We start from the raw sequence: 56,947 nt of genomic DNA on the forward strand, positions 1-56,947 counted from the left end.
GCCCGAGGAGCTTCGACAACGCTTCGCCTATCCGCCGGCGGTGCTGGAGATCAAGGATCCGGCCAGCCGCGTCCAGGCCATGCTGCGTTTCGCCCTGGAGCGCGATCTGGCGCTGGCGATCGGCAACAATCCGCTCAATTTCACCCAACTCTTCGACGCCCTGCCGGCGCATGCGGAGTCGCTAATCGCCGACATCGAGGCCGGCACGCTCACCACGCCGACCCCGCTGCCGGAGGAGTTGCGCCAGCGTCTGGAAAGCGATCTATGGCCGAATCCGGAACGCGCGGAGGCGCTAAGGGCCTTGGATGTCCTGTCCGCCCGCGCGGCCTGGCCGAACTTGCGTCTGATCGTCTGCTGGAAGACGGGTCTCATGAGTCGCTTCCTGGACGAGCTGGCCGAACGCTGCCCGCCGGGCACCATCTTCCGCGAGTACGGCTACGGCGCCAGCGAGGGGCTCCTGACGATTCCCGCGAGCGACGAGACCTCCGCCGGCGTTTTGGCCATTCACGGCATCTTCTTCGAGTTCCTGCCCGAGGAGGCGACCGCGACCCCGGACGCCCCGACGCTCCTGGCCCATGAATTGGAGGTCGGCCAACGCTATCAACTGGTGCTGACCACCGCCGCCGGTCTCTATCGCTATGTCCTGGGCGATCTGGTGGAGGTTCAGGGCTTCCTCGGTCAGGCGCCGCTGATCACCTTCCAGCGCAAGGTGGGCGATGTACTGAATCTGCTGGGCGAGAAGATCGACGCCCGTCAGGTGGCCATGGCGATGGAATCCGCGCAAGGCGCCGGCGGTGTGGCGATCCGTCACTTTCAATGGCTGGCGGACGAGGCGACGCTGGGCTATGAGCTGTGCGTGGAACCCGCGACGGACGGCGAGGAGGCCCAGTGGAGAACGCTGATCCAAGCCTTCGACCAGGAACTGCGAACCCTGAGCTACGGCTATGATCTGCGCCGCGGCAACGGCACCTTCAAGCCACCCAGGCTGCGGCTGATGCGCTCGGGCTGGCTGACGGCACTCTCGCAACGCGGCGGCTATCAGGCCAAGCCGAAGATCGTCGCCACTCAACTGGCCGAGGCGGCGTTCACCGAGCGCTTCGTCACGCCGACCGATCCGGCCCCGGCCGTCTAGGCGACACCGACATGCTCACCCTGCTTAACACCTTCAAGGAACGCAACTACAGCCTCTTTTTCACCGGCCAGGGGCTATCCCTGATCGGTTACTGGATCCAGAGCACGACCTTCAACTGGCTGCTCTACCAACTGACCGATTCGGCCCTGATGCTGGGTTATCTGAGCGCCGCCATCAATCTGCCGGTGCTGCTGCTGTTACCGTTCGCCGGCTCGCTGGTCGACCGCTTCGACCGGCGACGCCTGCTGATCGTCCTGCAGGTGCTCTTCACCGTGCAGGCGCTGGCGCTAGCGGTGCTGACCCATTTCGATCTCCTGACCCTGCCGCTCATCGTCTTCATGGGCTGTCTGATGAGCCTGCTGACCGCCTTCGACGGCCCCAGCCGTCAGGCGATCATTCCGCAATTGGTGACGAACCGCGACAACCTGCCCGCGGCCATCTCGCTGAACTCCATTCTCTTCAACAGTTCGCGCGCCATCGGACCGCCCCTGGCGGGCTGGATCATGGCGCAGACCGGCCCGGCGCCCTGCTTCCTGCTCAACGCGGTGAGCTATCTGTTCATGATCAGCGCCCTGCTGCTCATGCACCTGGGCAAACCGAGCATCGGTGGCGGAAAGCCAGGTCGGCGGCAAGGCGCCATGGACAACCTGCGGCTCATTCTGAGCCTCCCGCCACTGCGCTATCTGATCTTCTCCTACATGCTGGTGGCGGTCGCGACCATGTCGGTCTATGTGATGCTGCCCGTCTGGGCCGGCGAGGTCATGGGCAGCGGCCCGCAGGGGCTGGGATGGATGATGGGCGGCATCGGCGCCGGGGCGCTGATCGGCGCGGCGCTGATCGGCACGCAACGAGAACCGGCTCGTCTCTGGCCGATGTTCCGGCTCGCGGCGGTGCTGCTCGGCCTGGCGCTGATTCTGCTGTCGGTCTCCCATGGACTCTGGCTGGCGATGCTGGTCACCCTGCTGCTCGGCCTGGCCTACATCGCCCAGGGAGTCGCCGCCAACACCCTGTTGCAGCTCAGTATCGACGACGAGCATCGCGCCGGCGTCATGGCCTTCTATCTGCTGGCCGTGTTCGGGTCCATTCCGGTGGGTAATCTGCTAGGCGGCTGGCTGAGCCAGGTGCTGGGACTGCACGGCGCGGCACTGACGGGGGGCCTCGCGGTCCTGGCCGTGACCGCCCTGTTCTGGCCGACGAGCACGCGGATCATCCGCGACCTGGCCGAGCCCGAGGTACCCCCGGCCCCCGCGCGCGATCTTGAACGAGTCGAGGTGACCGAATGACAAGCCTATCCACAACCGAGGAGCCGCTTGATGGCATCACGCCGCCGCGCCTAATCGGCCGTCCCGCTTGATTCTTGATTGATGACCCTGGAGCGGCCGAAGTGAATGACAGTGCCGTATTCGAATAGAGACCCTGAGTCGCCAATAGCCGAACACCTGATTCAGGCGGACTTCCGGCGGGGTCGTTTCAGCGGAAATCAACAGGCGGCGACCGCGTTTTCATCTTCTCCAAACACTCATTCAAGGCGATTTCCGGGAGCGTCCGTACCCGACCGAAAGTTCCGGAATTGGACAGGATTAAAAACAGCGCGTTAAAAATCCTGTCAATCCTGCGAAATCCTGTTAATCCTGTCTATGATGGGTCGGATCGCGGGCACAAGGTTTCCCGGAAATCACCTAGGAGCTGGCGCGAAGGCGCCGTTTTCCGTCTGGTTCGGCGCGGCCAGATAACGCGGGCTTGCTCCACGACTCGCGCCAAGCCCGCACGGCCCTGTTATTCGACCCTTGTCTCGCTGGCCCTGGGGGATGCCCCCATCATTGACGAGCACAATTGAAGCCATTGATTCTGCATGTGAAGCGCCTTCACGGTGTGCTCGCGCCAGGCGTCGATGGCGTTTGTCGAGGCGCTGGACCCAGACTCCTGATTCGATGGGATATTCCCGCCCACGGCATGGATCCAGGATTCGGTCAGCTGATGCTGGGCATCCGACCAGGACGCGAACATCGACTCCGATTGCTTCCACCAATCCATCCACAACCGCGACGGCAAGGCTTCATTCGCGGCCAGCTCCGAACGCAACGTCATGAGGTAATCCGTCATCTCCTGTGTCGCTTCGAGTGGCTTGACAAACATGTATCGGAAAAACAACTGCGGCGGATCACTCGCCTTCAAACACGGACAGGTCTCTTTTTTATCGTAGAAGGTTTCCGCCTGATTCACTCGATCGTCCATCGACATCCCCTTATCATCTCTGTGATTTGAATCACGAGTATGACCAGGGCTATAGCGACGAAACATCCGTGTGAATACGGACATGGATCCGACAATCCAGATGAGTCCCGCCATCCCGGCGGGCGGTCATCGCCCACTACGAGGGCACTTCCGAATGGCGTGGATCAACCTCCGCGACGCCAGGTCGTGCCTTGGGGGCCATCCTCCAGCAGGATGCCGGCCTCGGTCAGGACGCCCCGAACCCGATCCGCTTCCGCCCAATCCCGGCCCGCCCGCGCCGTCTGGCGCGCCTGGATCAGGGCGTCGATCTCCGCGTCCGACAGGCCATCGGCCGCGCCGTCCCCGCGCAGATAGACCTCGGGATCGTCTCGCAGGATGCCGAGCACGCCGCCCAGATCGCGCAAGACGCCGCCCAGCGCCGCCGCGCGGTCCGAACCCTCGGCCCGCAGCCGATTGATCTCGCGCACCAGATCGAAGAGGACGGCCAGCGCCTCGGGGGTATTGAAGTCGTCGTCCATCGCGGCGCCGAAGCGCTCGCGGAACGCCTCGCCGCCCGCGGGCGCGGTCTCCGGCAGGCCGCGCAGACCGGTATAGAGACGGGTCAAGGCCCCGCGCGCGCGCTGGAGATGCTCGTCGTCGTAGTTCAGCGGGCTGCGATAGTGACTGGTGAGGATGAAATAGCGCACCTCCTCGGCCCGGTAGGCTCGCAGGATCTCGCGCACGGTGAAGAAGTTGCCCAGCGACTTGGACATCTTCTCCTCGTTCACCCGCACGAAGCCGTTGTGCATCCAGACGTTCACGAAGGGCTCGCCGGTCGCGCCCTCGGATTGGGCGATTTCGTTTTCATGATGCGGAAACTGGAGATCGGCCCCGCCGCCGTGGATGTCAAAATGGTTACCCAGGGCGCAGGTACTCATGGCGGAGCACTCGATGTGCCAGCCGGGCCGCCCCTGGCCCCAGGGCGAGTCCCAGGACGGCTCGCCGGGCTTGGCGGACTTCCAGAGGGCGAAGTCGAGCGGATCGCGCTTGGATTCGTCGATCTCGACCCGCGCCCCGGCGCGCAGATCCGCCGGATCCTTTCCGGAGAGCTTGCCGTAACCTTCGAAACGGCCGACGGCGTAGTAGACGTCGCCATTGTCGGCGGCGTAGGCGAGTCCCTTGTCGATCAGGGTGCCCACCATGGCGAGAATCTCCGGCATGTGCGCGGTCGCGCGCGGCTCGTCGGTCGGCGGCAGCACCCCAAGCGCCTCGGCGTCCTCGCGCATCGCCTGGATGAAGCGCTCGGTCAGCGCCAGGAAGGGCTCGCCGTTCTCGTTGGCGCGACGGATGATCTTGTCGTCGATATCGGTGATGTTGCGGATGTAGGTCACGTCGTAACCCAAGGCGCGCAGGTAACGGTAGACCACGTCGAACACCACCATCACCCGCGCGTGTCCCAGGTGGCAGTAGTCGTAGACCGTCATGCCGCAGACGTACATGCGGACCTTGCCGGGCTCGATGGGTTGGAAGGGTTCTTTCTGGCGGGTGAGGCTGTTGTGGATCTGTAGCATCGGGATGGCTTGCGTGTGAAATGACCGACATCAAACACATATTAGCAAAGGCCCGGACGCGGAATGCGATCCATTGGGCAGCCGCCAACGATTGGACTAAGATACGGCGCTTGTCACACGATAGTCGCTTCCGATCATGCCACACCGCATCTTGAGTGATTCCGGCGTCAGTTCGCACCGCCGTCCCATCCTGGATTCGATCGATAGCCCGGTCGACCTGCGCGCCCTGCCCGAGAGTCAGCTTCCCGAGGTGGCGAGCGAGCTACGCGGCTTTCTGGTCGAATGCGTCTCCAAGACCGGCGGGCACCTGGCGGCCGGTCTCGGCGTCGTGGAGCTGACCATCGGTCTGCATTACGTCTTCGACACCCCGCGCGACCGTCTGGTCTGGGACGTCGGCCATCAGGCCTATCCGCACAAGATCCTCACCGGTCGGCGCGATCGCATGTGCACCCTGCGTCAGAAGGACGGCGTCTCCGGCTTTCCCAGACGCGCCGAGAGCGAGTACGACGCCTTCGGCGTCGGCCACTCCAGCACCTCCATCAGCGCCGCGCTCGGCATGGCGCTGGCCGCCAAGCAACGCGGCGAGCGGCGCACCGTCATCGCCATCATCGGCGACGGCGCGCTCGGCGCGGGCATGGCCTTCGAGGCGCTCAATCACGCCGGCTCCATGGACGTCGACCTGGTGGTCATCCTCAACGACAACGAGATGTCCATCTCCCCGCCGGTCGGGGCGATCAGCAATCACCTGGCGCGTCTGCTCTCCGGCAAGCTATACACCACGGTGCGCGAGGGCAGCAAGACCGCGCTGCGCGGCATGCCGCAGCTGCGTCACCTGGTCGGACGCTGGGAAGAGCACATGAAGGGCATGCTGATGCCGAGCACCCTGTTCGAGGAGCTTGGTTTCAATTACATCGGCCCGGTCGACGGTCACGATCTCGACGGACTGGTGCGGACCCTGCGCAACATCAAGGACATGCCGGGGCAACGACTGCTGCACATCGTGACCACCAAGGGACGCGGTTTCGAGCCCGCCGAGGGCCAGCCGGTGACCTATCACGGCGTGACGCCCTTCAATCGGCACACCGGGGAGTTGATCAAGGGCAAGAGCAAGGGGCCGAGCTATACCCAGATCTTCGGCGGCTGGCTGTCCGATACCGCCGCCCAGGACGAACGACTGGTCGGCATCACGCCCGCCATGTGCGAAGGCTCGGGACTCACCGCCTTCTCCAAGCGCTTCCCGGAACGTTTCTTCGACGTCGGCATCGCCGAGCAGCATGCCGTGACGCTCGCCGCCGGCATGGCCTGCGAAGGGCTCAAGCCGGTGGTGGCCATCTATTCCAGCTTCCTGCAACGCGCCTACGATCAGCTCGTCCATGACGTCGCCCTGCAGAACCTGGATGTCACCTTCGCGGTCGATCGCGGCGGTCTGGTCGGACCCGACGGCGCGACCCATGCCGGCGGCTTCGACCTCAGCTTCTGCCGTCCCATCCCCAACCTGATCATCCTGGCGCCCTCGAACGAGAACGACTGTCGCCGGATGCTCAGGACCGCCTTCGAGTACGAGGGTCCAGCCATGGTCCGCTACCCGCGCGGGACCGGGCCGGGCGTCGCCATCGACGCCAGCGCGCCCGCGCTGCCGATCGGCAGGGGCGAGGTGGTCCGCCAGGGCCGGCGCCTCGCCCTGCTGGCCTTCGGCAGCCTGGTTGCCCCCGCGCTCGAGGCCGCCGCCGTCTTCGACGCGACGGTCGCCGACATGCGTTTCGTGAAACCGCTCGACGCGGCGCTGATCCTAGAACTGGCCGAGAGTCACGAGATCCTGGTCACCCTGGAGGAGAACGCCATCGCCGGCGGCGCCGGGAGCGGCGTGGCCGAGTTGCTGTCCGCCCATGGCCGGGTCATCCGCTGCCTGCATCTGGGACTGCCCGACACCTACATCGAGCACGCCGAGCACGCCGAGCAGCTCGCCAGCATCGGGCTCGACACGGCCGGCGTCATCGCCAGCATCCGCGCCGAACTGGCCCGGTCCAACTGGACGGATAGCCCCGAGACTCCGGAGCCGAGCCGCCAGCAGGGCGTCGGCGTCTGACAGAAGCCGCCGCCAGCGGCGATCCCGACGGCTGGCCTTGAAGGAAGCAAGGCCAGCGATGGAGGAACCGACCCATGCTTGACGTCCAGCCAATCCAAGCCTTCTCCGACAACTACATCTGGCTCCTGACCGAGGGCCGCGGCACCGCCGCCGTGGTGGATCCGGGAGACGCGGATCCGGTGCTGGAGAGGCTCCGTGAGCACCAACTGACGCTCACCTCGGTGCTGATCACCCACCATCATTACGACCACGTCGGCGGTCTGGATGAGCTGATCGCCGCCTTCCCAGGGCTGCGGATCCACGGTCCCACCGACGATCGCATCCGCGCCCTGACCGATCGCCACCACGAGGGCGAGACCGTCCAGCCCGCCGGACTCGACAGCCGCTTCCAGGTGCTGGAAGTACCGGGCCACACCGCCGGCCATATCGCCTATCTCGGCGACGGCCGTCTCTTCTGCGGGGATACCCTGTTCGCCGCCGGCTGCGGGCGTGTCTTCGACGGCACCTTCGAACAACTCGCCCATTCACTTGAGCGGATCGCCGACTTGCCGGGCGACACACTCTGTTACTGTGCCCACGAATACACCCTCGCCAATCTCGGCTTCGCGCGCTGGGTCGAGCCGGACAGCCCGGCCCTGTCGGATCGCCTGGCCGAGGCCGAGCGGCGCCGCGCCGCGGGCCTGTCGACCGTCCCCTCGCGTCTCGACCTGGAACTGGCGACCAACCCCTTCCTGCGCACCCAGGAGCCGAACGTCATCGCCGCCGCCGAGCGCGCGGCCGGGCGGACGCTCGCGACCGCGACCGAGGTCTTCACCGCGCTGAGACGCTGGAAGGACGAGAAGTACGACTGATGGATTCCAGACGGCGACTCGCTGTCGTTGGGTAGGGAATTCCACGCAAAACGATTCCGGTTGCCCGGTCTCTCAGCCAAGCGGCTCGGCGATCAGGATCGCGTCGTCCTCGGCGACACCCAGGAGCCGGACCTCCAAGAGTCGGTTTTCCTGGAGCGGGGTTTCGGACAGGACATGGACTGGCAGGAAATTCGGGGTGTAGCCGCAGCGCGGGGTTCCCGCCGAATCGACGGGTAGCGACTCGTGCAGCAGGCTCGCGCGCTTGCCGATCTGCTCGCGCAGGACCGCCAGACGCATCCGGCTCGCCAGACGCTGCAATTCCTCGCAACGCGCCTTGCGGGTCCGGGCATCGACGCGCTCGGGCAGATCGGCCGCGAGCGTTCCGGCGCGCGGCGAGTAGCCGAAGACATGGATCTGCCCGAACCGCATCGTCGCGGCCAAATCCAGGGTCTGGCGCCAGTCCTCGTCGGTCTCTCCCGGAAAGCCGACAATGATATCGGTGGTGACGTTGAGATCCGGAACCACCGCGCGCCCGCGCTCGACGAGCCGGGCGAAGTCGTCGCGCTTGCAGCGACGCGCCATGCGCCGCAGCACCGCGTCCGAGCCGCTTTGCAGCGGCAGATGCAGATGCGGCATCAAGCGTCCATCCGCGAACAGCGACCAGAAACCGTCCGGCAGATCCCAGGGCTCCAGCGAGCCGAGCCGAATGCGGGGGATCTCGGTCTCGTTCAGGATGCGCGCGATCAATCCGCCGAGATCCGTCCCAGCCTCGCCGCCATAGCCGCCCAGATGAACCCCGGTCAGCACTACCTCATGGATCCCCGCGCGCTGGAAGCGGCGGACGGACTCCAGGATCTCTCCGGTCAGGCGGCTGCGTTCCTCGCCGCGCGCCTGGGTGGTGATGCAGAAGGTGCATCGATAGCGACAGCCGTCCTGGACCTTGATGAAGGCGCGTTGGCGGCCTCGGGCAAGGAGCGGGCTGGCGATGTCCGTGATCGCCAGTTCGGGCATGACCGGGAGATCCAGGGTGTCGAGCACCACCTCGACCAGGTAATCCTTGTCGCGATTGGCGACGATGAGATCGACCCCGGCCTCGCGCGCCACGGCCTCGCCTTCCAGCGACGCCAGACATCCACTGATGACCAGCCGCGCGCCCGGATTGGCGCGATGACAGCGACGCAGGATCTGGCGCGACTTGCGCACCGCCTCCTGGGTCACGGCGCAGGTGTTGATGACGACGAGGTCGGCCGGCTCCCCCTCCTCGACGACCTGGAGGCCCCGCTCCAGGAAGCCCTGCGCCCAGGACTCCAGCTCGGCCTCGTTGAGACGACAACCGAGGGTCTGGAGCTGGACGCGCCTGGGCTGGTTCACGGCGATCGGGTCGAACCCGCGCTAGGCGATGGCGGTGCGGCTGGCCGAGGGCACGGCGGGCGGCGGCGGCAGGGTCGGAGAGTTCTGATGCACCAGCAGCCTCCAGCCGTCCGGTCCGCGGCGGAAGATATTGGTGGCATAAATAGGTGGCGGCGTCGCTCCCGGCTGTCCCTGGGTCCGTTCCTCGATCAGATGAATCGCCAGGTCGCCATGCTCGATCCAGGACAGATGCCGAACCTGGAGATCGAACCGGCCGCCCTGCTCGAAGATGGCCCGCCAGAGCTGCTGGACCTGCCGGCCGATGGCGAGCGGGGCCATCGGCAGCAGACAGAAGATCTCCTCGGACGCCTCCCAGACCTGGGTCATGGCCTCGGCATCGCCGCTTTCGAGTGCGTCGTAATAGGCATCCTCGGCATCCTGGGGGGTTTCGTAGGGCATGGATTCACTTCGCTCAAAAACGTTGACCGGGGCTCGGACCGAGCCCCGGCATAAGAAGATTCCCGACGCTCATCGTGGCGGGAATGAGCCGATCACCAGCGACCGCCGCGCGCCTGGGCGTTTCTCGGCACGCGGATCAGGATATGCCCCTCCTTGACCTCGCGGCTCATCCCGGCGAGATCGGCGTCCGGCGGCAATCCCAGGCGGCGGCTGGCGGAACCTTGCGAGAAGCTGTAGTGACTCCGATAGCCTTCGCCGCCAGGCAGGGTGTCCTGCTGGCTGACGCGGGTCTCCGCGTTGTGACGGATTAGCAGACCACGCCCCATGGGCTGAATCTCGACTTGCTCGGGGTCGATATTCTGCAACTGGATGTCGATCAGATAGGCGTCCTCGCCGGCCTGACGGGACACGTTCAGTCGCGGCCAGGCGGGACGCGCGCGCGCCGGCATCCGCTCGGCGGCCGGGGGCGGCGGCGCGGCGGTCGCGGCCTCGGGCGTGGCCGGTATCGCCTCGGCGCCCCGTGGGGCATAAGGACTGGCAGCCCAGGCGCCTGGATACCCTGGGGCCATCGGATAGACCGGCGGCGGCCCATAAGGCGCGGCATATCCCGGATAGGGAAGCGGCGCGGCCGAGCCAGGGGCATAGGGCGTCCAGGCCAGCGCGAGGGCGGGCAGGACGGTGGACAGGGTCGCGGCGGCAAGGATGATCTTACGCATGGACGTCTCCCGAAGGCGTGGCGGCGTCGCCGTTGAAGGGATTCTCGTACGCTGGTGTCGCAAGTATAGGTCGCCCAGGCTCAGTGGCGCACCCGCCAGGTCGGGCGATTCGCCGGATCGATGAGTCCGTGCCGGAGCAGCCAGTCGCGCGCGTCGGCGGCATCTTGCTCGAACCAGGCTCGGGTGGAGCCGAGCCGGAAGCTGTAGCCCCATTCATCCATGTCCGCGAACAGCCGCGCGCGCCCGACCCCTGGGATCCCGTCGGCCAGCAGCACCTGGAGATAGCAGACCGCGTTCTCCTCGGCATCGTCGCCGCCTGCGTCGGTGTGCAGTGCGGCACGGCGCGTCTGATCCAGACAGATCCAGTGACAGGCTTCGTGCAGGATGGAATGCAGCGGGGTCTCGGGTTGCGCGTAAAGGGTGTCGCCGACCAGACCGGCCTCGGGATCGCCCCAATAAGAACCCGGAATGCTCGCGTGCGCCGCGACGCGGGCGAATTTCAGCCCGAAGCGTCCCAGCAGTTCCCCCATGACGGCGTCCTCGGCGAGAATGCTCACTGCCTATCTCCTATTTTACGACGATCCCACACCATGCCCACCGCCGCGCTCGCCTACCTGCTCGCCACGACCGATTTCGCCTGGCGACGCGCGCCGAGCGTCGCGCCGAGACTGACCAACATCCAGTGGCGCGCGGACGCCTGCGACGAGGGTTCGATCCTCTTCTTCCAGCGCTTCGACGAAGGCAAGTCCGACGCCGAGATCCACCAGCGCTATTTCGCCGGCCGCCCCTTCGCGGCGCTGGTCACCAACCGTCCGCTCGACTGCTTCGACCAGATGCCCGACACCGGCATTTACGTCACCCGTCCAGGCGATTGGGCCGAGGTCGTCCGCCGTTTCTGCGACATCCAGTATCCACTCGACCTGGAATCGCTGCGCTTCATCGGCGTCACCGGCACCAATGGTAAAACGACGACGGTGAAATACCTGGAATCCATCCTCGCCGCCCATGGCCGGCGGGTGCTCTCCATCGGCACTCTCGGCGTCTTTCTCGCTGGCGAGCGGCTGGTGGAGACCGGCTTCACCTCTCCACCCCTGATCGAGCTGCGCCGACTGCTGCACGCCAACCAGGCGCGTTGCGATGTCGTGGTCATGGAGGCCAGCAGCCACGCGCTGGATCAGGGCCGGGTCCAGGGCCTCCCCTTCCAGGACGCCGGCTGGACCAACTTCACCCAGGACCATCTGGATTATCACCACGACGAGGCGTCCTATTTTAGCGCCAAGGCGCGCATCCTCGACCTCATCCAGGACGGGGGGCGACTCTATTGCAGCAGCCCGGCGGTGGCCAGCCAACTGCGCGCGCAGGGACAGAACCGGGTTCCGATCGAGACCCTGGAGCCGACGCCATTGAGAGCGGAGGCGCTCGCGACCAAGCCCTTCCTCGCCCTGGAGCACAATCGCCAGAATTACGCCCTCGCCGTTGCCCTGGCGGATGGGGTGCTGGGTCAGGGCGAGCGCGAGGATTGGCGACACTTGAGCCCGGTGGATGGACGTTTCGACTGCCGGGTGATCGGCAACCGCACCATCGTCATCGACTTCGCCCACACCCCGGACGCACTGGAGACCATCCTCACCGCCATCCGCGCCGGCTTCCCCAGCGCGCGCGTGTTGACACTGTTCGGCTGCGGCGGCGACCGCGATCACGGCAAGCGTCCGCTGATGGGCGCCGCCGTCGCGCGTCACTCCGATCTGTCCATCGTCACCTCGGACAACCCGCGCACCGAGGAGCCGGCGCGGATCATCGCGGACATCCTGGAAGGCATGCCGCCAACAGGCCGAACCGTGATCGTCGATCGCGCCGAGGCCATCGGCCATCTGTTCGACCAGATCGCCGCCCGGCCAGCCGATGAGCGCTGGGTCGCCCTCATCGCCGGCAAGGGCCACGAACGCTACATCGACCGCAACGGCCAAAAGACCTACTACAGCGACCAGGACGAAGTGGAACGCAACCTGACGCGGCTCGGCTGGACCCCTGACAACTGACAACTGATCACTGACAACTTCGCCCCAAAGGCCCCAAGACCCGATGCGCCAACTCTATTCCATCCCCGCCGGCCTGGTGCTCGGCATCCTGCTGGCCCTGGTCGTTCCGCAAGGTGCGCCCTATATCGCCTGGCTCGGACAGATCTTCGTCTCGGTCCTCAAGCTGCTGATCCTGCCGCTCATCCTGGTCTCCATCTACGCCTCGCTGGCCGGCGGGACGGATCTCAGACAAATCGGTGGACGCGCCCTGCTCTACTACCTCATCACCAGCGCGCTGGCCGCGACTCTCGGCACCCTGATCGGCCTGACCTTCTCCCACGGCATCCCGCCCGGACTACTGGAGCTTCCACCCGCCGAGCCGACCGAGGCCGTCTTCAGCCTGAACGCCCTGGTCGTGAACCTGATTCCAAGCAACCTCTTCGCCTCGCTGGCGGCGGGCAACGTCCTGCACATCGTCTTCGCCGCCATCCTGGCCGCCATCGCCTCCCGCCGCCTCGCCACGGACCATCGCGCGACCCTCCTCGGCGGTGCGCGGGCGCTGGACGCGCTCCTGATGCAAACGCTGGCCGGCGTCCTCAAGCTCGCGCCCATCGGCGTCATGGCACTCGTCTACGCCGGACTGGCGGGGATGGACTGGGCCGGGGTCTTCCAACTGCGCGCCTTCGTCTGGGCGGTGGGCCTCGCCGCCGTCCTGCACGCGGTCATTCTCTTGCCCACGCTCTATCGCCTGCGCGCCGGACGCTCGCCCTGGCCCCTGGTCGTCGCCTGTCGCGAACCGCTGCTCACCGCGCTCTCCACCGCCTCCAGCAACGCCACCTACCCGGTCTCCAAGCGCGCGCTGGAGGCATTCGGCGTCAGCGAGCGCGTCACCAGCCTCACCCTGCCGCTCGGCGCGACCCTCAACATGCACGGCTCCGCGATCTACCAGTCGATCCTGCTGATCTTCATGTCCCAACTGGCGGGCGTCGACCTGAGCCCATTGCAGACGCTCTTCATCGTCCTGCTCACCATGGCCTCCTCCGCCGGCACCGCCGGCATCCCCGGCGGCGGCATCGCCATGATGGCCTTCATGCTGGAGCTGCTCGGGCTGCCCCAGACCTATCTGGCGCTCTATCTGGTCGTCGACCGCTTCTTCGACTATCCCATCACCATGATCAACGTCTGGGGCGATCTGGTGGTCGCGGCGATCGTGGATCGGGAGTTAGGCGATCCGACCATCTAAAGGCAAATGCCGACCCGTTGCCAAGCATCCGCATCACGCCTAGACTCAACCATTAGACTTAGTCCGTATCATCGAGCGAGCGTACCATGCCGCAAATCGTGAATGTTCATGAGGCCAAGACCCATTTTTCCCGCCTGCTGGACCAGGCGCATGCCGGCCAGGAGATCATTCTGGCCAAGAATGGTCAGCCTTACGCCCGGCTCGTGCCACTGGCCGCCGAACCGGCGCGCCGGCAACCGGGACGGTTACGCGGCCAGGTGGACGAGGCGTTTTTCGAGCCCTTGCCCGAGGCTGAACTGGCGGCCTGGGAAGGACGCTGAAACGGTGAACCTGCTCTTGGATACGCACACCTTGCTCTGGTGGTTCACCGACGATCCGCGCCTCTCCACGGTCGTGCGCGAGCGGCTGCTCGATGCGACCAACAGCGTTTTCGTCAGCGCCGCCAGCGCCTGGGAAATCGCGACCAAACAGCGGATCGGTAAACTCAACGACCTGCCGCAAGCCAGCGAACGCTTTGCCGAGCTGGTCGCCGCCGATGGTTTTACCCATCTTCCTGTCACCTATCTGCATGCGCTGTTGGCGGGCCGTTATGCTCACGCGCATCGCGATCCGTTTGACCGCCTGCTGGCCGCGCAAAGTCAGCTTGAAGGGTTGGTACTCGCGACCCGCGATCCGGCCTTCGCGGCGTTCGACTGTCGCACGCTTTGGTGATCGGCCTGTGCTCCGCCGCCAAAGTACGCGAGCGGCCCTTTCCCACAAGCGCCCGCCGTCGTTTCCGAGTCTGGCTGGCCCATCCGTTCACCGTTACGGATTCGATATAGAGGTCCATGGCGGGACTCCCGAGGATCAGGTGCCCGTTAATCCTGTCCATGACCAGGCGGATCAAGTGGCTCCAGTGTCTCAACCTCGAACCCCACGAGGCCCCGACGCTCGCGGCTGAATTCCACCCCGATCAGGTGGATCGGCTGGCCCTCGGCACGGTATTTGTCCGCGTAGCCGCGATCCTTGATCTGGCGCAGGGCGCGTCCCTCGGGCTCCAACTCCACGACCTTGAATTCGAACAGATAGATCCGGCCCTCGAAACGCAGAGCCAGATCGAGACGTCCGGCGCTACAACTGTCCTCCACTCGCAGATCCAGCCCGAGCGCGGCCAGATGGCTGTAGAAGACACTGGCGTAATAGCCCTCGTAGCGGGCGATGGGGTTGGTGTCGTGCCATTGATGGGGGATGCTGGCGAAAAGGCTCTCGAAATGGCGATGCAGCCCGGCCAGATCGTTGGCGAAGAGCAGATCGTAGAGCCGGCTGGCCAGTTCGCTCGCGCGTGCCGGGTGGCCGATCAGGGCCTTGGCGAGGACGTCGTTCAGCGCGCTCTCGACCTCCAGATTCGGATAGCCCAGGGTGTATTCGATGCGCGCGCCGATCTGACGGGTGGCGGTGAAGGTGAGATAACCGGTCTGCCAGAGCAGCGCCTCGGGGACCATATGGTCGACGTCGAAGGCCGAAAGCAGGGCCTCATCGGCGCGCAGTCGGGCGAGGTTGGGGGTGAAGAACCCCTGCTTGGTGAGCAGATCGATCAGGAAGGTCGGGGTGCCGGTCTCGAACCACCAGGCGCGGAACTCGCGCTCCTGAAGCAGGAGCAGGAGATCGAAGGGGTTATACACCGACTCGCCGGTCCAGTTGTAACCGTTGTACCAGCGGCGGATCAGCGCGCGGTCCAGCCCCTCCAGCTCAGGCGCGAAGACCTGATCGAGATCGGCCTCGGTATAGCCGCAGATCGCCGAATAATCCCGCGAGACGGTGATGTCGCGCAGGTTGTTCAGCCCCGAGAAGATACTCACCTTGCTGAACTTGCTCACCCCGGTGAGAAAGGCGAAGCGGATGTGGGCGTCCGAGTCCTTGATGACAGAATAGAGGTTCCGGAGTCCATCGCGGATGGCCCGCGCCTCTTGCGGACGGGTCAGGTTGTCCAGGAGCGGTTTGTCGTACTCGTCGACCAGCACCACGACCCGTTGACCGCTCGCCTCACGCGCCCGACGGATCAGCTCCGCCAAGCCGCCATCCAAGCCCGGCTCCGTGCGACTCAGGTCCAGGGCGCTCTGGTTGAGATGGAGTTGCTCCCGGATCTTGCGCTCCAGGTCTTGCGGGCCTTGCACCAGACCGCCGCCGAAGCTCAGACGGATGACCGGGTAGCGGACACTCCAGTCCCAGCGATCCTGCACGGCCAGCCCCCGAAACAGCGGCTCGTTGCCGGCGAACAGTTCCGCCAGGGTGTCGATGAACAGGGATTTTCCGAAACGACGGGGGCGCGACAGGAAGTAATACTTCCCGGCCTCGATCAGGCTGAAGGCGAAATCCGTCTTATCGACGTAGTAGTAACCGTCCTCGCGGATTTCGCGGAAGGTCTGGATGCCGATGGGCAGTTTCTTGCGGATCATGGGCGCGGCCTTGAGTCGAGGATTCCCAAATTGATTCTATACCTGGGTGTTCCCGGCGTCGGGACCGCGTGCCTCGATCGTCCGGGGCGGCTAATCCATGACCCTTTGCGATGATGATTCAGGCGCACCCATGCATCACGATGCCCTTTTGCTGGATACGGATCGGATCGAGACCCTGGCCGAGCCGGCCATCGTCCGAGAGGCGCTCCGCCATTGTCACGACCGCTGCGTGACCACCCTGGATCGCAACGAGCAGGGACTCCTGGCCGAGGTCGAGGACGCGGAAACCGGCGACAAGCTCAATGTCGAGATCGCCCTGGACGCGGAGGGCCGCCTCCTCGCCGGCTGCGACTGCGGCGCCAACGCCGCCGGGGTCGGACTCTGCGTCCACGCCATGGCCGCGCTTTTCGCACACGCGCAAGGCCAGGGCGAGGACAAACAGCTCGCCGACGCGGCCGAGGCGGCGATCAAGGAGCGTCTGGCCAAGGCGCGTGCCGAGGTGCGGGTTCAGCCGCTCTTCGAATCCGCCGAACAGAACGGCTTCGGTCTCTGGAGCGCGCGCTCGCTGCAATCGGCGACCCATTTTCCGGCGGAGTATCGAGTCCATATCCGGGCGCTCGACCGCCGCGCGAATCACTGCACCTGTCCGGACTTCGCGACCAACGAGCTGGGCACCTGCAAGCACATCGAGGCGGTGCTGCATCGGCTGCGCAAGCGTCCGGACTACAGGCAAATCAAGGATCTGCCTCCGCCGCGCGCCTATGTCTTCCTGGATTGGGAGGGCGACGACGCGCCGGTCATCCGGCTGCGGCGCGGCGCGGAGACCGCCGTCGACCTGCAACGCGGCCGGGCTGGTGGACAGGGAGACCGAGGGCGCGCCCAAGCTCGATGAGCTGGAGACCATCCTGGACGAGCTGTGCAAACTGGCCGGGCTCAAGGCCGTGGTCTTCTCGCAATGGGAGCGCATGACCGAGCTGGCCGAGCGACGCATCCGGACCATGGGGCTCGGCAGCGTGCGCCTGCATGGCGGCGTGCCCTCGGCCCAGCGCGGCGACCTCATGGACCGCTTTCGCGAGGACGACGCCATCCAGGTCTTCATCTCCACCGATGCCGGCGGCACCGGTTTGAACCTGCAAAACGCGGCGGTCCTGATCAACCTGGACATCCCCTGGAACCCGGCCGTGCTCGAACAGCGCATCGCCCGCATCCACCGGCTAGGCCAGCGTCAGAAGGTGCAGGCGATCCTGCTGGTGGCCTCGGACTCCTACGAGAAGCGGGTGCTGCAACTGGTCCAGGGCAAACGCCATCTGTTCGATAACGTGGTCGCCCCGGATGCGAGCGAGATGGGTCCGCGCGGGGTGGCGCTGCTGTGGTGCTTGATCGGGTCGAGGAGGCGGACGACGCGCCGCCCGAACCGCCGAGGACGCCGGCACGTTCGTGATGGCGGTGGCCGGCGAGCCGGTCGCGGTCTAGGTCCACGACGCGCCACCCGCCTCGACGAGGCCGGCCGCCGGTTCCTCGCCCGGTGCCTTCAGCGCGAGCCTGGAAGCCGGCAAGGGTTTCGCGAAGAGAAACCCCTGGGCGACCTGGCAGCCTTCCTGCGCCAGGAACGCCAACTGCTCCTCTGTCTCCACGCCCTCGGCGACCACATGCAATCCCAGGCCGTGCCCCATGGCGATGATGGTGCGTATCAGCAGCTCCGTGGTGGTCTCGCGACCGATCTCGCGGACGAAGGTCCGGTCGATCTTCAGGGTATCGATGGGCAGATGCTTCAGCAGGGCCAGGGAGGAATAACCCGTGCCGAAGTTGTCGATGGCGACCCGCAACCCACGATCGCGCAGTCGGGTCAGGGTATCCATGAGGCGCGCGTCGCGCGCGAGCAGCAGGCTTTCGGTCACCTCCAGCTTGATCGACCCCGGCGGACGACCGCGCGCGAGTCGAAACAGACGATCGATCAGGCCGCGGTCGCTGAACTGACCGTCGGAGAGATTGACCGCGACGGGTAGAACGATCCCCTGACCCGCCCAGTCGGCCAGTTGACGCCCCAGTTCCTCGATGACCCAGTGGCCGATGGGCAGGATGAGCCCCGATTCCTCGGCGATCGGCAGGAAGGACTCCGGCTCCAGCAGACCCTGCTCCGGATCCTCCCAGCGCAGCAGCGCCTCCAGAGCCCGCGGCTCGCGCGAGTGGCTGTCGACCATGGGTTGATAGTGGAGCCGGAATTCGTCGCGCTCGAGCGCCTGGCGCAGCCGCGCCTCGGTCTCCAGGCGCCGCGAGGCCCGCTCGCCCATCGCGACCGTGAAGAAGCGGTAGGTGTCCCGACCCTTGAGCTTGGCCGCGTAGAGCGCCGTGTCGGCGTGCTTGAGCAGGATCTCGGGGCTCTCGCCGTCCTCGGGGCTGAGCGCGATGCCGATGGACACCGTGCAGACGATGGCGTGACCCGAGACATGCAGCGGCTCGCGGAACCTGGCGAGGATGCGCTCGGAGACCTGCATGGCGATCCGCTCGGGACCGTTGCCCTTGAGGATCACGGTCAATTCGTCGCCACCGAGCCGGGCCAGGGTGCTCGCGACCGCGATCCCGCGCGTCCTGAGGTTCGAGACGGCTTCATCCACGGCGTCCTGCAGGCGTTGCGCCGCCGCTCGCAGCAGTTCGTCGCCGACACCATGCCCCAACGAATCGTTGATGCGTTTGAACTGATCCAGATCCAGATAGAGCAGCGCGAGACGATCCTCGCGGCGCCGTGCGTGCCCGAGCGCGCCCGCGAGATCCAGATTGAAGCGTTGGCGGTTGGCCAGCCCGGTGAGGCCGTCCTGATAGGCCAACTGCTGAATCACCCGCTGGCGGCGCTGGCGCTCGCTCATGTCGCGCAGCAGCAGGATGACCTGATCGGCGTCGACCGAGATCAGACGCGCGTCGAACGCCAGGGCCTCGCCCTGTTCGTCGGCCAGCGCGATCTCCAGTTCGCGCACGCCATGCTCGGCGAGCGTGGCCTGGAGTTCGCGTCGAATGACCCCGCACATCGTCTCGGGCAGCAGGTCGGAGAGATCCGACACCGCCGTCTCGGCGGGGTCGCCCCCCACCTTGCGCAGGATCGCGCCCGACTTGAATTGCAGCACCCGACCCTGGCCGTCGAGGCGTATCAGGGCATCGGGAATCGCCGCGACCAGGGCGCTGTTGCTCGCCTCGCTGCGATGCAGGGAGGCCAGGGTGACATGGCCGCGCAGCAGATAGCGGATCCGATACGCCAGCAGGTGCCAGTTGACCGGCTTGGCCTGAAAATCCGTGGCACCGGACTCATAGGCGCGTTCGATGGACGTCAGATCCTCCAGTCCGGTCACCACCAGGATCGGGATCAACTCGAAACCCGGCAACTGGCGCAGCCGTCCACAGGTCTCGTAACCGTCCATCCCCGGCATCATGAGATCGAGCACGACCAGATCCGGACGCTGGAACCGGACCGCCTGCAGGGCGCCCCGACCATCGCGCGCGCCCACGAAGCGGAAACCGTATTTGTCGAAGGTCGAGCGCGCCATGGCGTGGATGGCGGGGTTGTCATCGACCACCAGGATCAAGGGACGCGCATCCCGCCCCGGCTCGCGCTCGGCCACCAGAACCCCGTCGCGCTCGTGCTGGAGCGAATCCCAGGGCCATGGAGCCTCGCTCGGCGCCGCGTCGAAGCGCATCTCCAACAGTGGGACGGTCTCTTCGTCGGAGCGCGAGGAAGCGCCCGCCGATTCACCGAGACGGTCCTCGATGGCCCGCCGGGTCTCGGCCGCGATCCTGACCAGGACCGCCGTGGCCCTGGTGGCGGCCTCCAGCGTCAGCGCCGAGTTGGGAACGCGCTCCAAACGTCCGCACAGGGTCGCGAGTCGCGCGGCGCCGAGCGTCGTGGCCGCCGCGTGCAAGGCGCGCGACGCCTCGACCAGCGTCCGCGCCTGTCCCGTCGCCAGTCCTTCCCGGATATTGGCGACCAGACCAGGCTCGGAGTCGAGGAAACCCCGAATCAGCCGGGCCACCAGGGCGAGTCCGGATTCGGGGCTGAGCGCCCGAATCTCCTCAAGCGGGGCCGGATCCAGGATCGGCCACCTCGCCAGCGCGTCCAGCCCCAGGGGATCGCCGGCGTCCCCCATCGACGACCAGGAGACGGAGGCGGCGACAGGGTCGTTCCAGGACGTCGGCGGCTCCTCCCGCGCCCGGCGCCGCGACCAGCGTAGGAGCGTGGCGCGCAGCGCCTGGAGTGAAACCGGCTTGGCCAGATAATCATCCATGCCCGCGACCCGGCAGCGCTCCTGATCGCCGTCCATGGCGTGGGCCGTCAGGGCGATGATCGGCGTGTGCCGGCCCGGCTCGCTCGATTCCTGGAGACGGATACGCCGGGTGGCTTCGTAGCCATCCATGAGCGGCATCTTGCAGTCCATCAGAATCAGATCGAAGGAGTCGAACGCGCAGGCTTCGACGGCGGCCTGACCATCGAAGAGTACGCGCGCCTCGCAGCCGAGCACGCGCAGCATGGCGACGGCCGTCTCCTGGTTGATGGCGTTGTCGTCGACGACCAGCACCTTGAGCCCCAGGGGCGTTGGCATGGTCTCGACGTCCTCCGGCTCGTGCTCGTCGGACTCGCGAGCCGTCATCCCACCCCGGCCTGGGGCGCCAGCCAGGCAGGCGATCAGTTCGGCGCGGCGCGCCGGCTTGAGCAGACAGGCCGTGACATCGAGCAGGGCTGCACGCTCATCCCGCCATTGGGGCCGTGCGGGAACCAGCAGGATACGAGGGATCCGCGCGAGCCAGGGTTCCTCGCCCAGGGCGACCTTGGAGAGCAGGGACTCCAGCCCCTTTACCCGGCCGTCGGCCACCAGCGCCGCGAACGGCTCGCCCGCCGCGAGGGCCTCGCGCGCCGCGGCCACGTCGGGACGGACAACCAGCTCGAAACCCACCTCGCGCAGATAGGAGGCGATCACTTCGCCCGCGTGGCCACCGGGCGCGACCAGCAACAGCCGTTGCCCGAGGAGCCGCTCCGGGAGTGCCGGCCTGGGGGCTTCCCGGCGAGTGACCGAAAAGGGCAACGAGATCCAGAACCGCGCGCCACCCGGCGGCTCGCTCCGATAGCCGACCTCGCCCCCCATCAAGCCGACCAGCGCCCGGACGAGGGCCAGACTCAGACCGGGGCCGCTGTACTCCGTGACGGGCGCATCCTCGACACGCCTGAAGGCATCGATGTCCGCGTCCTGGGTCATGGCCAGGGGATCGAGCCAGGGCACGATGACCTCGATCCGCGCCTCCACCCGGTCGGCCTCGCCAGCCAGGGCAGAGGCCCGGACCACCACCTCGCCCTCCTGGGCCAAGGCGAGCAGATGCCCGAGCAGATAGCTCAACGCCTGCTCGAAGCGGCCGCGATCGCCGAGAACCCGCCAGGGCAGATCACTCGGGAGATCGCCGACCAGTTCCAGGCCCCTGGCCTCGGCACGCTCGGCCATGGACACCAAGACCTCCTCAATGCCGCGCGCGAGCTCGAACTCGGTGCGTTCCAGACGAATCTGACCGGACTCGATCCGGGAGATATCCAGAATGTCACGGATGACCGTGCGCAACTGCCGACCCGCGCGGGTGAGCGCCCCGACATAACGTCGCTGCTCGGGCGAGAGATAGGTCGCCAGCAGCCGTTCGCTCATGCCGACCACGCCGTTCAACTGGGTGTGGAGTTCGTGACTCAGATCCGTCAGCAAGCTCGACTTGTCGGGAGGCGCGGACCAGGTGGTCAACTGGCCGTGGATGGCGTTCGACGCCTGGCGGGCGGGCTCGATGGGCTCGTCGCGCGCGCGGCTCCTCGTGGCCAGGCCCTGTTCGCGCCCGGTCTCCTCCAGATCGGAGGACGGGCGCGAAATCGGCGCCGTGAGACCTCGCAGCAAGGAGCCCGCGACCAGCCAGGCAAGCACGGTCGACACGCACAGCAGCATCACCAGCCAGGCGCCGATCATGACAGGTGAGTCGACCCATGACCGGATGGCAATCGCGACGGGCATGGCGAAGAGCAGCGCGAACAGGGCGGAGAGGGCAGCGGCGCGACGCAACCGAGCGCTGATCGACAGGCGTGACAGGAATTTCATGTTGGCGAGTCCCACATCCAGTCCCCGTATCCAACAAGGACGACGACATTCCCACGGCCACGGATCGACCCGCGCCCGGTCCCTAAGACGATTGACGAGCAATCCCGTCCCGGCGGATCAAGATCCTTGATGGACGGGATGTACGAGGTATTCTGGATCGGAGCGATCCGCGCGCCGGTTCGGGTCGCGCACTCGGCCGATGATAGCCCAGGGCCGGCCGCGGATCACGACAGGGGGCAAACCAGGGAAAACCTCCATCATGGCGTCGGAGCGTCCTGGGTCGATTGGACCAGGGTCGCCAGGCGCAGCAGTTTGGAGCTGATCTGGATGCCGGCACGCTCGGCGGCCTCCCGATTGATGATGGTGCGCAAACGACCCGCCTTGCGCGTCAGGCCCAGGATACCGCCCGCGAGCGCGAACCCTTCCGATTCACCGACGGTCAGGACCGGCGCCCCGGCGACCGCCGCCAGCACCTCCCGTTCGCGCGAGCGCGCGGCATGACCCAGATAGAGCACATGACAGCGGCGCCAGTCCTCGGGGTTCTCCGCCTCGACCAGGATCAGCGCGCGCGCACCCACACGCTCATTGGCCAGCACCTCGGCCAGACTGGCGCGCACCGCCTGGCTCCCGAGCGCGCAATAGCGGAAGGGGCTGGACGGGGACTCGAAGGCCTCCGCCGGCCACTCGGCGAACACCGCGAAATTGAAGAGATAGACGGCGCGCACCTCCTCCTCGGAAAAGCCGGCGGCGCCCGCGCCGGCGGTCGAGAGGAGGACGAGAATCAGCCACGGGAGCCTTGCGAGGGTAGACGCCAGGCCCCAAGCCCGGCCTGGGCGAGATCCCTTGCGGACAAACCGCCAACCGACATCCAGTGCCTGGCGCCTCATCGATCCCTCGTTATCCTTGCGACCACCGAGCGGGCGGTTCCGAATCTACCGGAACCCAATCCGGACTCGCCCCTCTAGCGAGACGGAGCGGGAAGTCAGAACTCCCACTTGGCCTGAAGCATCAGACTCCGCTCCACCTGAGTGTAGACCAGCCCCTCCGGCTCCGAGTTACCGGAGAACTTGGAGAACTCGGGATGGCTCTCGTCGAGCAGGTTCTTGCCGACCAGGCTCAGCTCCAGATCCGCGCTGAGTCTCCAGCCCAGCCGCAGATCCAGGCGCAGGTAGGCCCCCGTGTCGTAGTACTCCAGCGCGTCCACGTAGTAGATATTGGCATCCAGCTCCAGATCGGGGCGCGGATTGAACCAGGAACGCAGGCTGACCTGATGACGCGGCGCCGAGTCGCCGATGGACGGAGAGGCGATGCTGGAACTGGCCGCGTCCGCCTGCAGATCCATGTGGATCCAACTGTAGGCCAGTTTGAGGCGCCAGGCGCGGGTCACATCCCAGTTGCTCGCCAGTTCCAACCCATGGCTGGTGCCGAAGACCTCGTTATCGAAGGTGAAATTGAGCGAGTCCCCGATCTGCGTGTAGCTCACCAGATGGTCGTAGTCATTCACGAAGGCGCTCAGATCCAGCGAGAGATTGGCGCGTGGGCGCGTTCTCAAACCAAGCTCGTAGGCCGTAAGTCGCTCCGAGTTCAGCTCGGTGTTACCGGACACCAGGACCCGCCCGGCCTTGATGACGACATCGCTCTCGAACCTGGAACTGGTGCGCAGGGCGCGCGAAACCGCCGCCCAGAGATTGGTATTGGGCGTCGTGCTCCAGAGCAGGCGCAGATTCGGTTGCAGTTCCCAGCCCGTATAGTCGTTGCGCTCGAGCTTGGTGCCAACGATCAGGTGCAGGGCCTCGTCGAGCAAGGCGATGTCGTCCTGGACGAAGGCACTCAGGGTGGTGTCCTCGCGCCGCTCGGGGTCGAAGGTGGTCGCGGCGCCGGCCTCCGTGCCGAGCAGGTCGCGCGTCAACCGATAACCCGTCCCCCAGACCAGCAGATGGCGCTCGGCCAGCGTGAAATGCTGCTGAAAGTCCAGATCCAGGGTGTCCCGAATCTCGTCCAGGGTCCAGCTCGAGCGACGGGTTTGATCGAAGTAGCCCTTGAACTCCATGCCGGCGTCGAACCCCAACTGGCGCGTCCAGCGCGCCAGCAGGTTGCCGCCCGAGGTATCGGACTCCGTCTCGCTCGCCACCCGGCCACGGGTGATGGTGGCCCCGGCATTGGCGTTGTAATAGTCGCCCTGGAAGGTCAGGCTGTCCGACTCGGAGAGATCGAGATCGGAGCGGAAACCGACGCGACCGTCGCGCCAGTCGTCGGCCGCGTCCTCGCCGGTGACCGTGCGGCTGGCATCGCGCTCGAATCCCTTGGCATAGAGGCGGACGGCGCCGTCCTCGCCCATGGCCCCGCCATGGCGGATCGCCCCCGCCAGCCCTTCTTCCTTGCCGACGTCGAGCGCCAGCAAACCGCCCTGCGTCTGGTGGGCGGAGCGGCTGATGATGTTGATGATGCCGTTGACCGCGTTGGCGCCCCAGAGCGTCGCTCCCGGCCCGCGAATGACCTCGATGCGCTCGATGTCGTCCAGCAGGGCGTCCTGCACGTCCCAGTAAACCCCGGAGTAGAGCGGCGAGTAGAGGGTGCGGCCGTCCATGCGCACCAACAGCTTGCTGGAATAGCGCGAGTTGAAGCCCCGGGCGGAGATCGCCCACTTGTTCGCGTCCACCTGGGCCACCTGAACGCCTGGGACCATGCGCAGCAGTTCCGGGAAGCTGGTGGCGCCGGAACGGCGGATATCCTCGCGCGAGATCACGAACAGGGCGGCGGCGGCATCGGCGTACCTTTGCGGCCGGCGCGAGGCCGAGGTCACCGGCACTTCGAGCAACTCCTGGACATCCAGGCCTTTCAGCGAAGCCAGACGCGCGGTCGACAGAATCTCATCGGCCAGCGAAGGCGTGCTGGCCGCGACCAGACAGGTCAGGAGCAGCAGGCCAGGAATCCTGGCGCCAGAGGAGGGTGAACGGGCGCTCATCGGATGGCCCGCCTGGCATGGCCGGCCCCGTGCGCGAGCGAGTGCGCGATTGGCATGGAGAACCTCGGTGGAAAGAGTCGCCCCGCATTCTATACCCGTCACAATCACTTCAGACGCGCGGCGCGAAATCCCGACGCCAGATGCGCCCGGCGCGGGATCGGCGGTACACTCCGAGACTATCGACCGGGCTCCAGGTAATCGCGATGACAGCCGTCTTCACGCCGCGTTTCGCGGCGCCCATCCTTGTATCCCGCGCGTCGGAGCCTAGAGGGTGGGCACGCCTCGCTTTGCCCATCCTACTCGGCCTGACCGGTCTCCTGTTGCCGGGCCAGACCTCGGCCGACACTGACTGTCGGCCGGGCGATCAGGTCCGGATCTGGACCGCGCCGCTCAATCCTCAGCCCGGTGCCCCGCTGGAGATCTTCGCGATCGCGACCGACGCCGCCCTGGACGAGTTGCGGATCACGGATCCCTCGGGGCAACAGGAACGACTGCGCGCGCTGAGCAACGGCGGCCCGCCCTGGAGTCTCTACGGCACCCGCTTTCGCCCCGCATCGGGCGTCCATCGGGTGGAGACGACCCGTTCGGGTCGCGTGGTCGCCTGTGCCGAAATCGAGGTCGGCGGGGGTGTCAGCGACCGCGGCAGCGGCGACTGGGATCTGGCGAGCGAGGCGCTCTACTCGGCCTGGATCGAGCATCTGTTCAACGCCCCGCCGGAGCAGGCGCTGAGCTTCGCGTCGCTCGCCCCGGTCCTACGCGATCCGGCCCAGAATTTTCTCTTCAACTACCTCGGGGAGAACGAAGACAACCAGTTTCCGGCCGAGCCGGACTGCGCCGACCTGCCCTATTTCCTGCGCGCCTATTTCGCCTGGAAGCTCGGCTTGCCGATCGCCTACCGTCCCTGTAACCGAGGCAGCCGGAGCCGCCCGCCGAGTTGTGAGTCCCCGGTGATCGAGACCCGATTCAGCGGAGCCCGGACGCCGCCGAGCACGGCGCGCGAGGTCAGTCGGCGAATCATGGACACCGTGCACTCCGGGAGCGTGCGCACCGCCCTGGATGACGACGACACGGACTTCTATCCGGTGCCGCTCGATCGCGCCTGGCTCTGGCCCGGCACCGTCTACGCCGATCCCTATGGTCACATCCTGATTCTGGTCAAATGGATTCCCCAGAACGGCCGGGAGAGTGGACGCCTGCTCGCGGTCGATGCCCAACCGGACAACTCGGTGGCCCGCAAGCGCTATTGGGAGGGCAACTTCCTGTTCGCGCGCACACCGAGCGCCGGTCCCGGCTTCAAGGCCTATCGGCCGCTGGCGCGAACCGCCGGTGGCGGCACCCGCCTCCTGCCCAACGCGGCGCTGGACGGCCGCTCCGGTCTGCCGCCCTACTCCACCGAACAGGCCGGGCTCGACCCGGACGACTTCCACGCCCGCATGGAACGGCTCATCAATCCCCAGGGTCTGGATCCGACCGCCGCCTATGAGTCGACGCTGGACGCCTTGATGGAACAACTGGAGACCCGTGTGACCTCGGTCGACACCGGCGAGCGCCATATGCGCTCGCGTCCCGGCACGGTCGTGGCGATGCCGAGCGGACCCGCGATCTTCGAGACCACCGGACCCTGGGAGGACTACGCCACGCCCTCGCGCGACATGCGGTTGCTGATCGCCATGAAGGCGGTCGAGGGACTGCCCGAACGCATCCGCCGCTATCCCGAGCTTTACGTTCTGCGCGGCGAGAGCGCGGCCAGCGCGGCGGCTCGGGTCGAGCAATTACACGCGCGCCGGATGGACGAGCGCTTCATCAGCTACGAGCGCAGTGACGGCAGCCCCTGGCGGCTGAGTCTGCGCGAGCTCTACGCCCGCCGCGCGGGACTGGAGGTTGCCTACAACCCCAACGATTGCGTGGAGACGCGCTGGGGCGCGACGCCCGACAGCCCGGATGCCGCGACCTGCCGACGCCAGGCCCCGCGCGAGCAGCGCGCGCGCATGGAGGAGTATCGCCCCTGGTTCCGCGATACCATCCGCCCCCCAAGATAAAACCATGGCGTTTCGGGTCAAGCGCCGTCCATCCCATCGCCCGGCGCCGCCAGCGGAAGGAGTCCGTTTCATGTCGTTATCCACCCGCGTTCGTTTAAGGCCCATGCGTCTGATGATGGCGCTCGCCAGCCTGGCGCTGGCCTCCTGCGCGACCCCGCCACCGACCGAACCGGGGGGCGGCAAGGCCGGCCTCGCGAGTTGGGCCGGTCGCCCCATCGGGGCACCGCCCGTCCCCAATCCGGCACTCAAACGGACCATCCTGGCCAGAGCCGAGCAGGAATGGACCTATTTCGGCCGACAACTGGTCATACTCAAGGGATCGGAAGAGAGCATCCCGCATGTCGGCGACTGGGAAGACGACGGCCCGCGACAGAGTCGACGGGTGAACCTCTACTGGCGCGCCGTCGGCAAGCCTGGGCTCGACGGGATAGACTGCCAGAAGCCCTGGTCGGCCGCGTTCATCAGTTGGATCATGCGCTCATCGGGCGTTCCGGAGAGCCAGTTCCGAAGCGACTCCGCCCACTGGGTCTATCTCGCCAGCCTGATCGACGAGGTCAGTCTGCCGGGGCGCTACTTCATCCCGCGCCGTCTCGCCGACTACAGTCCCGAGCCGGGCGATCTGGTCTGCGCCTCTCGCGGTATCGCCCGCGTGGCCACGGTCAATGGCTACACCACCGCCAGCATGCTGCATGGCGTCAGCGCCCACTGCGATCTGGTGGTGGCCAAGACCGGCCGGACCCTGGAGGTCGTCGGCGGCAACGTGCGCAACTCGGTCTCCAAGAGCCGTCTGGAACTGGACGCCAACGGACGCTTGCAGCCGGTGCCCCGGCGCCCCTGGTTCATCATCCTGCAGAATCGGCTCTGATCGGGGCCGCCCCGCGCCGACCCGGATGGTTCCTGGGCCATCGTTGCCCGCCCGAGACGGCCTAGAGATCGAGCCGAATCCAGACCGGGCAGTGATCGGAGGGCTTTTCCATGCCGCGAATCGCGTAGTCGATTCCGGCGTCGACCAGACGCTCGCGAAGCGGCGCCGAGATCAGGAGATGGTCGATCCGCAGACCATGCCGGGGCTCGCGCTCGAAGCCGCGCGAGCGATAATCGAACCAACTGAGGGCATCCGCCGTCTCCGGGTGGATCGCCCGATAGGCGTCGGTCAGGCCCCAATCGGTAATCGCCTTGAGCCATTCGCGCTCCTCGGGGAGAAAGCTGCACTTGCCGGTGCGCAGCCAGCGTTTGGCGTTATCGGGGCCGATGCCGATGTCCAGATCCAGGGGCGCGACGTTCATGTCGCCGAGGACCACGATCTTCCGATCCGGCGTGAACGACCCGCGCAGATAGTCCAGCAGGTCGGCGTAGAACTTCGCCTTGGCGGGAAACTTCACCGGATGGTCGCGGCTCTCGCCTTGTGGGAAATAGCCGTTGATGACGATCAACTCGTCTCCGTCCGGCAAGGGATAGCGTCCAGTGATGAGGCGTCGCTGGGCCTCCTCGGCATCGCCCGGAAGACCCTTGAACACCGACGAGGGCTCGACCTTGCTGAGCAGGGCGACGCCGTAATGGCCTTTCTGACCATGGATCCGGGTCGCATAGCCGAGCCCATGAGTCCATTCGAGCGGAAACTGATCGTCGGCGACCTTGCATTCCTGGAGTCCCAGGATGTCAGGATCCTGCGCCGCCTTGAGGGCCTCGATCTGGTGCGGCCGGGCACGAATCCCGTTGACATTGAATGACACGATCTTGAGCACGCTGGACGGTCTCCCTGGAGTCGAATGCCCGGAAGGCTAGCACGAGGTGTCGGGGCGTCCAAACCCTGGCAAATCGCGGCCGGGTGGAGCGGAAGGCAACCGATAGCGCCCTCGCCATGGCCATATCCATGAGACTTTATTAATATGCCCAATGATCGCGGGGCGCCCGCCCGGGCAGCGGCGGCGCCCCGTCCAAAGACCGAGACCCCGGCTCCCGCCCTTCCCCCCATCGCCAGGCCGCCATCGCCTCATGAAGCTTATCCGTTCGCTCCAGCATTCGCTCCAGAATCAGCATCCGCTCGATCTTTCCAAACAGGTCCTGCGCTCGCTCGACTGGTCCTGGACAACCCCCTACAAGACCTGGCTGCTGAAGGTCGGCCCGGCTGACGTCCGCGCCGATCTGATCGCGGCGCTGACCGGCGCCATCGTGGTCCTGCCCCAGGGCGTCGCCTTCGCGACCATCGCCGGGATGCCGCCGGAGTACGGGCTCTATGCCAGCATGGTGCCGGCCATCATCGCCGCCTGGTTCGGCTCGTCGCGCCATCTGGTCTCCGGGCCGACCACGGCCGCCTCGGTGGTGCTCTTCTCCGTGCTCTCGGCGATGGCGGCTCCGGGCTCGCCTGACTATGTCATGCTGGCCCTGACCCTGACCTTCATGGTTGGCGTGTTCGAGCTGGCCCTGGGCTTCGCGCGCCTGGGGGCACTGGTCAACTTCATCTCGCACGCGGTGGTGGTGGGCTTCACCGCTGGCGCGGCCGTGCTGATCGCGGCCAAGCAGCTCAAGCACTTCTTCGGCATCGAGATGGACAGCGGCGGGCACCTGCACGACATCCTGCTCCAGTTCGGCAGCCATGTGCTGGAGATCAACCCCAGCGCCACCCTGGTGGCTGTTGCGACACTGGGGATCGGCATCGCCTGCAAGCGCTGGCTCCCGAAGATCCCCTACATGATCGTGGCCATGCTCGCCGGCAGTCTGGTGGCGCTGGGGCTGAACGATTGGCTGGGCGAGGCACAGACCGGCATTGCCAACGTGGGGGCGCTGCCCGCGACCCTGCCGCCGCTCTCCGCGCCTTCGCTGACGCTCGACCATATCCGCCAACTGGCGCCCGCCGCCCTGGCCGTAACCCTGTTCGCGCTGACCGAGGCGGTCTCGATCGGGCGGGCGCTCGGGGCACGCGGGGGTTATCGCATCGACGGCAACCAGGAGTTCATCGGTCAGGGGCTGTCCAACATCGCCGGCTCCTTCTTCTCGGGCTATGTGGCGACCGGCTCCTTCAACCGCAGCGGCGTCAACTACGAGGCGGGCGCGCGTACCCCGCTGGCGTCCATCTTCGCCGCCTTCATGCTGATGGCGATCGTGCTGCTGGTCGCGCCCTACGCGAGCTATCTGCCCAAGGCGGCGATGGCCGGCGTGCTCTTCCTGGTCGCCTGGGGTCTGATCGACTTCAAGGAGATCCGCCACATCCTGCACGCCTCCAAGCGCGAGACCGGGGTGCTGGCGGTGACCTTCTTCTCGGCGATCTTCCTGGAGCTGGAGTTCGCCATCTTCGCGGGCGTCATGCTGTCGCTGGTGATCTATCTCGACCGCACCTCCAAGCCGCGTATCGTCAGCATGGCCCCGGACCCGCGCCTGCCAAAGCACGCCTTCTCCAGCAACCCTGAGGTCACGCAGTGCCCGCAGTTGCGTATCGTGCGGATCGACGGCTCGCTCTTCTTCGGCTCGGTCGCGCACGTCGAGCAGTTCTTCGACCGGCTGCGCGCCGAGCACCCGGAGCAGAAACACCTGGCGCTGATCTGCAACGGGATCAATTTCGTCGATCTCCAGGGCGGGCACACGCTGACGCACGAGGCGGAGCAACGCCGCAAGGCGGGCGGCGGTATGTATCTGATCAACGTCAAGCAGGGGCTGTGGGAGTCGCTGGAGCAATGCGGCTGCCTGGACGCGACCGGGGCGCGCAATGTCTTCCAGTCCAAGACCGCCGCCGTGCGGGCGATCTTCCAGAAGCTGGACAAATCGATCTGCGCCACCTGCGACAAGCGCATCTTCCAGGAGTGCAAGGGCGTATGAAGGCGATGATCCTGGCGGCCGGGCGCGGCGAGCGCATGCGGCCGCTCACCGACCACAACCCCAAACCGCTGCTCCAGGCCGGCGGAAAACCGCTGATCCAGTATCACATCGAGCGGCTGGCGGCGGCCGGCATCCGCGACCTGGTCATCAACCATGCCCATCTTGGCGAGCAGATCGAGCAGGCGCTCGACGATGGCGCGCGTTTCGGGGTGAGGATCCGCTACTCGCCCGAGGCGCGGGCGCTGGAAACCGGCGGCGGCATCTTCAAGGCGCTGCCGCTGCTCGGCCCCGAGCCCTTCCTGGTGGTGAACGGCGATGTCTGGACCGACATCGATCTGGGAGCGCCGCATCTGGCCGAGGGCGACCTGGCCCATCTGGTTCTGGTCGACAACCCGACCCACAACCCCAAGGGAGACTTCCGTCTGACCGGGACACGGGTACATCCGGACGGATCCCCGCGCCTGACCTTTAGCGGCATCGGGCTCTATCGGCCGGAGTTGTTCGCGGGCTGCGAGGCGGGCGCCTTTCCGCTCGCCCCACTGTTGCGCACGGCCATGGCGGATGGGCGGGTCGGCGGCCAGCACCACCGGGGACGATGGCTCGATATCGGAACCCCCGAACGGCTCGCCGAACTGGATCGCGACTTGAGTCAAGGCGTCCTCCCGCCTGGCTGATCCGAGGACTCCACACCCCAAAGGACAAATCCAGCGGGTGACAAAGCCCGCGACCACCCCCATGCTCTATCCTCGCCAGAGGGCCGACCAAAGAGCATGGGGGAAGCGCGCATGGGCCAGGACATCGCCGCCTCGCCGTTCACCGAACGGGATTTTTCCAGGTTTTCGGCGCGTCTGCGCGAGGAGACGCGGCTGCTCGAAACCTGGTTCAGGGACGGCGCATTGGATGCGGGAGAGCCGACCATCGGGTTCGAGCTGGAGGCCTGGCTGGTCAAGCCGGACATGGACCCGGCGCCACGGGTCGAGGATCTGCTGCGGCGACTGGCCGATCCGCTCGTGGTCGCCGAACTGGCGACCTTCAATATCGAATTCAACGGCAACTTCACCCATCCGCGTGGCCAAGCGCTGTCGCGGCTGGCCAGCGAGCTGACCGAGACGTTGAACCGAGCCAAGCAGGCGGCCAGACACCTGGATATCCGGCTGGCCATGATCGGCATCCTGCCCACGGTGCGAACGGAACATCTCACGCTCGCGTTCATGACCCCGCGCGAGCGCTATCGCGCCCTCAACGAGCAGGTTCTGGCCCTCAGGCACGGACGGCCGCTGATGCCGCGGATCGAGGGGCGCGACCGCCTGGAACTGGTCTGGCACGATGTCATGCTGGAGGCCGGAGCGACCTCCTTTCAACTCCATCTCAAGGTCCAACCCGACCAGGCCGTCCGGGTCTACAACGCCTCGAAGATCGTCAGCGGGCCGATGGTGGCGATCGGGGCCAATTCGCCCTATTTCTTCGGTCACGACCTCTGGGACGAAACCCGCATCCCGCTGTTCGAACAGGCGGTCTCCGTGAATAGCTCGGCGCTGCAGGAGCGGGTCGGCTTCGGCTTCCGCTATGCCCGGCATTCGCTCATGGAGACCTTCCAGGCGAACCTCGACCGCTACCCGATCCTGCTGCCACGGTTGATGGACGAGCCACCGGAGCGGCTCGCCCATCTTCGCTTGCACAATGGCACCATCTGGCGCTGGAACCGCCCGTTGGTTGGTTTCGAGCCGGATGGGCGCCCGCATCTCAGGATCGAACATCGGGTGCTACCATCGGGTCCCTCGGTACCGGACTTGATCGCGAACGCGGCCTTCTATTTCGGCCTGGTGCGCAATCTGATGAGGGACGAGCCGCCACCGGAGTCCAGATTGATGTTTCTGCATGCGCAGAACGGCTTCTACAACTGTGCCCGGCGGGGCTTGGCGGCTATCATCCCCTGGTTGGATGGCCAGTCGCATCCAGTCACCCGGATCATCGGGGACGACTTGCTCCCGCGCGCCCAGGAGGGGCTCACCGACCTGGGCGTCGACCCAACCGAGATCGACCACTGGCTCGGCATCGTCGAGCGACGCCTGACGACGGGGCGCACCGGGGCGTGCTGGCAGCGCGACTGGGTGCGGCGAAACGGGCCGGACATGGCGGCTCTGACGGCGGCCTATCTCTCGCATCAAGAGAGTGGACGCCCCGTCCATGAGTGGACCTGGGATTGAGGGCCGCTACCCGAGGCGAACCTCGCCCAGCACATTCGACCCAGACCGGGCGCCATGCCAAGACGCCCTCGTTCCGCCCGGATGATTCGCCTATTCACCATGCTGCAAGAATATGACGGCCTACCCGAGGGTCTCCTGGAGACCAACAGCCGCCACCTGGCCGACCGGCTCGGGGCTCCCTCCCTGATCCATCTCGCAGGTGCGCGCGAGCCGGCGCTCTTCGTGTCCGTCCTGATGCATGGCAACGAGACCGTCGGTTGGGATGCGATCCGCGGTCTACTGCTCGAACGGCGCGCCCGCTTCGGCGACTTGCGTCTCCCGCGTGCCCTGAGTCTGTTCATCGGCAATGTCACCGCCGCCGCGAGCGGCGTTCGACGCCTTCCAGGACAGCCGGACTACAATCGCGTCTGGCCCGGATCCCAACTGGCGCCGACGATCGAGCACCGACTCATGCGCCGGGTCGTGGAGATCCTGTCGGAACGGCGGGTCTTCGCGAGCCTGGATCTGCACAACAATACCGGGCTGAATCCGCATTACGCCTGCGTCAATCGACTCGACAACCGCTTCCTGCATCTGGCGACCCTATTCAGTCGCACGGTCGTCTACTTCATTCGTCCCGCTGGTGTGCAGTCGATGGCCATGGCCGAGCTGTGTCCGTCCGTGACCGTGGAATGCGGCAAGGTCGGCGAGCAGCAAGGCATCGAGCATGCCTGGCGGCTCATCGACGCCGCGCTGCATCTGACCGACATCCCCGAGCACCCATTGCCGGCGCGCGACATCGACCTCTTTCACACCGTCGCGCAGGTCAAGATCCCAGAGGATGTGTCCTTCGCCTTCGCGCCGGCGGACGGGGATCTGGTGCTGGATCCGGAGCTTGAACGCATGAACTTCCGTGAGCTGGCCAGGGGAACCGCCTTCGCGCGAGTGAGGACGGGGAGCGGCGCGGTCCTGGCGGTGATCGATGAGCTCGGGCTGGATGTTGGCTCCCGTTACTTCGGCCTTGAAGGAGGCGAACTGCGTCTGCGCCAGAGGGTGATGCCCTCGATGCTCACGCGCGACGAGACCGTGATCCGGCAGGACTGCCTCGGCTATCTGATGGAGCGCTATGGCGAGCATCTGCCAGGGAGCGCCTGAAGAGGACGAGCGCCCAGCCGGACGATGGCGCTCGGCGGTCAGCCCTGATCCGGCGTCGCCACTGGACTTGACCCGTCGGCGACGTCTGGCGACTCGGCCGTCAACCGACGGATCTGGTACCAGACCCGGCCAAGGTGCTCGTGGATCGCGGAGTAACTCACCTGAAAGGCGTTCGCGGACGGCAGCCAGTCGCGATAGCTGAGTTCGCGGGCCCAACCCGGATGATGGGCGAAGGCCGTCGGCGCGGGTATGACCTCGATCCCGGCCCGCTCGAACGCCTCGACCGCCTGCGGCAGGTGCCAGGCATCGCTCACCAGCAGAACATGCGTCACCCCATCCTGATCGAGCAAGGGGGCCATGAAGGCGGCGTTTTCCCACGTAGTGCGGCTGGCGGGCTCGATGGCGGCCACCGCGACCCCATGCTCGAACTCGAGTACGTCGGCCATGAGCCAAGCGACCGCGCTTTGCTCGCCGGGTAGCGAACCACCCGTCACATAGACCGGAAGACCGGTCGCGCGATGCAGAAAGGCGCCGTAGCGCACCCGGCGCAAGCTCGCGTCATCGAGCGTATCGCCTCCGTATTCGGGCGCCCGCTTCCGGACGCCCGCCCCCAGGATCACGATCGCCCGCGCCTCCGGCGGCACGGACGAGGGGTCCGGGCCGATGGCCGGATGGATCTCCAGTGGCTGCATCAGGGCCGTGCCGACCAGCGGCAGGCTCATCAGGGCGAGCAGGCTCAGGGCGGTGAAGATGAACAGCCGAGCCAGCACGCCACGCGCGAGCCAAAAGGCGGCCAGCAGCATCAACAGAATGATGCCGGGCGGCATCAGGAGGCTTTTGAGAACGGCGTAAAGGATCACCGCAGGAGTTCGTCGGCCTGACGATCGGCATGGTAGGACGAGCGCACCATGGCCCCGCTCGCGACACTGGAGAAGCCCATGGCCTCTCCAAGACGACGCAACTCATCGAACTCGTCCGGGGTCCAGTAGCGACGCACCGGCAGATGATCGCGCGATGGCTGGAGATACTGCCCAAGGGTCAGCATGTCGCAGCCGTGCGCGCGCAGATCGCGCATGACCGCCAGCACTTCCTCGGGCGTCTCGCCGAACCCGAGCATGATCCCGGATTTGGTTGGGATACTAGGTTGGCTGGCCTTGAACGACTGGAGTAACCGCAACGATCCCGCGTAGTCCGCTCCGGGCCGCGTCTCCCGGTAGAGTCGCGGGACGGTCTCGAGGTTGTGATTAAAGACATCCGGCAAGGCGTCGTCACCGAACCGCGCGAGCGCGACGGCCTCCCGTCCGCGAAAATCGGGCACCAGTATTTCGAGTCGGGTGTCTGGAGTCCGGGCCCGAACGGCACGCAGACAGTCGGCGAAATGACCGGCCCCACCGTCGCGTAAATCATCGCGATCGACCGAGGTGATGACGACATAGCGCAAGCCCATGATCGCGATCGATTCGGCCAGATGCCCCGGCTCGTCCGGATCGACGGGCACCGGACGGCCATGGGCCACGTCGCAGAAGGGGCAGCGACGGGTGCAGACGTCGCCCAGGATCATGAAGGTGGCCGTGCCCTGGTTGAAGCACTCGCCCAGATTCGGGCACATGGCCTCTTCGCAGACGGTGGCCAGCTTGCTTTCTCGCAGCAGCTTCTTGATCCGGGCAACCCCAGGTCCGACCGGCGCCTTGGCGCGAATCCAACTGGGCTTGGGCAGAATCGCCGTCCCGGTCTCGACCTTGACCGGCAGGCGCGAGAGCTTGTCCCGGCCGCGCTGGTGGGTATCCGGGGTCGCGCGCGAGGGCGCGTTCAGGGGTGTTCGATCGGACATGGGAGACCTTCGCGACAGGGTGGGCTTCTAGCCGTGCGTCAGAAGTGGCGCCGGGGTGCTCCATCGGACCATCGACAGACCCTCGGGTTCAGCGCGCGAGCAGGCGCTCCACCAGCAGCTTGAACCAGGGCGTGAACCAGTGCGGATGCAGCCGCAGGGAACGGTTGATCTCCGGCAGCGACATCCAGCGCCAGGCGCCGATTTCGGTCGGATCCGGACGCGGATCACCCGTGTGAACGCCGTGAAAAACGTGCAGATACTCGTGCTCGATCAACCCGCTTTCCTGATCCTCGGCACGGTACACCAATTCCGCCCGCTCGGTGAGCGGCACGCGAATCCCGAACTCCTCCCGCAACCGTCGCCCCGCCGCCATCGGGGTCGACTCTCCCGGTCTGGGGTGGCCACAGCAACTGTTGGACCAGCGGGAGGCGAAGTGATATTTGCTGTCCGCGCGCCGCTGCAATAGCAGATCGCCATCGGCATTGAATACCAGGATCGAGAAGGCACGATGCAGTTGACCGAGCCGGTGAGAATCGAGCTTGCCCGCCTCACCGATGGCGCGATCCTGATCGTCGACGAGGATCACTTGCTCCAGCGCGTCACGCCGCGAGGCGCGTTCCAGATCTTCCGCAGCCAGTGGCGGGACGATTTGGGCACTCAAGATTCACCTCCGCTGCCATTCCCGTTTGATGTCTTGGTTGGCGCCACCGTCGGCGATCCGCCAAAGGCCTCGATCGCCGCGCGCAGTTCCGGATGACGCGAGGCCTGATCCTCCAGACTAACACCGGCGACGATGGCCTCCCATGCCTGCCGGATACTAGCCGCACCCCCGCGCGGTCCCATCGGGTGACCGAAAACCCCCCGTCCGGGAACGAAGCCAAAATCGATGGTCCCGAGCTTCTCGTAAAGCGGACGCAAGGTGCCGGCCCAATCGCTACCGCCCGGCACCGGCAAGCTCCGCTTGATGCGCCCCATCGGAGCGAGACAGGCGTTCACCGCATCCCGTACTTCGTCATCGGAGGTATGCATGCGTTCCCCGAAGCCCGGCATGATGATGACGTCGAAGCCGGCAAGACGCTGAAGCTTGGTGAATACGCGGGTATGGATGCCGAACCCCGCCAGGCGGCTGAAGGGCGCGATGAATGGGAAATGCGCGACCAGCGGCACGCGCGCCTGCCTGCGCAGCATGCGCACCGCGCTGAGCCCGACCGGCATGGCGTTGATCAGCAGGGCGTTGGCTCCCCTCGATACCGCGAGGTCGTGCAATTCGACCAGCCGATCCACCTCATCGGTGATGTTGGCGAGATAGACCTTCGGAGTTCCGGTCTCGGCCTCGGCGCGCCGACGTGCCGCGCCCAAGAGCGACGCCCGCCGCTCCAGAGGGCACCAGTCGGTATCCGCCAGCATTTCATCGTCCTTGGCGATATCCAGCCCGCCCAGCCAGCTTTCATAACCGAGTTCGCTGAAGTCCTCGGGAGGAAGCCCGATGTTCGGTTTGATCACACCGAAAAAGATCGGTCGATCATGGATCTGGAGACGTTCGCGAAATCCCTCGACCCCGAATTGAGGCCCCTCGAAGGACTCCAGATAGGCGTCCGGGAAATGGATATCCAAAAGCTTGACGATTGGCGCACCTGGCGAGAAAAAGGTGCCTTCCCCGCAAACGGCGCTCAGAAGATTCGGCAGTCGCGGCCCAAAGTTCCCATGCGGATGTGCGATTCTGACACGACAGGCCGAAACGCTCGGCACGCGCCCGCGTCCAACCTCATAACTGAAGCCAGGGCGTTCCTGATCCAGGATTTGGAGATCGACGAGCCGCGCGCCGAAGCGTGGGCGCAGATCCTCGGACGAGCCGACCCGCCGCCATTGCGCGGTGGACTGCTCGGCGCAAAAGTGCAGCGCGGCCCGCTCGGGATCGCCTTCGCACTCCAGATAGTAGTCGAGCAGAATATAGGCGTCAGGGTCCAGCGAACGCTCATCCGCGCGGAATCCCGCCCAGTCGGCATCAGTCATCGCTCAGATCACACCAGACACTTGGACTCGGAACTCGCGCTCCTGGCGAGGACCATCCAACTCGACGAAGAAGATCGACTGCCACTCACCCAGCAGGAGCTTGCCGTCGGCGACCAGAATCGTCTCGGAGGCATTCATGAACAGACCGATCAAGTGGGAATGGGTGTTGGGTCTTCCGTCCACCGGGTTCCGGTCGTGACGGTAACCGCTATCGGGCGGGGCGAGTCCCCGGAGAAAATCGAGCATATCCCGCTGGAGTTCCGGCTCTCGCTCATTGAGCGCGAGAAAGGCCGTCGTGTGCGCCGAAGTGATGGTCACCTGTCCGTTTTTGATCGGGTGACTGGCGAAAACCTGCCTGACTTGATCCGAGATATCGATGATCTCGATCGGCGCGGCGGTTCGCAAACGCAGAGGCTCGCAGTGGATTCGCATATCGACGGAACGCCCTAATGGAAACGGGCGGGGTGAGGTGTATCGTCACTCCCCCGCCCGCAGACTCCCTCGGCCGCGAAAATCACTTGCCAGACGGTAACGGGGTCATCTTGGCGGCGGCCTCCGGTGAAATCGGTGGGCCCTGCAGGAAATCGTAATACGAAGAATTGACCAGCAATATGTAATGAATCGACAGCGCGAGCGCGAGCAGAAAGCCCGCCAAGCCAATCAAGGCTAGTTTCGGATCGATCATCAACCAGATCTTATGCATCTAGATGTCTCCTGAATCATAACACGGGACGCCGGTGTTTGAGCCGGCCTCCCGTTTATGTCCGCCGCTAGGCGGAAACTTGGCTATTACAGCCAGGGACGCCAGAGCCACGCAAGAATGTGCGCAATGATCACGATCCCAAAAAACATGGTCATGCTCTGCATGTAGATGGCGTGGAACTCTTTCGCCTCTTCTTCGGTCAGTCCGGTCATGCTCTTATCAGCCATTGAAATACCCTCAATCTATTCTGTTTGACCTTGTCGGTCGTTACCGCGCGGTTCCCCGCGGCTGGGGTCATGATGGCGCGTCTAAGAGCACGGGTTAAGTGTATCTAGACGCCGCCTATTCCCTAGCGTGGTTTTATTAGGAACCACTGAGCCAGTTGAAGGCTGGGCTGCTGAGCAGAATGAAGTGAATCAACAGCGCCAACACGAACAGAAACCCGAACAGAGCAACCAGGGTTCTACGCGGATCAAAGATCTGCCAAATTTTATGCATGTGTATTCTCCGGTCTCATATGAGGTGGGCGATGTCATATCAACATGCGCCCGTTTGGTCACGAACGTCAATACCCTAGGCCATTATTACAGCCAAGGACGCCACAACCACACGAGGATGTGTGCGACGACGACGATCCCCGTGAACGCGACGAAACTGGACACGAAGATGCCATGGAAATCCTTGGCCTCGTCCTCGGTTAGTCCAGACATCGAGCGGTTCTCGCTAGCCATTGGATCATTCCTCAACTCATCGTCAGGATGGCTTTCACGATTCGGTTCTTCGCCATTCTCAACGACCGCGACGCGGCCTGTAAGCTCCCGTCGCGGGTATTTCACATGGCGCCGAAGTCCGTTCCAGCGCCTGACAGGCTTCCCTACCGGTACTTATCCTCTGGCTACAACTTTTGCGCGGCGGGTACCGCGTTTTCGACTGGCGCTGGCTCCACGGCCGGTGCCGCTTCCGCCTCGGGCGCCGCCGCCTTTGTCGGACCTTGCAGAGCCGGGTAGTCCTTCAGCATCTGTGCCGCGTAAAGGGGCTTGTAGGCACCCTGATGACAGGTCATGCAACCGATCTTGAAGGGGTCGCCATAGGGCCCCTTGCGCGATGCCGGGAGCACATCATTAAGCGGCCAGATGTAGTCCTGATTCATCTCGCGAACATGGCGGATGGCGAACCAAGCCGTTGCCCGTTGAGGCGTACTCTGATCCCAAGCGAAGAATGACCGTGTATTGTGGCAGAAGGTGCAGTTGACACCGAGCGAGTCGGAGATCTGCATCATCAAGCCGTAAGTCCACTCAGCCTGTTTGATCGACGCTTTGTTACCGGCAGGCAAAGCCGTGGTCCCAATCACCCGGATCTCATTTGCCTGATCCAAGAAAGGCGTGTAGGGATCAAAAGGCAACGCCGAATAAGCCACCGTCGAAGACGCGTAGTTTTGGCCGGTCGGCTTCACCCCGGAAGGCTGATTCGGGCCTGGATCCGTCACCCAAACGTACTTGGGCACGGGATTTCCACGGTGACAGGTATAACAGGTGACACCCACACCCTTAACCGCGACATGATTCTTCCAGTTCGCATTGGTCTGCTGAACCATCTCGAACATACGCCGAGAAACGACCTTGGTATAGATATCGTCCGACGCCCAATTCCCTGGGACATGGCAGTAGTTACAGCCTTCCTTAGGAGACACCCAAGTCGTCACGGCAACCATTGTGCGAGTAAACTCGGCCACGCTCAGGTCACTCAGCACCTGAACATTTTGGTATACCTCCGAAACCTTTGGGCCACCTGGAGGGGCAGCCGGAATCGCTTCCGGTGGTATATTTTCCTTGAGGCTTGCCTCAAGCAGCCGAGGATTGTAGTTCTGCTCCATCGCCAAGCCGCGATAGCCAGCCTGAACGACTTCCGGAGGCGGACGCTCGCAACCCAAAAGCACCACGGAGGCAACCACGGCGACTAGGGGAATTGATGCTTGCTTTCCGAGATTCATTGTGGCGCCCCCGCTGCATATGGGTCTTGGACCATCACATCGACCGGATAGCTCGGAGCGACACCATGCTTAACAGCCCAGAGGTACCAGTTCTCGACCACGGTCCCGGTCAGCAGGATGCCAATGCCGGCCGTGATGACCGTCAGCACCGCGCACCACCAAGCCCAGCGATGGATCGATTCCATGGAGGCGTTGAAGCCCATGGTCCAGCGCCAGAAGAGCGCCGCGCGCTCGGCTGCCGTGCCGCGATCCGTGATCTGATCGATCTCGCGGTCACCACCAAACCGGCTGACGGCCAGGATCGTCGCGCCGTGCATGGCGAACAACAGGGCCGAACCATAGAGGAAGGCGATCGACAGCATGTGGAACGGGTTATAGTACAGATTACCGTAACGGATCGAGAAGGCCGCCGTCCAGTCCAGGTGAGGGAAGATACCGAAAGGCACCGCCTCCGCCCAACTCCCCATCATGACGGGACGAATGAAGCCCAGACTCAGATAGAAGAAGATCGCTGCGGCAAAGGCCCAGGACAGATGCTGACTCATACCCAGGGCTTCGGCGCGCTTGTAGGTACGCACCCACCAGAGAATGATTGACATGGTCAGGAAGAAACCAGTCATCAACCACCAGCCACCCTCGCTAAGCGGAGGAATGCTTAGTCCGTACTGCGGCGCCGGAGGCTCGAGACCCAGCCAGAAGAAATGCTTGACAAACTGGATCACGCTCCAGTCAACCGACGCCAGCATATTGAAGCCGATGATGAAAAGGGCGACGAAGCCAAAGATCAACGACAGGGTGCCTGTAAAGCCGAGATAAATTGGACCAATCTGCGCGTCGCCAATTTTCCCAAGCCAGTAGGAGAAGATGGGCTTACCGATGCGCGGCAGACTGCCTCTTGGCAGCGGCACCCCTGGATACGCTGGGGAGCGCACCTGGACGCTGTTAAAAATATTTTGATATTCGGGCATTGTAGTCTCCTAGATCCTACCAGAGCGGGAGCTCAAGCCACCAGTTCCACCATTCCGGCCAACCGCGGGTCCAGAAGGGGCCGCTGATCACGATACAGACCGCGCTCCAGAAGACCGCGCTGAGAGCCAGGAACAGACCCAGCCGATGGATGGCAAGCGCACCGATGGAGTAGCCGACGATATCGCGAAAGAAGGTGTTCTCGTGCTCGCTGGTCTTGACTTCTTCTCCCTCTTGAGGATTCGTCACCGAGAGAATCAGCGAGCCGTGCATCGACAGCGCCAAGCAGTTGGTGAAGAAGAAGGTGATCGCAAGCATGTGAGCCGGGTTGTAATGGAAATGCAGGAACTGATACCCGACATTGGAGACCCAATCGAGGTGGCTTAGGATTCCATACGGAAAACCATGACCCCAAGCGCCGAGCAGGATCGGACGGACAACCACAAGAACCAGATAAGCCGCGATCGCGAAAGCGAAGGCGAATGGAATGTGAAAGCCTATACCAAGCTTGCGACAGATCTCGACTTCCCTTAGCGCCCACGAAACAAAGGCACCAATGGCGCAGAACGTGATGATTTGCCAGAGCCCGCCTTCCGTCAGCGGCGCCATTCCAAGGCCGTAGCTGAGATCGGGGGGAGCAATGCTGATCTGCCAGATATTGTAGGTTTGGAGTTCGACGTTTGGACCGATGGTCGCGCCCCAAACGATCAGGAGCACTCCCAGCAAGGCGAAGAAGAAACTCGACACACCGAAGAAGCCGACGTAGAACGGCCCCACCCAGAAGTCGAATAGGTCTCCCCCTATCAGCGTCCCGCCACGGACGCGGTATTTTCTCTCAAAACTGAGCATGGCCATCGTAATATCCTCTGCTGGGGAGGCACCCTGGAAGGCCACCTCCTCTTAGCACCCTCGGCGGACGGTGGGGCTTACCTGGCGGACAAACCCCACTCGCCACCCCCGTCAAGGACGCGATTACCTTTGGGGGACAACCGGCGTCACTTGTTGGACCGTAGCGGCCGGAACACCGTCTTCGAGCCAGTTGAATTCAGCGGTGCTCAGCAGAATCATATGGATAGCGAGACCAAGAACGATCAAGAAGGCAAAAACAGCGATCAGGATGCGACGAGGATCGAGCAGCAGCCAGATTTTCCAAAGGTCGGGTGACATCGTAGTTGTTCTCCTAGAGTGAATTTGAAATGGGCTCAATTCAGCGGCATGGGACGCTGCGCGTGGCCCACACTTGACCCAAAACGATTACAGCCAGGGGCGCCACAGCCAAGCAAGGATGTGCGCGATGACGACGATGCCAAAGAAGGCCGTCATGCTCTGCACGAAGATGCCGTGGAACTCTTGTGCTTCTTGTTCGGTCAGACCGGTCATGCTGGTGTTGTCAGCCATCGTTTAATCCTCCGAATCTGGAGATAAGTCTTAAGTTATGCCGCACTTAGCCCGTGCGGCTTGGGATCGTCCCGGCCGATAGCGACCGCGACCGAGAAATCACCCGGTGCACACGGGCATGTTCCCATCGAATGAGCCCCACTCAGGGACTCACGAAATTCCAATCACCCTTCCCTTGCATCCACCGAGGCCGCGACGCTTGGTCGGGTGGTACCTTGCTAAATCCAGCCCCTTTTTGAGACGCTTTTCCGAGGTCTTCCATGAAGGGGCGATCCTGCCCCGGCCATGACCCTGGGACGCTTCACTATTCGTCTTATGGGTGCCTGGATTCGTTGTGTCAGTCTAGCTTGACTGACACGAATGTCAATCTACATTTACACCTGTTTTCAGCGCTAACTGATCGATGACAGGTCGAGGAGCCGGGAAGACCTGGAAGCCTTCATCCAGGTGGCGAGAGAGCCCCTTCCGATACCTGCCCCACACCGACCAACCCCGACACTCTCGGACTCCCGGATCAAGGAAGCCCCGACCAAACGCCCCTATTGCTGAGCGGCATAGGCTCGTCAAGCCCAGACAAAATCGTGACGAAGTTCACGGTCGACTCATCGTGACACAAGGAGCTTCGCGCCGGACAGAGCCAGACAGGGCTAGAATTGAGCCGCGTCAGGAAATCGGAATTTTCTTATGGGCTGTCGCTGAATCCTGGTTTCGGCCAGGACTGGGATGGAACCGGGACAGGTCCGCCTGATAGCGGGAAGGAAGGACTCACGGCCGGTAGACGGCCGTGTCACTGGACATCCCGATCGCTCGGGAAATCGACCCAGCCGTTGCTGGAGCGCGCCTGAAAGGGAGAGGTTATGCCGCGCCCGCGGCCAGCATCCCCTGCGTCAGCCTGACACGCTCGGTCGTGACCCGCTCCTCTCCGGCGGTCCGCGCCGCCCGCTCGGCCGCGTCCCGCAGCCGCTTGGCGGCGGAGATGCGCACCAACACCGGCTGCGAATCCACGATCCGGTCGAACAGGGTACGTGCCTCCTCATCCCAGGGCAGCTCGCGGTGCATGCGCGCTGGCGTGGGATCGACCTTATCGAGATCGGTCCCGAGCGGAAGGATATTGAAGAGGGCATCGAAGAGGGCGTTACAGACCTCCTGGACGAGATAGGTGGCACCCGCATAGCCCATGAAGGGCGTACCCGTGTGACGCCGGATGACGGTCCCTGGAAAGGAGGCCGGGATATAGGTCGCGCGCGCACCGATCTCGGCGAGATACATGCGCTCGTTGTAGCTGCCGAAGACGATGAGCGGGGTCTTTTCGTGAATGGTCTTGCGGATGATGTCATTGTCGGGCTTGACGCCCTTCTTGCGCTCGAAGGCGAAGTGGCAGGGCAGGCCCAGCTCGTCCTCCAGATAGTGTCGCAACCCGCGGGCATAGGTCTCGGTCGCGGCCACGCCAAAGCTGGCGGTGCCGAAAAAGTCCTGAGTGACGGAGCGCCAGAGATCCCAGATGGGTTTGATGGTCGTGTGCTTCTCGCGCTCGATGAAGGGCTCGGGATCCACCTCCAGCATCTCGCCGAGCGCGCGCAGGAACTTGGTCGTGCTGTGCAACCCGATGGGCGCCTGAAGATAGGGACGCTCCAGCGCCTCGCACAGGGTGCGACCGAATTCGCGATACATACAGATATTGGCGTCCGCCTCGGCGAGCCTGGCGACGTCGTCCAGGTGACTGCCAAGCGGAAAGGTCATATTGACCTCGGCCCCGATGCCCTCGACCAGACGACGGATCTCCGCTAGGTCGGACGGGGTGTTGAAGACGCCGTACATGGGGCCGATGATGTTGACCCTGGGCCTGGAGTCAGGCGCCCGCTTGCGCTTCGGGACGACGCCCTTCTTCGGACCGAACTGAGTCCAGAGCCAGTAGATGGCGCGGTTGGCGCTCTGCCACTGATCCTCGTCGATGGTCCGCGGCAGGAAGCGGTGAATATTGGTGCCCTCGGGCGTCACGCCACCGCCGATCATCTCGGCGATCGAGCCGGTCACCACCACCGAGGGGCGCGTCGGATCGAGGGTCCGGTAGGCCCGACGCATGGCCTGTTCGGTCCCGCTCTGGCCGAGTTCCTCCTCGCCCAAACCCGTCACCACCACCGGCAACTCGTGCGGGGGCAGCCCGTCGGTATAGTGCAGAACCGCCGTGACCGGCAGGTTCTCACAGCCCACCGGGCCGTCAATAATGACCTGCAGGCCCTTGATGGCGGAAAAGGCGTAGACAGAGCCCCAGTAACCGCCCGCGCGGTCGAGGTCGTTGATCAGCATTCGGGAAATTCCTCTCGATTCGAAATCAGTCGGTTCTCATTCGGGATAGAAGTCCGGGCCAAGAACCTGTTCGAGCGTCCAGGGACAGTCGTGCGGAAACACGTCGAGGCCGGTTTCGTCGGTTGCCTTGGCGACCGCGTCCGCCCACACGCCTTCAAACCAGTTGGGATCGGCGAGCGCGGTCTTGAGGCTCGGCGTCTCGCGCAAATGCGCGCCAATGGCCCGGCGCTGTTCGCGGATCGTCCGCTGCCAGCTTGATCCACGCCGTCCTGGTTGATATCGCCACTTGAGCAGATGCGCCAGAAGAACGGCCATCCGGCTTGCCAGTTCGCGCCGCTCGCTCTTGCCCACGTCCTCGATCTCCTCGGCGATATGCGCGACATCAATCTCCGACCAGCGACCCGCGCGCAGGAGCGCGGCTTGCTCATTGGCCCAAGCGATGATGTCATCGTTATATAGGGTACGCATTGATTAGCGGAACCTGATCCAGTGATAGACCCAAGACGACAGCGCCGCGAATGATGGTGAAGCCTGGAGAGACCGTGCGGGACGCGGTGGCAAAAAAAACCAAATCAATCGAGAACAATGCTTTTGAAGACCAGCGGAAAGTTCTCAAGGTGACGAGTCTATTCGACTGAAAGATCGACACCAATGGCTGGTCTCCAATCCGGTCCAGATTTGACTATTAAGGTTGAATGTTTTTTGGAAAATCAGGACAGAGATTCGAGTGTTCGAGTTGACCGGCATGAGAAAAAAACGCATCCCGCCCGTTTGTGAACAAAACCAAACCTCTTTCGATCCTTTCGCCAGATACAGATCCTTTTTCATCATCATTTCTTCTTCAGTGTTACAGGGCGACACAACTTCCACGCAAATCTCCGGGGCGACACGATAGGGTGTCTCGAAACCATGTTCTTCCAGAAACTCGTAGGATGCCCAGATCACGTCGGCAACCTTGACGTTGCGGGATGTCTCGATGCTGATTTCTGCGTAGGATTTTCCGGTTCTCAATAATGATCGTAGCAGAATGAGGATTTCCGTTTGCAACCCGCTCTGGAGATTCGAGGCAGGACTCATTTCGATCTTTCCCCATTCGTTCATTTCGACTTTATAAGGAAGATCGGCAAGCGCGGCGTCGGCAATGGCTTCTTCCCATTTCATGCGCCGCTCCAATGTTTTGCGAATGATTTTGAACCAAGTTCCATGCCGCCTTTTCAGGCTCTACCGCAGTGAATGATGGGTTTCACGGCCGACAAGCGTTACAGCAACCGTCATGGTTATCGCTCGGCCGTTCTACCCATCCTACCTCTCTAATTCGCCATCATGATAAGCGGAGCATTTATCTTCCCCAGGCGAATCGCTAACGCAGAAGTAAACTATTCCTCTACATTTAGCTGTCCATGTCGTGTAACCAGAAAACCACGCGGTTTTCCTGTCAGTGATTTCAATCATCGGAGCTGGGCAGTCGATTTGAGTAGCAGTTTTGTACCTAAAGTTGTCTATAACATCTCCGTAGCTGGATGTAGATAGGATCGCAAGTATACAGGTTAAGAGCATTGTCGAACGTAGATGCATTGGTATTTACCCTATACGGCTAACGCCAAATGGAACTGGCTCCGCGCATGGCAAATTTTCGGAATGAGTGCCAGTATTCCATGCGGAGCTAAAATAATTCGACCCTAAATAAAATAATAAGCGCACCAATAATGTACTGGATAATCCGATCGGCCCCAAGTGCCAGAAATTCGGCCATTTCGCCGGCCCTAATTATCTGGATCATATCCGGTGCGTTGTACTAGCCATAAATATTTACCTCGATTTTGGTGCCTAAACAGTGCATTTAGGCTGCCATGGGATTTGCTATTTCATGTCAGGAATATGTCTTCCAGCATGTTTAATTCACCTTTTCCGACGCTTACGATTCTCCCTTGATTATATTTCTCTGCAATAATTTTTGGGCTTTCGCTCTTGCATCTTTTTCATCTTGAGCGTTAATAAGCTCTGTTGTAGTGGTTCTTCCTCCGTTGTTCGTAACATAACTTATTTGAACCGCAAACATGGCCGAAATGATTTTTTTCACTGGAGTTTCTCCGTTTTTGCCTAACGTCTTAATTTCGTTAGGCTAACTAGCCCAGCTAATACGTAACTATTACCAGCAGACAAATTGATTTGCCTACCTATCATGTTACTCCACGCATCACCGGCCATACCCCGCTCGTCTCGCCCTCCCCCACACCCTCGAAGAAGGCGCGCATGGTGGCGAAGCGTTCCTTGTTGGCGAGCGCGGCGTTGATGACCTGCGCCAGGGAGCCGGCCCCGGCCGGTCCCATCAGCGGACGCGCGGAGATGAGGTTGGTGAAATAAAGCGCCGGGATTTGCCGCTCCTTGGCCGCCTGGACCACCGGCGTGGTGCCGATGGCCAGATCGGGAGCGAGCGACTTGACCGCCGCCAGATCCTGCTCCAGGGAGGCACGGAACTGGACCGGCACGCCACGCGCCTCCAGCCAGGCGAGATCGGACTCATTCCAGGGGGTGCGCGGACAGGCGGTCCCCACGTAGGGCACCTCGGCCCCGGACTCGATCAGCAGGCGCGCCACCAGCAGCTCCGAACCCTCGTAGCCGGAGACGATGACGCGCCCTTTGATCGGCATGGCCGCGAGCGCCCCGCCGATGGCGGGCAGGAACTTGTTCTTGGCGGCGTCGATCTTGTCCTGGGCGACCCCGCAGGCCTGGCCGATGGCGTCCAGCCAGGCCGCCGTGCCGTCGCGTCCCACGGGGGCGGACCCCACGATGGGCCGACCGGCGGCGGCGAATTCACGGCATGAAGCGGCATATTGGGGATGGATGGCCGCCACGGCGCGGCAATCGAGCGCGGCGTAGAGTTCGCGCCACTCGCGCGTCGGCACCACTGGTCCGACCGCCAGACCCAGGGGTTCCAGCATCATGCCGATCCCGACCGGATCGGCCGGGAACATCTCGCCGAGCAGGGTCACGGTCGGCCGCTCGCTGCGCCCGCCGCGAGGGGCCTGAACCGGACCCTGCTCCGCTTCGAGCCGGGCGTAATGGAGCATGGCACCGGCCATGACGTCCTTGGCCTCGGCGTGCGTCGGCACGCCGAAACCCGGCACGTCGATTCCCAGGATGCGCACCCCGTTGAGCTGCTTGGGCAGCAGACGCAGGGGAACGCCCGAGGCGGTCGGGACGCAGAGATTGATGGCGACGATGGTGTCCAGCTTGTCGGGGTCGGCCAGCTTGAGCACCGCGTCGCGCGCGTCCTCGAAGAGCCGGCCCGACACCAGCGACTCGGAGTCGAAGGGCACATAGCCGACCGAGCGCCGCGCGCCGTAGAAATGCGAGGTGAAGGTCAGACCGTAGACGCAGCACCCGGACCCCACCAGCACCATGGCGGTGCGCCGCATGCGCAGCCCGACGCGCAGGGCGCCGAAGGCCGGGCACATGGTTTGCGGCTGATCGTGCGGACCGGCCGGATAATCGGCGGCCAGGCGCTGAAGCAACTCGGCATTGCCCGCCGCGACCGCGGCGGACTTCAAGGTCTCGGCGCTCCCGCAATTCGCCGCCTCGGGAACCCCGCCACTGGATGGATCGACGCCCATCGGCTCGCCCGGCTCAGACATCGTCGTACACGACTTCGAGCGAAGGCTTGGCGATCACCGAGGTGTCACACATGTCTTCAGGGCGTGCTGGCTGCAAGGTGACGTGCCGACCGACGTCGTCGCCCTTGAAGAGATTCAGCAGGCCCTCGTGCGCGAGCGGCTTGGGACGCACGGGCGGCGCCGCGCCGACATTGGTCGCCAGTTCCTCGAACAGCGGCCCCCAGGATCCACCGGGCAAGCCGATGATCTCGTAGTTGGCGCTCTTGCGGCGGATCTCCTCGTGGGCCGGGATGGTGGCCAGGATGGGGATCCCCACCGCCTCGGCGAAGGCATGCGCCTCGCCCGTGCCGTCGTCCTTGTTGATCACCATGCCGGCGACGCCGACATTGCCGCCGAGGCCGGTGAAATACTCCACCGCCGAGCAGACGTTGTTGGCGACATAGAGCGACTGCAGATCGTTGGAGCCGACGATGATGACCTTCTGGCAGAGGTCGCGCGCGATCGGCAGACCGAAGCCGCCGCACACCACGTCGCCCAGGAAGTCGAGCAGGACATAGTCGAAGTCCCACTCGTGAAAACCCAGCCCTTCCAACAGCTCGAAGCCGTGGATGATGCCGCGTCCGCCGCAACCGCGTCCGACCTCCGGACCGCCCAGCTCCATGGCGAAGACGCCATCACGCTTGAAACAGATGTCGCCGATGCTCACCGTCTCGCCCGCGCGTTTCTTCTCGCTGGAGACGCCGAGAATGGTCGGACAGTTGCGGCCGCCGAAGAGCAGGGTGGCGGTATCGCTCTTGGGATCGCAGCCGATGAGCAACACCTTCTTGCCCTGCTGCGCCATCATGTAGGACAGATTGGCGAGCGTGAAGCTCTTGCCGATGCCGCCCTTGCCGTAGATGGCGATGATCTGGGTCTCCTTGATCGCCGGCGCCGAGGCCGGGTCCGAGCTTGCCTGCCGCGAGGCGGTTAACGCGGGACCATTGACGGGTACATTCACGAGAGGGATCTCCAATCAAGAATCATCTTCAGGCAGGTCGGATCGCCGAAGGCGGTGCGATAGGCGCTGTCGGCCTCGGTCGCGGGCAGGCGATGGGTGATGAGTCCGTCGAGCGAGAGACGCCCGGAATCGAGCAAGGTACGCACCGACTCCAGATCCGCGGGCAGGAACTCTGCGGCGATGCGGAAACGCGCCTCGCGCATGAAGGCCGGCGGGAAGGTGAAGGACACCGGCTCGCTGTAGAAACCGCCGAGCACGATCTCGCCGCCGCGCGCCAGGCGGGCGACCAGGCTGTCCAGGATCCTGGGATCGCCGCTCATGTCGCAGATGGCGCGATAGTCGCGACGCGGATCCTCGTCCGGCGTCATCACATCGTAACCGTAGCCCTCCGCGCCGCCGACACGCGCCGGATTGGTCTCCCAGACCACCGGACGGGAACCCTCGCCCAAGGCCGCGATGCGCGCCAGCAGGCGCCCGAGCACGCCGTGCCCGACGATCAGCTCGACATGGGGCGAGACGGGTCCGGCGATCGCGTGATAGGCGGTCGCCGCCAGGGCGAGCAGGACGCCCTGGTCGCCGAGCGCCTCGTCGACCGGCATCAGCCGAGCGGCCGGCGCGACCACACGCGAGGCCGCGCCGCCGAACAGTCCGCGCACCTCGCCATAACAACGAGCGCCCGGCACGAAGACCCGCTGGCCAACCTCCAGGCCCGAGGCCGATCCGGCAAAACTGACACGACCCACGGATTCGTAACCAGGAACCAGCGGATATCCCATGCCGGGGAAATCCGGCATGCGGCCCGACCAGAGCAGGCGCTCGGTGCCGGTGCTGATGCCGCTCCACTCCATGTCGACGACCACATCGGCGTCCCCCGGCGGGGTAAGCGCGAGCCGCTGGAGCGAGAGGCGTTCGGGTTGTTCGAGGACGACGGCGAGGGCTTCGAGATTCGGCGTATCTGGGTTCAAGATGGGACTCGGACAGGTTGAATCTGAAAGATCCGACAGTTTAACGAAAGTTGACTGCCAGTCTAGGGTGATTGGAGCGGATGTTGATCTTGGATAGGTCTGGTCAGTGATTGCAATGGCTGGCGCGCGGATCGCCAGGGCGTTCTTCGTGCCGCCCGGCGAGAAACGAACCTCGACGACGGGGTGGGCCCACCGCGATCGCTCAAGCGGCGCGCTGGGCCAGCAGCAGTTGGGTCAGGATCGGCCGATGCGTCGACACCTGCCGGACGCGGTCGAAACAGGCGGTCCGCAGCATGCTATTCAACTCGGCCGGGGTGCGCGGACGCCCGCTGCCCATGGCGAGCAGATAGAAGCCGAAATAGGCGTCGCCGATCGGCTCGGCCCCCGGAGTCCCCGACATCGGCTCGGCCACCAGCAGACGCCCGCCAGCCGGAAGGGCCCGACAGGCCGCGTTCACGAAGGATTGGGCCTCCTCGTCGTCGTGATCGTGGAGCACCCGCACCAGCGAGACGACATCCGCCCCCTGGGGCAAGGGATCGCGCAGGATGTCTCCGCCAACCGCGCTGGCCCGGTCGGCCAGACCTTCGCGCTGAAAGCGCTCCCGCGCGCGCTCGGCCACGGCCGGCAGATCGAAGAGGATCACCTTCAGATGCGGCCAGCGCTTGGCGGCCGTGACCAGGAAGGTTCCATCCCCGCCGGCCAGGTCGAGCAGACAGCGATGCGGCTTCAGCGAATAGGCATCCAGGACATCGTCGGCGATCAGGCGCTGGGAGTCGGCCATCAGGTCGGTATAGCCCTGAATCGACCGATCGGCGGAGGCGGCCGGCGCGTCGGAGCCAACGTAGGCCCAATAATCCGCAAGCTCGCGTCGCTCGACCTCGCCACGCAGCAAGGCGACCGGATCCTTCAGGTCCGCGTAGGCCATCACATGATGCTCGACCATGGCGGTGATGCCAGGATTGCCCACGATAGCCGCGCCCAGTTCGCCCAGCGCATAGCGATCCTGGCCGCGCGCCTCGGCCAGCCCCAGGCTCACCGCCGCGCGCAACAGTCGCCGCGCGCCATCCGGCGGAAGCTCCAGACGCTTGGCCAGTTGTTCGGTCGACTGCACACCCTCCGCGAGAATGTCGAAGAGCTTGAGACGCACGCAGGCGAACAATATCTGGGAGTAGACGAAGCCCGCGGCGATATCGAACAGCTCGCGCGAACGACGGCGCGCGATCGGACGGGTCAGCGGAAAAACGGCGGCCCAGCGTTGAAAACCTGGGTCGGAGATCACACGATTGCGAAGGGCGAGTAAACGATCGGGGAGCCGCACTGGATGACACTACCGCCGGTTGATTGGGGTCGCCCCGGACGGCGACCGACAAACGTGTTAGGTGGATCAGGCCGCTCGCTGGGCAAGATTCTTGGGCATGATATGGCGCGACTCGGCCATCAGCACCTCGGCCAGCCTGTCGCGACCCGGACAGGGCGGGATGGCGTCGACGGCCCCCTTGACCAGATCCTTGAGCCGACCGATCGCGCCATCGATACCCAACTCACCGGCCGCGCTGGGACGATTCAGCAGGGCGTCGCGCCCCACCGGCTTGCCGACTTCCTGAGCGCTGGCGGCGACGTCGCGCAGATCATCCGCGACCTGATATGCCTCGCCGATGCGGTCGCCGACCACCCGCCAGATATCCGCGTCCTCGCCCGCCACCTGGGCTCCGGCCGCCGTGGCCGCCGCGAACAGGGAACCGGTCTTGGCGCGATGATAATCCTCGACGGACACGCGCGGCTCGCATTCCCAGGCTTGGCCGGCAGTGATCCCATGTGGCATCCCGACCGAACGGCTGACGGTCAGCAGCAGCGGCGCCAGACGCTCGGGGGTCGCGGCCAGACTCCGGGCCAGATGCTCGAAAGCCAGGATGATGAGCGCGTCGCCCGCCAGCACGGCGAGCGGTTCGCCAAAGGCGCGATGCACGGAGGGCAGGCCGCGGCGCAGCGGGGAGTCATCGAAACAGGGCAGATCGTCATGCACCAGGGAGGCGCAGTGCAGCAGCTCGATGGAGGCGGCGACGGCGTCGGCCGCCGCGTAGTCGGTGCTTCCACAGGCCGCCGCGACCGCCAGACAGAGTCTTGGCCGCACGCGCGCGCCGCCCGGAAAGACCGAGTGCCGCACGGCCTCGATCAGACGCGGGGGACAACCGGGGATGGCCACAGTGTCTATGGCGGCGGCCAAAGCCTGCTCGATTCTCGTTGTGGCATCCATCGGTGGTCCCCCGGCAACCTCGGTCATAACGTAAGGATGAGTTGACACTTATCAGTGTCACGTACAATAGACATCAACAACCGACGCGTCAACGCGAATAGAGGAAGTCATTGATCCGATGACCACCAAGAAGGTTATTGTTATCGGCGCTGGCGTCGGAGGCTTGGTGACGGCCGTCCAACTCGCCGCACGCGGATTCCAGGTCCAGGTAGTCGAGCGCGCGAGCACCCCGGGTGGAAAGATGCGCGAGGTCGCGATCGGACCACATCGCATCGACGCGGGTCCGACGGTCTTCACCATGCGCTGGATCCTCGAGGACGTCTTCGCCGACGCTGGCGCCGCGCTCACCGACTATCTAAGCCTGGAGCCGCTGGAAATCATAGCACGGCACGCCTGGAGCGAGCATGAGCGACTGGATCTCTTCGCCGAGCGCGAACGCACCATCGAGGCGATCGGCGACTTCGGCGGCGCGGCGGAAGCCAGGGGCTACCGCGCTTATTGCGACAAGGCGCAATCGGTCTACGAGACGCTCGAGGGCACGTTCATTCGCGCCCAGCGCCCGAGCCCGCTGGGGCTCATGGGGCGCTGCGGCGTGAGCGGATTGGGCCGTCTACGCGGCATCAAGCCTTACGATAGCTTATGGCGAGTCCTGGGTGATTATTTCAAGGATCCACGACTGCGGCAGCTCTTCGGTCGCTACGCGACCTACTGCGGCTCGTCCCCGTTCGAAGCGCCGGGCACCCTGATGTTGATCGCCCACGTCGAACAACAGGGCGTCTGGTCCGTCATCGGCGGCATGCATCAGATCGCGCTCGCCCTGGCCAAGCTCGCGCGCGGGCTCGGGGCGACCATCGAATACGATCGGGAGGCGACGGAAATCCTGACCGCCCGCGGAGGCGCGAGCGGCGTCCGGTTCGCCGATGGCGAGGTATCGGGCGCGGATGCCGTGGTCGTGAACGCGGACCCCGCCGCCCTGGCCAGCGGCCGACTGGGCGAGGGAATCCGCAAGGCCGTGCGCCCCCTGGCGCCAAACAGCCGCTCCATGTCGGCCATGACCTGGTGCCTCCGCGCCGAGACCGAGGGCTTCCCACTCGCGCGACACAATGTCTTTTTTGGCCGCGATTACGCCTCGGAATTCGCGGATATCTTTCGACACGCGCGTCTCCCCCGCGATGGAACCGTCTACGTCTGCGCCCAGGACCGCGCTTGCGGAGAGCCGCGGACGACGCCGGGCGCCGAGCGGCTGTTCCTACTTCTGAACGCGCCGTCCCGGGGCGATCGGCAAGCATTCGACGCCGCCGAGATCAAGCAATGCGAACAGCGGGTATTCTCACACTTGGAGAATCGTGGCCTGAGGATCCACCGCAGCCCCGAGAGCACCCAGGTCACCACGCCGACGGAATTCGACCGCCTGTTTCCGGCGACCGGCGGCGCGCTCTATGGAGCGGCGACCCACGGCTGGCGGACGCCCTTTACGCGTCCAGCATCGCGCACCCGGATCCCGAGGCTCTATCTGGCTGGGGGCGGCGCGCACCCCGGAGCGGGCGTCCCCATGGCGGCGATATCGGGCCGACTGGCAGCCGCCAGCCTGATCGAGGATCTGCGTTCATGCTGAGCCTCGAATGGTGAAGCGCTCGTGATCGACATGGGTGAAATCAGAACCCCTATTCCGTCGCGGCGGCACGACGGAATCGGGCTCTTGGGGCCAGTCGATAAGTCTCTCCGCGCGGAGCCCCGATCTTCCTTCAGCGCCGTGCCCGCGGTATCCGGAACGGCAGCAACGTTTGCACCCAACGCGCGCTGAAGCGGTCGAGGCACACACTCTCATGCATCGCCGTCACCGGCTCGCCGAGCAGGTGCGTCTCCAGCACGGATCGCGTGTAAAACGGCGTATTCTCCAGGGTCTCGGTCACGCGCGCGGTCTGCCGCGGGTCTACCCGGGTGCCACGTTGCATCAGCCAAGCCGTGGTAGGCAATTTAGCATGCGGCGGAACCTCGATCCGTTCCACGTCGCCAGCCGGATCGAAGTGCAAGCCCAGCTCTGTCCGATGCCCGTCGCGTCGCGTCGCGTCATAGAGGACGGCGGTGCCGCCATCCTTCAGCTCGGCTCGCGACCACTCCCAATAGCGGAACGCCTTCTCCAGCGGCTCGCTGCCCCAGTTGGAATCGAGATATCCGTGGCCGGACCAGCGCAGGGCCGGCTGGTCGAGTTGTACCTCGACGCGCGCGCCGGGAGCGATCGGCGCCCAGCGATGGCTCCCCGCGCCATCAAGGAAATACGGCTGGCCGGCCACCGTGCGCGGATACAGCTTGACAGTGCCGCGGATGCGCCGGGGAATCGGCACCGCAATCTCGTCGATCTGGATAGTCAGACAGGTGCCGTCCCAGGACAGCGAACTTGGCCCGATCTCCAGCCGGGAGGCGTCCCGCCGAAGCGCGGAGCGGCCACGCTCGGTCATGCTCCAGCGTTTGCACTCACCGTAGAGCGCGACATTCAGCGAGTTATGGTTCAGCGGATCACTGTCACCGCGCCGGCGCGCCCAGGCGTAGTAGGGGGAAAAACAACTGCCGACTTGCGCGATGAGCGTGATCCCATGCCGCCTGTCGTCGCTGAAGGCGTCGACATACCACCAAAGATAACCCTCTGGCATGACCGGCGCGTCGAAGCGCGGTCCACGGCCAGGCTCACAGCCAGCCGCCAGAGTGATGTCGTCAGTGACTTCGTCGCCATGGCCCCCCTCGGCGCCGGGTGCGCGCCCGGCTCCTGGCGGGGAGGCGTCATCTCGAGCGTCGCGGATCTGGTTACCTTCGTTGCCTCCGGCCGGCGGCGCATCGTCTGCCAGCGGTGCTCCGGGTGACCGAAAGTCTATTCCACGCATAACGCCATCTCCGATACGGTAAAGGGTCGTACGTCGCCAGCGCATTGCGGTCGCACCGACGGATTGGCTCACTTGATTACCTGGCGATGCCTCTGCCGCCGAGGCACCGAGTACGGACAGGGTAAAGCCATGGACAGGCGCGATGAGCGACAATCGTCAAATTCACGGGCGTCTTCGGAGGGAAGAACAGGCGGTGGCGGACCATCGGAAGTCCCGATTCTTTCGTCACCGCCGATCTCGATCAGGGGACCGGCGAGTTCGCGAAATGGGCGACAAACATCCGCCTCGCGGGCAACTGGAACGAAGAGGCGCAGGAACAAGTAGAAGAGCCCCCGATCGTCCGTTGCCGCCGGGGATTCTTAAAAAGCAGCTTCGGATAGCCCCTTCCACGACATCGAGCCAAGCTCCTTAATCTAGCCTAACCAGTAGGTCATTGGCTTGGCCACCATCCAATAGAGGCCAGCGAGCAGCGGCACCGTCGAGAGAAGGCCCCAAACCAGCCATGTGCGGCTGCATTGCCGATACTCGGCCGGCACCTCGCCGATGACCGCGAAATCCTGCGCGAGACGCGCCTGCCTGATCTGAAGCGGCACGAGAATACCCAGCCACACGGCCCCCGCCACGGCCAGCATGAGTTGCCCGAGGACGACCCAGGGGGTATCGATCACCGAAATGTGGCCCACGTAGGCC

General features: G+C 64.7%; 52 protein-coding genes and 1 pseudogene (2 of these 53 cut by a window edge). 17 read left to right on the top strand and 36 right to left on the bottom strand.

Translation table 11 applies throughout. The annotated features are described in order from the left end of the window. Both CKO27_RS02805 and CKO27_RS02810 read left to right on the top strand, forming a co-directional pair. Positions 1 to 1,132 carry the 3' portion of a GH3 auxin-responsive promoter family protein gene (locus tag CKO27_RS02805; RefSeq protein ID WP_200373352.1) on the top strand. 515 nt of this gene lie to the left of the window's left edge, so only the last 1,132 of its 1,647 coding nucleotides appear in the window; its start codon lies off the left edge, out of view; it ends in the stop codon at positions 1,130 to 1,132. A gap of 11 nt (positions 1,133 to 1,143) precedes the next feature. Then, a complete protein-coding gene (locus CKO27_RS02810; protein ID WP_200373353.1) occupies positions 1,144 to 2,415 on the top strand; it encodes an MFS transporter in 1,272 nt (423 codons plus the stop codon). 493 nt (positions 2,416 to 2,908) lie between these two features. Here CKO27_RS02810 and CKO27_RS02815 read toward each other — a convergent pair whose 3' ends face one another. Together CKO27_RS02815 and cysS are read right to left on the bottom strand one after the other, a co-directional pair. Further along, the gene (locus CKO27_RS02815) at positions 2,909 to 3,373 is read right to left on the bottom strand and encodes a hypothetical protein (protein WP_200373354.1); all 465 of its coding nucleotides are present in this window, start codon (positions 3,371 to 3,373) and stop codon (positions 2,909 to 2,911) included. 158 nt (positions 3,374 to 3,531) lie between these two features. Then, positions 3,532 to 4,917, bottom strand: a complete 1,386-nt coding sequence (gene cysS / locus CKO27_RS02820) for a cysteine--tRNA ligase (RefSeq protein ID WP_200373355.1) — start codon at positions 4,915 to 4,917, stop codon at positions 3,532 to 3,534. A 136-nt stretch (positions 4,918 to 5,053) separates the two neighbouring features. Here cysS and dxs point away from each other — a divergent pair, with 136 nt between their 5' ends. Then, a complete protein-coding gene (dxs, locus tag CKO27_RS02825; RefSeq protein WP_200373356.1) occupies positions 5,054 to 7,003 on the top strand; it encodes a 1-deoxy-D-xylulose-5-phosphate synthase in 1,950 nt (649 codons plus the stop codon). 74 nt (positions 7,004 to 7,077) lie between these two features. Continuing rightward, the gene (gene gloB, locus CKO27_RS02830) at positions 7,078 to 7,854 is read left to right on the top strand and encodes a hydroxyacylglutathione hydrolase (RefSeq protein WP_200373357.1); all 777 of its coding nucleotides are present in this window, start codon (positions 7,078 to 7,080) and stop codon (positions 7,852 to 7,854) included. Positions 7,855 to 7,926: 72 nt separating this feature from the next. Here the strand turns inward: gloB and mtaB are convergent, their stop codons facing one another. The 4 genes from mtaB to CKO27_RS02850 all read right to left on the bottom strand — a co-directional run bounded on the left by mtaB (position 7,927) and on the right by CKO27_RS02850 (position 10,909). Further along, positions 7,927 to 9,225 carry a tRNA (N(6)-L-threonylcarbamoyladenosine(37)-C(2))-methylthiotransferase MtaB gene (mtaB, locus tag CKO27_RS02835; RefSeq protein WP_200373358.1) on the bottom strand — a complete coding sequence of 433 codons (1,299 nt, stop codon included), beginning with the start codon at positions 9,223 to 9,225 and terminating at the stop codon, positions 7,927 to 7,929. 21 nt (positions 9,226 to 9,246) lie between these two features. Continuing rightward, positions 9,247 to 9,663 carry a YybH family protein gene (locus CKO27_RS02840; RefSeq protein ID WP_200373359.1) on the bottom strand — a complete coding sequence of 139 codons (417 nt, stop codon included), beginning with the start codon at positions 9,661 to 9,663 and terminating at the stop codon, positions 9,247 to 9,249. Between the two features lie 92 nt (positions 9,664 to 9,755). Beyond that, positions 9,756 to 10,379, bottom strand: coding sequence for an Hsp20/alpha crystallin family protein (locus CKO27_RS02845; RefSeq protein ID WP_200373360.1), 624 nt, complete (start codon positions 10,377 to 10,379; stop codon positions 9,756 to 9,758). 80 nt (positions 10,380 to 10,459) lie between these two features. Beyond that, positions 10,460 to 10,909: a hypothetical protein gene (locus CKO27_RS02850; protein WP_207280577.1), complete on the bottom strand. Its 450-nt coding sequence runs from the start codon at positions 10,907 to 10,909 to the stop codon at positions 10,460 to 10,462. Between the two features lie 60 nt (positions 10,910 to 10,969). On the opposite strand from CKO27_RS02850, the gene CKO27_RS02855 reads away from it, so the two are divergent. The 4 genes from CKO27_RS02855 (at position 10,970) to CKO27_RS02870 (ending at position 14,351) form a co-directional block, all read left to right on the top strand. After that, entirely contained in the window at positions 10,970 to 12,418 is a 1,449-nt protein-coding gene (locus tag CKO27_RS02855; protein WP_200373362.1) for a Mur ligase family protein, read from the top strand. Positions 12,419 to 12,461: 43 nt separating this feature from the next. Then, complete coding sequence (locus tag CKO27_RS02860) at positions 12,462 to 13,640, top strand: dicarboxylate/amino acid:cation symporter (RefSeq protein ID WP_200373363.1); 1,179 nt, start codon at positions 12,462 to 12,464, stop codon at positions 13,638 to 13,640. 86 nt (positions 13,641 to 13,726) lie between these two features. Next, positions 13,727 to 13,960 carry a type II toxin-antitoxin system Phd/YefM family antitoxin gene (locus CKO27_RS02865; protein ID WP_200373364.1) on the top strand — a complete coding sequence of 78 codons (234 nt, stop codon included), beginning with the start codon at positions 13,727 to 13,729 and terminating at the stop codon, positions 13,958 to 13,960. A gap of 4 nt (positions 13,961 to 13,964) precedes the next feature. Next, entirely contained in the window at positions 13,965 to 14,351 is a 387-nt protein-coding gene (locus CKO27_RS02870; protein WP_200373365.1) for a PIN domain-containing protein, read from the top strand. 146 nt (positions 14,352 to 14,497) lie between these two features. Here CKO27_RS02870 and CKO27_RS02875 read toward each other — a convergent pair whose 3' ends face one another. Continuing rightward, positions 14,498 to 16,075: an ATP-binding protein gene (locus tag CKO27_RS02875; protein WP_200373366.1), complete on the bottom strand. Its 1,578-nt coding sequence runs from the start codon at positions 16,073 to 16,075 to the stop codon at positions 14,498 to 14,500. Between the two features lie 130 nt (positions 16,076 to 16,205). On the opposite strand from CKO27_RS02875, the gene CKO27_RS24380 reads away from it, so the two are divergent. Beyond that, positions 16,206 to 16,967 carry an SWIM zinc finger family protein gene (locus CKO27_RS24380; protein WP_242470694.1) on the top strand — a complete coding sequence of 254 codons (762 nt, stop codon included), beginning with the start codon at positions 16,206 to 16,208 and terminating at the stop codon, positions 16,965 to 16,967. A 49-nt stretch (positions 16,968 to 17,016) separates the two neighbouring features. After that, positions 17,017 to 17,235, top strand: a pseudogene (locus tag CKO27_RS24385) (C-terminal helicase domain-containing protein); the annotation flags it as partial. 309 nt (positions 17,236 to 17,544) lie between these two features. Here the strand turns inward: CKO27_RS24385 and CKO27_RS02885 are convergent. From CKO27_RS02885 to CKO27_RS02895, 3 genes are all read right to left on the bottom strand, one after another. Then, positions 17,545 to 22,182 carry an EAL domain-containing protein gene (locus CKO27_RS02885; protein ID WP_200373367.1) on the bottom strand — a complete coding sequence of 1,546 codons (4,638 nt, stop codon included), beginning with the start codon at positions 22,180 to 22,182 and terminating at the stop codon, positions 17,545 to 17,547. A 257-nt stretch (positions 22,183 to 22,439) separates the two neighbouring features. Then, complete coding sequence (locus CKO27_RS02890) at positions 22,440 to 23,069, bottom strand: TOL_0243 family YfiR-like periplasmic protein (RefSeq protein WP_200373368.1); 630 nt, start codon at positions 23,067 to 23,069, stop codon at positions 22,440 to 22,442. Positions 23,070 to 23,164: 95 nt separating this feature from the next. Continuing rightward, a complete protein-coding gene (locus tag CKO27_RS02895; protein WP_200373369.1) occupies positions 23,165 to 25,147 on the bottom strand; it encodes a TOL_0244 family TonB-dependent receptor in 1,983 nt (660 codons plus the stop codon). Positions 25,148 to 25,434: 287 nt separating this feature from the next. Between CKO27_RS02895 and CKO27_RS02900 the strand changes: the two genes are divergently transcribed. Then, positions 25,435 to 27,186: a hypothetical protein gene (locus CKO27_RS02900; protein WP_242470695.1), complete on the top strand. Its 1,752-nt coding sequence runs from the start codon at positions 25,435 to 25,437 to the stop codon at positions 27,184 to 27,186. Between the two features lie 70 nt (positions 27,187 to 27,256). Next, a complete protein-coding gene (locus CKO27_RS02905; protein ID WP_200373370.1) occupies positions 27,257 to 28,051 on the top strand; it encodes a DUF2272 domain-containing protein in 795 nt (264 codons plus the stop codon). A gap of 61 nt (positions 28,052 to 28,112) precedes the next feature. Here the strand turns inward: CKO27_RS02905 and xthA are convergent, their stop codons facing one another. Then, complete coding sequence (gene xthA / locus CKO27_RS02910) at positions 28,113 to 28,931, bottom strand: exodeoxyribonuclease III (protein WP_200373371.1); 819 nt, start codon at positions 28,929 to 28,931, stop codon at positions 28,113 to 28,115. A gap of 250 nt (positions 28,932 to 29,181) precedes the next feature. Here xthA and CKO27_RS02915 point away from each other — a divergent pair, with 250 nt between their 5' ends. The 4 genes from CKO27_RS02915 (at position 29,182) to CKO27_RS02930 (ending at position 34,340) form a co-directional block, all read left to right on the top strand. Further along, positions 29,182 to 30,999 carry a SulP family inorganic anion transporter gene (locus CKO27_RS02915; protein WP_200373372.1) on the top strand — a complete coding sequence of 606 codons (1,818 nt, stop codon included), beginning with the start codon at positions 29,182 to 29,184 and terminating at the stop codon, positions 30,997 to 30,999. Then, entirely contained in the window at positions 30,996 to 31,673 is a 678-nt protein-coding gene (murU, locus tag CKO27_RS02920) for an N-acetylmuramate alpha-1-phosphate uridylyltransferase MurU (RefSeq protein ID WP_200373373.1), read from the top strand. The genes CKO27_RS02915 and murU overlap by 4 nt, the downstream gene beginning before the upstream one ends. Positions 31,674 to 31,784: 111 nt before the next feature. Next, on the top strand, positions 31,785 to 33,206 hold the full coding sequence (locus CKO27_RS02925; protein ID WP_200373374.1) for a glutamate-cysteine ligase family protein: 1,422 nt from the start codon (positions 31,785 to 31,787) through the stop codon (positions 33,204 to 33,206). A 99-nt stretch (positions 33,207 to 33,305) separates the two neighbouring features. Beyond that, on the top strand, positions 33,306 to 34,340 hold the full coding sequence (locus CKO27_RS02930) for a M14 family metallopeptidase (protein ID WP_200373375.1): 1,035 nt from the start codon (positions 33,306 to 33,308) through the stop codon (positions 34,338 to 34,340). 38 nt (positions 34,341 to 34,378) lie between these two features. Here CKO27_RS02930 and CKO27_RS02935 read toward each other — a convergent pair whose 3' ends face one another. The 23 genes from CKO27_RS02935 to CKO27_RS03045 form a co-directional block, all read right to left on the bottom strand. Further along, the gene (locus tag CKO27_RS02935; protein ID WP_338115857.1) at positions 34,379 to 35,200 is read right to left on the bottom strand and encodes a YdcF family protein; all 822 of its coding nucleotides are present in this window, start codon (positions 35,198 to 35,200) and stop codon (positions 34,379 to 34,381) included. Then, positions 35,197 to 36,171 (bottom strand): lipoyl synthase, encoded by a 975-nt coding sequence (gene lipA, locus CKO27_RS02940; protein WP_200373376.1) that lies wholly within the window; start codon positions 36,169 to 36,171, stop codon positions 35,197 to 35,199. The genes CKO27_RS02935 and lipA overlap by 4 nt, the downstream gene beginning before the upstream one ends. An 88-nt stretch (positions 36,172 to 36,259) precedes the next feature. Next, positions 36,260 to 36,832 carry an isopentenyl-diphosphate Delta-isomerase gene (gene idi / locus CKO27_RS02945; RefSeq protein WP_200373377.1) on the bottom strand — a complete coding sequence of 191 codons (573 nt, stop codon included), beginning with the start codon at positions 36,830 to 36,832 and terminating at the stop codon, positions 36,260 to 36,262. After that, positions 36,829 to 38,184: a RuBisCO large subunit C-terminal-like domain-containing protein gene (locus CKO27_RS02950; protein WP_200373378.1), complete on the bottom strand. Its 1,356-nt coding sequence runs from the start codon at positions 38,182 to 38,184 to the stop codon at positions 36,829 to 36,831. Before CKO27_RS02950 ends, idi begins: the two co-directional genes overlap by 4 nt. Positions 38,185 to 38,187: 3 nt before the next feature. After that, complete coding sequence (locus tag CKO27_RS02955) at positions 38,188 to 38,616, bottom strand: secondary thiamine-phosphate synthase enzyme YjbQ (protein WP_200373379.1); 429 nt, start codon at positions 38,614 to 38,616, stop codon at positions 38,188 to 38,190. Positions 38,617 to 38,698: 82 nt separating this feature from the next. Continuing rightward, positions 38,699 to 38,887: a light-harvesting antenna LH1, alpha subunit gene (pufA, locus tag CKO27_RS02960; RefSeq protein WP_200373380.1), complete on the bottom strand. Its 189-nt coding sequence runs from the start codon at positions 38,885 to 38,887 to the stop codon at positions 38,699 to 38,701. An 86-nt stretch (positions 38,888 to 38,973) separates the two neighbouring features. After that, complete coding sequence (gene pufB / locus CKO27_RS02965; RefSeq protein WP_200373381.1) at positions 38,974 to 39,114, bottom strand: light-harvesting antenna LH1, beta subunit; 141 nt, start codon at positions 39,112 to 39,114, stop codon at positions 38,974 to 38,976. 136 nt (positions 39,115 to 39,250) lie between these two features. Beyond that, positions 39,251 to 39,385 (bottom strand): light-harvesting antenna LH1, alpha subunit, encoded by a 135-nt coding sequence (gene pufA, locus CKO27_RS02970; RefSeq protein ID WP_164453631.1) that lies wholly within the window; start codon positions 39,383 to 39,385, stop codon positions 39,251 to 39,253. A gap of 86 nt (positions 39,386 to 39,471) precedes the next feature. Beyond that, positions 39,472 to 39,618, bottom strand: a complete 147-nt coding sequence (gene pufB, locus CKO27_RS02975; protein ID WP_200373382.1) for a light-harvesting antenna LH1, beta subunit — start codon at positions 39,616 to 39,618, stop codon at positions 39,472 to 39,474. A gap of 164 nt (positions 39,619 to 39,782) precedes the next feature. Further along, on the bottom strand, positions 39,783 to 40,877 hold the full coding sequence (gene pufC, locus CKO27_RS02980; RefSeq protein WP_200373383.1) for a photosynthetic reaction center cytochrome PufC: 1,095 nt from the start codon (positions 40,875 to 40,877) through the stop codon (positions 39,783 to 39,785). Then, positions 40,874 to 41,845, bottom strand: a complete 972-nt coding sequence (pufM, locus tag CKO27_RS02985) for a photosynthetic reaction center subunit M (protein WP_200373384.1) — start codon at positions 41,843 to 41,845, stop codon at positions 40,874 to 40,876. Before pufM ends, pufC begins: the two co-directional genes overlap by 4 nt. 16 nt (positions 41,846 to 41,861) lie before the next feature. Then, the gene (pufL, locus tag CKO27_RS02990) at positions 41,862 to 42,698 is read right to left on the bottom strand and encodes a photosynthetic reaction center subunit L (RefSeq protein WP_200373385.1); all 837 of its coding nucleotides are present in this window, start codon (positions 42,696 to 42,698) and stop codon (positions 41,862 to 41,864) included. Between the two features lie 117 nt (positions 42,699 to 42,815). Then, positions 42,816 to 43,010: a light-harvesting antenna LH1, alpha subunit gene (pufA, locus tag CKO27_RS02995; RefSeq protein ID WP_200373386.1), complete on the bottom strand. Its 195-nt coding sequence runs from the start codon at positions 43,008 to 43,010 to the stop codon at positions 42,816 to 42,818. A gap of 87 nt (positions 43,011 to 43,097) precedes the next feature. After that, positions 43,098 to 43,241 carry a light-harvesting antenna LH1, beta subunit gene (pufB, locus tag CKO27_RS03000; protein ID WP_007039479.1) on the bottom strand — a complete coding sequence of 48 codons (144 nt, stop codon included), beginning with the start codon at positions 43,239 to 43,241 and terminating at the stop codon, positions 43,098 to 43,100. An 855-nt stretch (positions 43,242 to 44,096) separates the two neighbouring features. Continuing rightward, on the bottom strand, positions 44,097 to 45,548 hold the full coding sequence (gene bchZ / locus CKO27_RS03005) for a chlorophyllide a reductase subunit Z (RefSeq protein ID WP_200373387.1): 1,452 nt from the start codon (positions 45,546 to 45,548) through the stop codon (positions 44,097 to 44,099). Positions 45,549 to 45,584: 36 nt separating this feature from the next. Beyond that, on the bottom strand, positions 45,585 to 46,016 hold the full coding sequence (locus CKO27_RS03010) for a DUF29 domain-containing protein (RefSeq protein WP_200373388.1): 432 nt from the start codon (positions 46,014 to 46,016) through the stop codon (positions 45,585 to 45,587). Positions 46,017 to 46,160: 144 nt separating this feature from the next. Next, complete coding sequence (locus tag CKO27_RS03015) at positions 46,161 to 46,709, bottom strand: Uma2 family endonuclease (protein ID WP_200373389.1); 549 nt, start codon at positions 46,707 to 46,709, stop codon at positions 46,161 to 46,163. A gap of 754 nt (positions 46,710 to 47,463) precedes the next feature. Further along, positions 47,464 to 47,628, bottom strand: coding sequence for a hypothetical protein (locus CKO27_RS03020; protein WP_200373390.1), 165 nt, complete (start codon positions 47,626 to 47,628; stop codon positions 47,464 to 47,466). A gap of 100 nt (positions 47,629 to 47,728) precedes the next feature. Then, positions 47,729 to 49,183, bottom strand: a complete 1,455-nt coding sequence (gene bchY / locus CKO27_RS03025) for a chlorophyllide a reductase subunit Y (RefSeq protein ID WP_200373391.1) — start codon at positions 49,181 to 49,183, stop codon at positions 47,729 to 47,731. Next, entirely contained in the window at positions 49,176 to 50,159 is a 984-nt protein-coding gene (locus tag CKO27_RS03030) for a chlorophyllide a reductase iron protein subunit X (RefSeq protein WP_200373392.1), read from the bottom strand. Before CKO27_RS03030 ends, bchY begins: the two co-directional genes overlap by 8 nt. After that, a complete protein-coding gene (gene bchC, locus CKO27_RS03035) occupies positions 50,156 to 51,124 on the bottom strand; it encodes a chlorophyll synthesis pathway protein BchC (protein ID WP_200373393.1) in 969 nt (322 codons plus the stop codon). The genes CKO27_RS03030 and bchC overlap by 4 nt, the downstream gene beginning before the upstream one ends. Before the next feature lie 202 nt (positions 51,125 to 51,326). Then, positions 51,327 to 52,442: a methyltransferase gene (locus CKO27_RS03040; RefSeq protein ID WP_200373394.1), complete on the bottom strand. Its 1,116-nt coding sequence runs from the start codon at positions 52,440 to 52,442 to the stop codon at positions 51,327 to 51,329. 66 nt (positions 52,443 to 52,508) lie between these two features. Beyond that, complete coding sequence (locus CKO27_RS03045; protein ID WP_200373395.1) at positions 52,509 to 53,378, bottom strand: polyprenyl synthetase family protein; 870 nt, start codon at positions 53,376 to 53,378, stop codon at positions 52,509 to 52,511. 118 nt (positions 53,379 to 53,496) lie between these two features. On the opposite strand from CKO27_RS03045, the gene crtD reads away from it, so the two are divergent. After that, positions 53,497 to 54,993 carry a 1-hydroxycarotenoid 3,4-desaturase CrtD gene (crtD, locus tag CKO27_RS03050; RefSeq protein WP_200373396.1) on the top strand — a complete coding sequence of 499 codons (1,497 nt, stop codon included), beginning with the start codon at positions 53,497 to 53,499 and terminating at the stop codon, positions 54,991 to 54,993. Between the two features lie 130 nt (positions 54,994 to 55,123). Here crtD and CKO27_RS03055 read toward each other — a convergent pair whose 3' ends face one another. Both CKO27_RS03055 and CKO27_RS03060 read right to left on the bottom strand, forming a co-directional pair. Beyond that, the gene (locus CKO27_RS03055; RefSeq protein WP_200373397.1) at positions 55,124 to 56,257 is read right to left on the bottom strand and encodes a carotenoid 1,2-hydratase; all 1,134 of its coding nucleotides are present in this window, start codon (positions 56,255 to 56,257) and stop codon (positions 55,124 to 55,126) included. 413 nt (positions 56,258 to 56,670) lie between these two features. Further along, a protein-coding gene (locus CKO27_RS03060; RefSeq protein WP_200373398.1) for a DUF2269 family protein crosses the window boundary here: on the bottom strand, positions 56,671 to 56,947 show its 3' portion. The gene runs 206 nt beyond the window's last position; 277 of the gene's 483 nt are visible here — the last part of the coding sequence; its start codon lies off the right edge, out of view; the stop codon is at positions 56,671 to 56,673.

The organism is Thiocystis violacea (genome assembly GCF_016583575.1).
Taxonomy (GTDB): Bacteria; Pseudomonadota; Gammaproteobacteria; order Chromatiales; family Chromatiaceae; genus Thiocystis; species Thiocystis violacea.

What these genes read in the sequence shown, in the direction of transcription:
- CKO27_RS02850 (WP_207280577.1), bottom strand. Translation starts at nt 10,909, where the DNA reads ATGGGGGAACTGCTGGGACGCTTCGGGCTGAAATTCGCCCGCGTCGCG.
- CKO27_RS02860 (WP_200373363.1), top strand. Translation starts at nt 12,462, where the DNA reads ATGCGCCAACTCTATTCCATCCCCGCCGGCCTGGTGCTCGGCATCCTG.
- CKO27_RS02885 (WP_200373367.1), bottom strand. Translation starts at nt 22,182, where the DNA reads ATGAAATTCCTGTCACGCCTGTCGATCAGCGCTCGGTTGCGTCGCGCC.
- pufA (WP_200373380.1), bottom strand. Translation starts at nt 38,887, where the DNA reads ATGCATAAGATCTGGTTGATGATCGATCCGAAACTAGCCTTGATTGGC.
- CKO27_RS03010 (WP_200373388.1), bottom strand. Translation starts at nt 46,016, where the DNA reads ATGCGTACCCTATATAACGATGACATCATCGCTTGGGCCAATGAGCAA.
- crtD (WP_200373396.1), top strand. Translation starts at nt 53,497, where the DNA reads ATGACCACCAAGAAGGTTATTGTTATCGGCGCTGGCGTCGGAGGCTTG.
- gloB (WP_200373357.1), top strand. Translation starts at nt 7,078, where the DNA reads ATGCTTGACGTCCAGCCAATCCAAGCCTTCTCCGACAACTACATCTGG.
- CKO27_RS02810 (WP_200373353.1), top strand. Translation starts at nt 1,144, where the DNA reads ATGCTCACCCTGCTTAACACCTTCAAGGAACGCAACTACAGCCTCTTT.
- CKO27_RS02840 (WP_200373359.1), bottom strand. Translation starts at nt 9,663, where the DNA reads ATGCCCTACGAAACCCCCCAGGATGCCGAGGATGCCTATTACGACGCA.
- CKO27_RS03055 (WP_200373397.1), bottom strand. Translation starts at nt 56,257, where the DNA reads ATGCGTGGAATAGACTTTCGGTCACCCGGAGCACCGCTGGCAGACGAT.
- CKO27_RS03015 (WP_200373389.1), bottom strand. Translation starts at nt 46,709, where the DNA reads ATGAAATGGGAAGAAGCCATTGCCGACGCCGCGCTTGCCGATCTTCCT.
- CKO27_RS02895 (WP_200373369.1), bottom strand. Translation starts at nt 25,147, where the DNA reads ATGAGCGCCCGTTCACCCTCCTCTGGCGCCAGGATTCCTGGCCTGCTG.
- CKO27_RS02950 (WP_200373378.1), bottom strand. Translation starts at nt 38,184, where the DNA reads ATGACTGATGCCGACTGGGCGGGATTCCGCGCGGATGAGCGTTCGCTG.
- pufB (WP_007039479.1), bottom strand. Translation starts at nt 43,241, where the DNA reads ATGGCTGACAACACCAGCATGACCGGTCTGACCGAACAAGAAGCACAA.
- CKO27_RS02875 (WP_200373366.1), bottom strand. Translation starts at nt 16,075, where the DNA reads ATGATCCGCAAGAAACTGCCCATCGGCATCCAGACCTTCCGCGAAATC.
- CKO27_RS02915 (WP_200373372.1), top strand. Translation starts at nt 29,182, where the DNA reads ATGAAGCTTATCCGTTCGCTCCAGCATTCGCTCCAGAATCAGCATCCG.
- pufL (WP_200373385.1), bottom strand. Translation starts at nt 42,698, where the DNA reads ATGGCCATGCTCAGTTTTGAGAGAAAATACCGCGTCCGTGGCGGGACG.
- pufM (WP_200373384.1), bottom strand. Translation starts at nt 41,845, where the DNA reads ATGCCCGAATATCAAAATATTTTTAACAGCGTCCAGGTGCGCTCCCCA.
- pufB (WP_200373382.1), bottom strand. Translation starts at nt 39,618, where the DNA reads ATGGCTAGCGAGAACCGCTCGATGTCTGGACTAACCGAGGACGAGGCC.
- CKO27_RS02845 (WP_200373360.1), bottom strand. Translation starts at nt 10,379, where the DNA reads ATGCGTAAGATCATCCTTGCCGCCGCGACCCTGTCCACCGTCCTGCCC.
- CKO27_RS02815 (WP_200373354.1), bottom strand. Translation starts at nt 3,373, where the DNA reads ATGTCGATGGACGATCGAGTGAATCAGGCGGAAACCTTCTACGATAAA.
- murU (WP_200373373.1), top strand. Translation starts at nt 30,996, where the DNA reads ATGAAGGCGATGATCCTGGCGGCCGGGCGCGGCGAGCGCATGCGGCCG.
- pufB (WP_200373381.1), bottom strand. Translation starts at nt 39,114, where the DNA reads ATGGCTGATAAGAGCATGACCGGACTGACCGAAGAAGAGGCGAAAGAG.
- CKO27_RS02925 (WP_200373374.1), top strand. Translation starts at nt 31,785, where the DNA reads ATGGGCCAGGACATCGCCGCCTCGCCGTTCACCGAACGGGATTTTTCC.
- dxs (WP_200373356.1), top strand. Translation starts at nt 5,054, where the DNA reads ATGCCACACCGCATCTTGAGTGATTCCGGCGTCAGTTCGCACCGCCGT.
- CKO27_RS02865 (WP_200373364.1), top strand. Translation starts at nt 13,727, where the DNA reads ATGCCGCAAATCGTGAATGTTCATGAGGCCAAGACCCATTTTTCCCGC.
- CKO27_RS03045 (WP_200373395.1), bottom strand. Translation starts at nt 53,378, where the DNA reads ATGGATGCCACAACGAGAATCGAGCAGGCTTTGGCCGCCGCCATAGAC.
- pufA (WP_164453631.1), bottom strand. Translation starts at nt 39,385, where the DNA reads ATGCATAAAATTTGGCAGATCTTTGATCCGCGTAGAACCCTGGTTGCT.
- lipA (WP_200373376.1), bottom strand. Translation starts at nt 36,171, where the DNA reads ATGTCCGATCGAACACCCCTGAACGCGCCCTCGCGCGCGACCCCGGAT.
- pufC (WP_200373383.1), bottom strand. Translation starts at nt 40,877, where the DNA reads ATGAATCTCGGAAAGCAAGCATCAATTCCCCTAGTCGCCGTGGTTGCC.
- bchY (WP_200373391.1), bottom strand. Translation starts at nt 49,183, where the DNA reads ATGTCTGAGCCGGGCGAGCCGATGGGCGTCGATCCATCCAGTGGCGGG.
- CKO27_RS24380 (WP_242470694.1), top strand. Translation starts at nt 16,206, where the DNA reads ATGCATCACGATGCCCTTTTGCTGGATACGGATCGGATCGAGACCCTG.
- CKO27_RS02855 (WP_200373362.1), top strand. Translation starts at nt 10,970, where the DNA reads ATGCCCACCGCCGCGCTCGCCTACCTGCTCGCCACGACCGATTTCGCC.
- pufA (WP_200373386.1), bottom strand. Translation starts at nt 43,010, where the DNA reads ATGTCACCCGACCTTTGGAAAATCTGGCTGCTGCTCGATCCTCGTCGC.
- cysS (WP_200373355.1), bottom strand. Translation starts at nt 4,917, where the DNA reads ATGCTACAGATCCACAACAGCCTCACCCGCCAGAAAGAACCCTTCCAA.
- CKO27_RS02955 (WP_200373379.1), bottom strand. Translation starts at nt 38,616, where the DNA reads ATGCGAATCCACTGCGAGCCTCTGCGTTTGCGAACCGCCGCGCCGATC.
- CKO27_RS02905 (WP_200373370.1), top strand. Translation starts at nt 27,257, where the DNA reads ATGTCGTTATCCACCCGCGTTCGTTTAAGGCCCATGCGTCTGATGATG.
- bchZ (WP_200373387.1), bottom strand. Translation starts at nt 45,548, where the DNA reads ATGCTGATCAACGACCTCGACCGCGCGGGCGGTTACTGGGGCTCTGTC.
- CKO27_RS02930 (WP_200373375.1), top strand. Translation starts at nt 33,306, where the DNA reads ATGCTGCAAGAATATGACGGCCTACCCGAGGGTCTCCTGGAGACCAAC.
- CKO27_RS02890 (WP_200373368.1), bottom strand. Translation starts at nt 23,069, where the DNA reads ATGAGGCGCCAGGCACTGGATGTCGGTTGGCGGTTTGTCCGCAAGGGA.